The sequence below is a fragment of the Collinsella sp. LCP19S3_C9 genome, assembly GCF_052121575.1.
Classification (GTDB): domain Bacteria; phylum Actinomycetota; class Coriobacteriia; order Coriobacteriales; family Coriobacteriaceae; genus Collinsella.
Window position 1 is genome coordinate 114275 of record NZ_JBQKDZ010000004.1, and the last position, 43964, is coordinate 158238.

Consider the following 43964-nt stretch of genomic DNA (forward strand, 5'->3'; position numbering starts at 1 on the left):
ACCGAGCACCTGAGTGCCATAAAACACGGGAAGACATATCTCGCTGCGGTATGGAGGCATATCTTGCACGCGTAGCAGGTGCTTAGAACGATTGTCAAGGTCCATAAACATACCCGAGGCAACCCTATCGCCCTCGAGGTCCTGCTGAATCGACAGGCGGCAGGCACGAGCCTCACGGAGCACATACGTCGGGATACCTGCACCATACGGCATAAACTCGGGCAGGTAGCTGTCATACAACTCCTTGGAAACACCGCGAAGCTTAAAACCGCCGCTCTCAGAAAAATAGATGGCAGCACCCGAGGCATCGAGGGTTCCTACAAGCTGGTTCAAAACGGTATCCAACAAACTAGGCAGCTCATCGGAGCCCACCGTGCTCATAATGACCGACAACGTGCCCGAGAGGCGCTTATTCGCCACTCTGAGCTCCGAAAGCGCACGCTTGAGCTGACGGTCATGCGAATACTGCTCTTCGATACTATGGAGCGCCACGAGAACACGCGGCGCACGGCGGCCAAAGATACGAGGCGGCGTAACCGAGCCGGCACAAACTAGGACGGGAATAAAGGAGCCGTCACTGAGCTTAAGCATCAACTCGCTCTCGGTACCATTGGTCTCAAAAGGAAGACGATGTTCTGTCGCGCGTTCAAATGCTGACGAGTACAAGAGATCTTTAACGTCCCCGTTGATCACATCGGAACGTTCCTCGCAGATCAAGTCGAGCAAGCGATTGTTTACATGCAAAATGGTTCCGTCGAGCTCGCAGATAATGACAGCATCGCTCGTAATATCGACCAATTGGGCAACGTCAACCCACTCATTGCGCTCAAGCGTTTCCATCGTGAACCTCACCGTCTATCGGTAACAAAAAAGCCTCCGAAGAGGCTTCTCAAATGCGATGGTGTCGGAGGCGGGACTTGAACCCGCATGACCAAAAAGCGGTCACTAGCACCTCAAGCTAGCGCGTCTGCCAATTCCGCCACTCCGACATGCTATATTGTTGATTCGCGGTTCGTTTTGTTGGACCCGCGCTTTCAACGAGGAAGATAATAACCTATGATTCGAGAACTGTGCAAGCACTTTTTTCAAAAAAGTTTACGAATTTGAAAATGCGCAGGTAGATCTATATGTCCGGGCCGGAATGGGGGCAACTTCCCAACGCGTCCTCGGGCATGCGGTACATTTTGATTCGCGCTTCGCGCTACAAAATGTACCGCCCCCTGCGGAATGCGTTGGGAAGTTGCCCCCATTCCGGCCCTACAGACACATACTCCAAGTACGATTCTCAAACATATACTGGGGCTGATGCAAATTTGGTGGCTCGGCTTTGCCGAGCCCTTATATAAGGAGGCCGGAGCTAAAGCTCCGGCCTCGCTATCTTTCCCATTAGATTAAGTGAGCGATCAGGGAACCGCATTCCACCTGCCGAGTTGCCGCAGGGCCTGCCCTGGTGTTGCTTTTCAGAACATTCCGCAGGACGGAGGAAGCCCCGCAGCGCGTAGCGCGCAGCGGGGCTTCCGACATGTCCGAGGACGTTCTGAAAAGCAACACCAGGGCAGGCCCGAACGATAACAACCGACTACAGGTCGATATGCGATTCCTTGATCGGGAACGGCTCGGCGAAGTGGCAGGCGCAGCAGTGGCCCGGAGCAACTTCCCTAAACTCGGGAAGCTTCTCGGAGCAGATGCCCTGCGCGATCGGGCAGCGCGTGTGGAAACGGCAGCCAGTCGGCGGATCCAGCGGTGACGGCGGATCGCCGGCGAGGATGATGCGCTTACGGGACTTTTGGATATCCGGATCGGGAACCGGCACGGCAGACAGCAGCGACTGCGTATACGGGTGGTGAGGCTCGCTATAGAGCGTCTTCCAGTCAGAAACCTCGACCACCTTACCCAGATACATAACGGCAACGCGATCGGAGATGTGCTGAACGACGGACAGGTCGTGGGCGATAAACAGATACGCCGTACCAAACTTGTCCTGCAGTTCCTTAAGCAGGTTCAGAACCTGGGCCTGAATGGACACATCCAGAGCGGATACCGGTTCGTCACAGATAATCAGCTTGGGCTTCAGCGCAAAAGCGCGGGCAATGCCGACACGCTGACGCTGGCCACCCGAGAACTCATGAGGATAGCGGTTGATGTGCTCGGGGTTCAGTCCGACAACGTCGAGAAGCTCGCGGACGCGCTCAATGCGCTCCTCCTTGGTTCCCACGCCGTGAATGGTCATGGGTTCGGAGACGATCTCGCCGATGGTCATGCGAGGATTCAGCGAGGCATAAGGATCCTGGAAGATAAACTGCATCTCGCGACGCATATCCTTGATCTCATGCTTGCTCATTTCGGCAACATCTTTACCCTGGAAGAACACCTTACCGGCGGTCGGCTTGGTCAGGCGCATGATGGTGCGACCCGTAGTGGACTTACCGCAACCAGACTCACCAACCAGACCAAAGGTCTCACCAGGATAAATCTCAAAAGAGATGTCGTTTACAGCAGAGACGACGCGCTTGGAAAAACGCTTGGCGAACATGCCGGACTCTGCGGGGAACTCCTTAGAGAGGTGCTCGACCTTCAGTAGCGGAGTGCGCTCGTTATTGTCTGCCATTTACGCCTCGCCTCCCTTCTTGGAATCCTTACGCGTGCGGGACGTCTCAGGGGCGTTCTTGAGGAACTCGGGGTCACCGGAATAATGGCACGCAGAATAGTGGCCGGACTCGGTGACAAAACGCTCGGGGCGCTGCTTGCGGCACTTATCGGTCGCATAGGGGCAACGAGGCGAGAACACGCAACCCTCGGGCAGGTTCATGAGCGAAGGCGGGTTGCCGTGAATCGGCGTAAGCGGCTTCTTCTCATCGATGGCCTGCTCCGGGATGGAGCGAATCAGGCCCCAGGTATAGGGGTGACGGCTCTCGTAGAAGATTTCCTCAGCAGTACCGAACTCGACGGGACGGCCGGCGTACATAACCATGATCTTGTCGGCCATATCGGCGACAACACCCAGGTCATGGGTAATCATGATGATGGCGTTGCCGTTCTTCTCCTGCATTTCCTGCATAAGCTCAATAATCTGAGCCTGGATGGTAACGTCCAGGGCAGTCGTGGGCTCGTCGGCAATCAGAATATCGGGATCGCAGGCAAGGGCCATGGCAATCATGACGCGCTGACGCATACCACCAGAAAACTGGTGCGGATACTCATTGACGCGTTTCTCGGGCTCGGGAATACCAACGAGGTCCAAAAGCTCGGTGGCGCGCTTGAGCGCCTCCTGCTTGGAGTAGCCACGGTGCAGGCGAAGGCCCTCACCCACCTGCTTGCCGATCTTATAGACCGGGTTCAAGGAGGTCATAGGATCCTGGAAGATCATCGCAATATCGTTGCCACGAATGTGCTGCATCTCTTCCTCGGTCATCTCGAGGATAGAACGTCCGCGATAGCGAACGTCACCGCCCTCAATCTTTCCCGGAGGCATCGAGATAAGACCCATGATGGTCATGGCGGTCACGGACTTACCGGAGCCGGACTCACCGACGACACCCAGGGTCTCGCCACGATCGAGCGTGTAGGACACACCATCGACAGCGCGAACGACGCCATCCTCGGTGTGGAAATACATCTTAAGGTCATCAACCTCGAGCAGATGCTGGCCCTCGGGAACCGGCTGGTCCTTCAGGTCCACATAGTTCTTGTTCTTCTTCATCCTTATGCGTCCTTCATCTTGACGTCGAGGGCGTCGCGCAGACCGTCACCCAGCAGGGTGAAGGCGAGCACCGTCGAGAGAATTGCCAGACCGGGCATGATCATCATCCAGGGAGCAGTCAGAAGATACTGCTGGCCGTCCTGAATCATGGAGCCCCACGAAGGCGTAGGCGGAATAACGCCCATGCCGAGGAAGGACAGAGCGGACTCGGTCAGAATGGCGCCACCAATGTTCATAGTCGCGTAGACCACGATGGAGGCAACGGAGTTCGGGAAGATGTGACGCACGACGATACGAGCATCAGATGCACCCATCGCGCGCGCAGCGTCAACATAGTCGTTTTCCTTGACCGTCAAGATCGCGGATCGGAAGACGCGCGCAATCGAAGGCCAGCCAAGAATACCGATGGCGATAAAGACGTTCTGAAGACCACGGCCGATAACGGCGATCATGGCGACAACGAACAGCACGTACGGGAACGCAAGGAAGATGTCCGCACAGCGCATGATGATCGTATCCCAGATGCCGCCGTAGAAACCGGCCAGAGCGCCCATGACCAGACCAATCACCGTGGAGATCGCAGTGGCCATAATGCCGACGGACAGCGAAACGCGTGCACCGTAGATAACGCGAACGAGAATGTCACGGCCAAGGGAGTCGGTGCCAAACGGGTGCTCTGCACACGGAGCCAGCAGCGACGTCTCGGCCATGGTGGTCGAATCGGAAGCCGTCGGCGAACCGAGCCAGGGCTTAGCCCACAGATCTGCGGTCAGGGCAACCACAACGACGATAATGATCCAGCAGACACCGATAACGGCGAGCTTGTTCTTACGAAGACGCTTAAAAGCGTCGCCCCACAGCGTGCGAGACTTGGCGGGAGCAGATGCGGCCATGGTGGCGGTAGCCTGCTCCTGAGACTGAGAATCAGTTTCCTGCATGAGACGTACCTCCCTTAGGCCTTATCCGACGGACCGCCAAGGCGGATGCGCGGGTCGAGGAATGCATAGCTAATGTCGACGAGCAGGTTGATCACCATGACGACGACGACGATGAGCGTAACGCCGCCCATAACGATGGGCCAGTCACGCATGCTAATGGCGCGATAGACCTCATAGCCGATACCGGGCCAGTTAAAAACCGTCTCGGTCAGGATGGCGCCCGAAAGCATGGCACCGAAGTCGACACCAATATAGGTAACGACGGGGATGAGTGCATTCTTAAGCGCATGCTTGATGATGATCGCGCGATTGGAGAGACCCTTGGCCTTTGCCGTACGGATGTAATCCTGGCTCATGACGTCAAGCAGCTGCGAGCGCATAATGCGGGCGGCATAAGCGGTCGAAACCGAAGCCAGCGTAATGGTCGGAAGCACATAGTGCATCCAATCCTGATACTGAGAACTGGAACCACCGGCACCCGAGATCGGCATGGAGAATGCACCGCCCGTGGCGTCCTTGAGAATGACGCCAAAGAACAGCTGCAGCAACATACCGAGCCAGAAGGCCGGGACGGCAACGAGGATCGACGTGGTGAGCGTTACCAAAATATCCCAGAAGGAATAACGCTTTACCGCCGAAATGATACCCGCACCGATACCCATGATTGCCTCGAGTACGATGGCGCATGCGGCAAGTTTGACCGTATACGGATACTTCTGGGCAAAGATTTCCGTAACCGGCAGCTTGCGCTGATAGGAATTACCCAGATCGCCATGAAGCAGGCCGTTCATGTAATACAAGTAACGGTCCACGAGCGACGTTTGAACGGGGTCGCCGTTCTCGTCAAGGATCGCGTTGCCGTCCTCGTCCGATTGGACCAGGTGATAGCGGACGCGAAGCTGAAGCTCCACCTCGGGGGACAGAGCCTTGTCTCCACCGATCAGCTTGATCGGATCTCCCGGCACGATATTCTGGAGGGCGAACAGAATCAGCGTAACGCCCAAAAATACCGGGATGAACTGAAGCACACGTTTAACGATGTACTTACCCATACCACTCCCCTATCTAGGGATTAACTTAAATGGGATGCCGATCGCCAGACCGGCATCCCAAAATTACCATCAGCCAGTTTACCCCAGGTTAGGGAGAACTGTATGTTTCCCATGAGGTCTACGTAAATACTTGACCCTCACGGAAGCTGCAAAACTCTTAGGCGAGCTCAGCGGTACCCAGATCGGCATGCTTCTGCGGATCGACATAGAGGTACTTGATGCGATCGGAGCCGGCGATGGTGTGCGTGTAGAACATCAGCGGGATGACCGGGCAGTCAGCAGCGACCATTGCGTCGGCCTCCTGCATCTTAGCGACGCGCTCTTCGTCGTCAATCGTGGTACGGGCCTCGTCGACCTTGGCGTCGAACTCGGGGTTGTTGTAACCAGAACGGTTGTCGCCACCGAGGGAGTCGGAGTGGAACAGCGGATACAGGAAGTTGTCCATGATCGGGTAGTCGGCAATCCAGCCCAGACGACCGAACTGATAGTTGAGGTTCTGGTACTGCTCGAGCAGGGCAGACCACTCAGGGGTATCGGAGACGGCGGTAATGCCAACCTTGGCAAGGTCACCGATGATGGACTCCATGATCTCCTTGTGGCCACCGTCCTGGTTGTAGGACAGAGTCACGTTAATGCCACGATCGCCGTTGGCGTCAGCGGGAGCAACCTTGTCGAGGTACTCGTTAGCCTTGTCGACGTCGTAGGCGCAGAACTCCCATGCGCCCTCCTTGTAGCCATCGATGCCCGGAGGAACAATGCCGTCAGCGGGGGTGCGGGTACCCTTGAAGATGGTCTTGCAGATGGCCTCACGGTTGATGGCCAGGGAGATACCCTTACGCAGATCGGCGTTGTTGAACGGCTCGGCCGTGGTGTTGCAGGTCAGGTAGTAGGTGGAAGGCTCGGCGCCGAGCAGCATGCGCTCGCCGTCGCCCATGGTGTAGCCGTCCTTGGACTCGCCGCGATCCTTCTTGGCGGCGTCGATCTGAGCAACGGGAACGTCGCAGATGTCAAGGTTACCGGCCTGGAACTCCTTGTAAGCGGTCTCCACGTCCTTGATGACCTGGAAGTGGATGCCATCGATTTTGGCCTTGTCGCCATAGTAATCGTCGAACTTCTTGAGGTTGATCTCCTGACCATCCTCCCACTTGCCGTCCATCATGAACGGGCCGTTACCGATCGGGGCAAGGTAGAAGCTCTTGACATCGGACTCGGCGCACTCGGGAACCGGGGACAGAGCCGGATGAGAGGCGACGAAGGGGAAGTCGGCGTAAGCGGAAGTCAGCTTGACGACGAGGGTCTCATCGTCAGGGCAGGTAACACCGCTGAGCTCAGTAGTGTTACCGGCAAGCAGATCGTCATAGCCCTCGACCATGGAAAGGTGATAGGAGACCTCGGAAGGACCATACTCTTGAGCGACAGCGGACTTGGTGCTGACCAGACGCTCCCAACCGAGCTTGAAGGACTTGGAGGTAACGTCATCACCGTTGTGGAACTTGGCCTTCTTGATCTTGAAGGTAAACTCGGTGGCGTCGTCGTTGGCCTCGAAGGACTCGCAAGCCAGCGGAACGATCTCGCCCTTCTCGGCGTCATAAGAGGTCAGAGCGTCAAAGAGCTGGTACTCGACCTGAGTGCCCTGGTCCTCCTGGACATTGTAGGGGTCGATGCAGACCGGGTTATTGATGTAGAAGTTCAGCGTCGAACCGGACTCAGAACCGGAAGCGTCGCCGCCCTTCTTGCCGCATGCGGCAAGAAAAGCCATGGAGCTCGCAGCAAGGGTACCGCCGACAAAGGCGCGACGACCCATAACGGGCTGGTGGAACATAGAATCAGCCATGCCATCCTCCTTATGAGATAGGACAAAGAAATGTTCAGTCGGACATATGTCGAGACAATCCGATCCGAACTATCGAAACGCCGCCCGTTGCTATGGCTGGTTATGCACAACAGGCCAACGTTTTCAATACAGTAGCGCATTTTATGCACGGTTTGGGGCTAATTCCGGTTAACGGTCGAGAATTTCTTTAGTTGGGCGCAGTATGTGGTGATATTCTGGCTCTGTTACAAGTCTGTAAACAAAAAGGGCCCCGTACATGCGGGACCCTTTTTAATTTTTTTATGCGACTCGTGCTTAGTAGCCCACGATGCCCTGCGGGAAGAAAAACATGCAGAGCACGACGCACACGGCAAACACGACAGCCATGATGACGGTCAGGCGGTCAAGGTTCTGCTCCATAACGCCCGTGGCAGAGCTGGAGTTATACAGCGAGCTGGCGATCATATCCGAAACGCCGGTGCCCTTACCGGAATGCATCAGGACGAGAATCGTCAGCGCCACGGCAGAGACAGCCCAAACTACAAACAGCAGAATCTGAAACGGACCCATAGAGAAGCTCCTTAATAGAACAATTCAAACTCCAGTACTGTACCACAACCCCCGACACTCCCCACCTGCCATTTGGGGACGAGGTAGAAATGGCAGAAATACCAAAAAAGGGGGTTGCCCGAATATGGTCAACCCCCTTGCAAAGAAACGCTTGGCGTTTTCTCTTAGGCCTCGGTCGCGAGCACGCGGCCCGTCATCTCGGCGGAAGGCTCCAGACCAGCCATGGTGAGCATAGTCGGGGCGATATCGGAAAGTCGACCGTCCTCGATACCGGTGAGCTGTGCCTTCTCATCAACGATGATGAACGGCACGCGGTTGGTGGTGTGAGCCGTAAACGGATGCTTGGAACCGTCGGAAGCAACGTCAAACATGTGATCGGCGTTGCCGTGGTCGGCGGTAATCAGCGCAAAGCCGCCCTTAGCGAGAATCGCCGGGACAACCTTGGACAGGGCATCGTCAACAGCCTCGACGGCCTTAACGGCCGCGTCGAAGACACCGGTGTGACCAACCATGTCGCAGTTCGCGAAGTTCACGATGTAGAAATCAGCGCGGTCCTCGTTGATGGCAGCGACGAGCTTCTCGGTAACCTCGGGAGCGCTCATCTCGGGCTGCAAATCGTAGGTAGCAACCTTGGGGGAAGCGACGAGCACGCGCTCCTCGCCCTCCTTGGGCTCCTCGATGCCGCCGTTAAGGAAGAACGTCACGTGGGCGTACTTCTCGGTCTCGGCGGTGTGCAGCTGCTTCAGGCCATTGGCTGCGATAACGTCAGCCAGAACGTTCTCAGGGAACGTCTTGGGGAAGGCGACCTCGACGTCAAACGTCGGATCGTATTCGGTCATCGTCACAAAGTGAGAGAGCTTGATCTGCTCGCGCTCAAAGCCGTCGAACTCCTTGTCCGTGAACACGCGGGTCATCTGACGAGCGCGGTCGGGACGGAAGTTGAAGAAGATGGCCGCGTCGCCCTCGTGGATACCCTCGTTGTGGGCAGCGAACGGCTCAACGAACTCATCGCCGCGCGGATCCTTCTCGTAGTAGGCCTTGATACCGGCAACGGGGTCGGTATCGGCATCGGACGCATTGACCATGACGTCGTAGGCGCGCTCGATGCGCTCCCAACGGTTGTCGCGGTCCATGGCCCAATAACGGCCCGAGACGGTAGCAACGCGAGCGTCGCAACCAGTCTCCTCGGAGATCTTGGCCAGGAAGGCGCAGAACTCGCTCATGTAGCCGGCACCGGACTGCGGATCGACGTCGCGGCCATCCATAAAGGCGTGAACGCGAACGGTCTTAATGCCATACTGGGCAGCCATCTTGACCAGGGCCTCGACATGGTTCATGTGAGAATGAACACCGCCGGGGCTCATGAGGCCCATGAGGTGCAGGGTCTTGCCCTCGGCCTTGACGTCATCCATAGCCTTGACGAAAACCTCGTTCTTGGCGATGGAGCCGTCCTTGATGGCGTTGTTGATGCGCGAAAGCTCCTGAAACACGATGCGGCCGGCACCGATGTTGAGGTGACCCACCTCGGAGTTGCCCATCTGGCCGTCGGGAAGGCCCACGTCCTCGCCCGAAGCACCGAGCGTGGTGTGAGGATACTTCTCATACAGGCTATCGAGGAAGGGCGTCTTGGCGGCAGCGACGGCGTTCTCGCCGTCGGCCGGAGCCAAGCCGCAGCCATCCATGATGATTAGGAGTGCAGGAAGATGACGCTGTGCCATATGCCCTACTCGCCTGCCTTGACGACCATAGAGGCGAAGTCGGCAGCCTTGAGCGAAGCGCCGCCCACGAGGGCGCCGTCAACGTCGGGCTTGGCAACAAGCTCGGCGATGTTGGCGGGCTTGGCGGAGCCACCATAAAGAACGCGGATGCCGTTGGCGAGCTCCTCGCCGAACATCTCCTTGAGGGTCTCACGGATAGCGCCGCAGACCTCCTGAGCGTCCTCGGCGGTAGCGGTCTTGCCGGTGCCGATGGCCCAGATGGGCTCGTAGGCGACGACGACCTGCTTGGGGCAGGTGATCTCAAGACCCTCGAGACCAGCCTTGACCTGGTTCACGACATGCTCGACATAGGTGCCGGCCTCGCGAACCTCAAGGGACTCACCGCAGCAGAAGACGGGAACAAGACCGGCGGCAACGAGAGCCTTAGCCTTCTTGTTCTGGTCCTCATCGGTCTCGTGGAAGTAGTCACGACGCTCGGAGTGGCCGATGATGCAGTAGGTGCAGCCAGCGGACTTGAGCATGTCGCAAGAGGACTCACCGGTGAAGGCACCCTTGGCCTCCCAGTACACGTTCTGTGCACCGAGGGCGATGGGGGCAGCCTGAATGCGGTCATGAACCGTAGTAATGTCGATGGTCGGAGGGCAGACGAGCACCTCGACGCCAGCCGGAACCTCGGGCAGAGCCTGGGCCAGCTCGTCGGCGAGCTTGGCAGCCTCGGCGACGTCGTTGTTCATCTTCCAGTTACCAGCGATAAGAAGGGTGCGATTAGGCATCGAGAAGCGCCTCCACTCCGGGCAGGGCCTTACCCTCGACGAGCTCCATGGAAGCGCCACCGCCGGTGGAGATCCAGCTCATCTTGTCGGCCAGGTTAAACTTGTTGACGGCTGCGACGGAATCGCCACCACCGATGATCGAGGTGCAATCAGCCTCGGCGACGGCCTCGGCGATAGCCTGGGTGCCGTGAGCGAAGTTGTCGAACTCAAAGACGCCCATGGGGCCATTCCAGAATACGGTCTTGGCGCCCTTGACGGCCTCGGCGTAGAGCTCCTCGGTCTTGGGGCCGATGTCCATGCCCTCACGGTCGTCGGGGATAGCGTCGGAAGCGACAACCTCGGGGACAGCGTCCTCGCCAAAGTGGTCGGCAACACGGTTGTCGATGGGGAGCAGGATCTTGACGCCCTTCTCCTCGGCCTTCTTGAGCATCTCGCCAGCGCGCTCGACCCAGTCCTCTTCCTTGAGGGACTGACCGACGGTCATGCCCTGAGCCAGGAAGAAGGTATAGGCCATGCCGCCACCGATAATCAGGGTGTCGGCGGAGTCGATAAGGTGATCGAGAACGCCGATCTTGGAGGAAACCTTGGAACCGCCGACGATGGCGACGAAGGGACGCTCGGGCTCGGCGAAGATACCGGTCAGCGTGTCGACCTCCTTCTCCAGAAGGAAGCCAGCGACTGCGGGCAGGTAAGCGGCGGGACCCACGACGGAACCCTGGGCGCGGTGAGCGGTACCGAAGGCGTCGAGGACGAAGACGTCGCCATAGGAAGCGAGGGTCTTGGCGATCTCGGGATCGTTCTTCTTCTCACGCTTGTCAAAACGGACGTTCTCGAGAACGAGGACCTTGCCCGGCTCGACGGCGGCGACGGCCTCGGCGGCCTTCTCGCCATAAGTGTCGGCGACAAAAGCAACATCGAGACCAGAGAGCTCGGCGAGCTTCTTGGCGACGGGCTCGAGGGAAAGCTCGGGCTGGAAGCCGGTGCCCTCGGGACGGCCGAGGTGGCTCATGAGGATAACGCGAGCATTGTGCTCAACGAGATAGTTGATGGTGGGCAGGGCAGCCTTGATACGGGTGGTGTCGCCAACGACGCCATCCTTGATAGGCACGTTGAAGTCAACGCGGACGAGAACGCGCTTGCCGTCGACATCGATGTCGCGGACGGTCTTCTTGGTAAAGGCCATGTTTGCTTCTACCTTTCGTACGTGTCTGCCTCCCATTACGGCAGACGATTTCTTATAAAAAGGGCGCGACCTTAGGGTGTAAGCCCTATAAGGCCGCGCCCTTTTTTAGACGCTCAACGAGCTATTCGCTAAAAGCCAAATTAAGCAACGAACTTCTCGAAGTACTTGATGGTGCGGACCATCTGAGAGGTGTAGGAGTTCTCGTTGTCGTACCAAGAGGTAACCTGAACGAGGGTCTGGCCGTTGCCGAGGTCAGAGCACATGGTCTGAGTGGCGTCGAAGATGGAGCCATGGGTCTCGCCGATGATATCGGTGGAGACGATGTCGTCCTCGTTGTAAGCGAAGGTCTCGGAGATGGTGGCAGCGTAGGCCTTCATAGCGGCGTTGACCTCGTCGGCGGTAACCTTCTTGTCAACGACAGCGTAGAGGTTGGTGAGGGAGCCGGTCGGCGTCGGGACGCGCTGGGCGGCACCGATGAGCTTACCGTTGAGCTCGGGGAGAACCAGGCCGATAGCCTTGGCAGCACCGGTGGTGTTGGGGACGATGTTGACGGCGCAGGCGCGGCTACGACGCTTGTTGCCCTTGCGCTGCGGGCCGTCGAGCGGCATCTGGTCGCCAGTCCAGGCGTGAATGGTGGTCATGATGCCGGACACGATGGGAGCGAAGTCGTTCAGACCCTTGGCCATCGGGGCGAGGCAGTTGGTGGTGCAGGAAGCAGCGGAGATGATGTTGTCCTCAGCGGTCAGCGTCTCATGGTTGACGTTGTACACGATGGTGGGCAGATCGCTGCCGGCCGGAGCGGAGATGACGACCTTCTTGGCACCAGCGTTGATGTGGGCCTGAGCCTTAGCCTTGCTGGTGTAGAAGCCAGTGCACTCGAGAACGACGTCGACGTCGAGGTCGCCCCAAGGCAGGTTGTTGGCGTCGGCCTCCTTGTAGATCTTGATCTCCTTGCCGTCAACGGTGATGGAATCCTCGCCAGCGACGACCTCGTGATCGCGAGCATAGTTGCCCTGCGTGGAGTCGTACTTCAGCAGGTAAGCGAGCATATCGGGAGAGGTGAGGTCGTTGATAGCGACGATCTCGGAGCCCTCATGACCGAACATCTGACGGAAGGCCAGACGACCGATGCGACCGAAGCCGTTAATAGCAACCTTTACTGCCATTGTGTCTCCTTTCGTAAGGCCCCCGCAAGCTACAGCGCCCGCCGTTGAGGCCCACAAACTAACCACTCGCCTAATATACCTTTTTTTTGACTTGAATTTCACGAGAATGCTCGAAATTGAAAATCAAATTTGCTTTAAAACGTTTTAAAGCATAAAACAGCAGTTCAAGTACTATATAAACTGCTGCTTTAAACTACCTGTTCGCTTCAACGAGCTTTTCAAGACGCAAAACACGGTGATATAGGGCCGACTTTGACAAAGGAGGGTCGGCCATCTCCCCCAAATCTCGCAGTGAGAGATCGGGGTAGCGCTCACGTAAGTCACAAAAGGCCGCCAAGGCATCCGGGAGCACATCGCGCATGCCGCGTCGCTCAAGCTCCTCGATAAGCGCGAGCTGATGTTGGGCAGCGCCGGCGCTTCTCGTCTGGTTGGCCAGCTCAGCATTCACGCGACGATTTACGTCGTTTTTCACCAACTTGACCGCACGGGCTTCCTCGATTTCGGCAACGCTGCGCTTGGCACCAATCAATTTGAGCAAATGCTCGATCTCCTCGGCGCTCTTGATGTACACGGCATATGATCCTCGCCGGGCGTTGACACGCGCATGAACCCCGACCTGCTCCAACAGGTCGCAAAGCCCCTTGGCGTATTGTTCGCCCTGCACCGCAATCTCCAGGTGAAAATCGCCACGCGGGTCTGCCACAAAGCCGCCGGCAATCAAAGCGCCGCGAATGTAGGCGAGCCTGCAGCAGGGCCGGGCGACGATATGGCGCGGCACACCGGCGACGAGCCCTCCCCTGCGGTCGAGAATGCCCAGCAGAACCAAAGCCTTATCGAGGTCGGGCTGGTCGGGCAAGGTGATGAGATAGTTTCGCACCTTATGCAAGACCGACTTGCGAACGGTAAACTCCGTTTTGAGCTTGAGGATGCGGTGCGTCAGCGTAATCATCGTGCGTGCAACGGCACCCGTCTCGGTCGCAACCGTCAAACGGTACCGACCAGAGCCCGCCAGCGAAAGCGTGCCACTCACACGTGTAAGAGCGGCAAGTGTCGACAGATCGCAATATTCACATTCGGGTTCGCAGCGCGCAAGCTCGTCACGCACCTCGGCGGTAAACGACATTCAAACCTATGCTTTCGTGTTGGCACGCGACAAGTCGCGGTGAGAAATGCTCACGTGATACTGAGCACCTTCCAGGTATCGGGCCGTAGCCTCTGCAATGGCAACGCTGCGGTGCTGGCCACCCGTACAGCCGATGGCAATGGAAAGTTGCGGCTTGCCCTCCGCGATATAACCCGGCATGACCGTATCGAGCAACTGCGTCCAAACCTTCCAGAACTCCTGCGTCTTGGGATGGTCCAGGACAAAGTCGGAGACCTTCTTATCGAGGCCGGTCAACGTGCGCATCTCGGGGTCGTAGAATGGATTAGGCAGGAAGCGAACATCGATCATGATGTCTGCCTCGACGGGCATACCATGCTTAAAGCCAAATGAGAAGACGTGGACGTCCATGAGCTGCTGGTCGGACAGCTCTGAAAAAGCCGCACGCAGCTTATTGCGTAAAGCAGAGGTACGAAGGCGGCTCGTATCGATGATCATATCGGCTCGGTCGCGCACGCCCTGGAGTTGTAAACGCTCGCGCTGGATGGCGTCGGCCGTGGTCTCCCCCGGCTTCGCAATGGGATGGCGGCGGCGGTTTTCGCTGTAGCGGCGAATCAGCACCTCATCAGATGCATCGAGAAACACAATGTCACAGCTCATCTCGCGCTCTTCCAAGGCGGCAACGGCGTCAAGCAGCTCATCAAACAGGCCTTGGCTGCGAAGGTCACAGGTAACAGCAAGATGTCTACCCACACCCGTATTGATGCCAACAAGCTCTGCGAGCTGCGCAATCAGGCGCGGAGGCAGGTTGTCGATACAAAAATAGCCCATGTCCTCAAACACATGCATGGCTTGCGTTCGGCCCGATCCGGACATTCCGGTGATGATGACGATATCGGGAATGCGCTCCGTGCGCTCCGCCGCATCCATGGCATCTCCCTTTTGCATGTGCTGCCTCCTAAAATAAGCGCAGGACCCGGCCAGCGGATCCCGCGCGATCAATTGCCTTAGTTGAGTATACCGCCCCAAGCGGATACGAGGCCCGTCTTACGCCTCAAGCGCAGCCTTGAACCAACTCGTAATACTTGTGGGGTGCGTAATGGCAGTGCCAACGACAACGGCCCAGGCGCCGGCGTCAATCGCGGCGCGAGCCTCCTCGGGCGTATGCACACGACCCTCGCAAATAATGGGAAGACCGGGGAACTCCTCGGTTGCCTGGCGCAAAAGCGGCAGGTCGGGGCCGTCTGCCATGGTGCAATCGATGGCGGCGACGCCATGCGAAAGCGTAGTGGAAACCAAATCGAAGCCCATGTCGACCGCGCGGCGGATATCCTCGATCGTGGCGCAGTCCGCCATCAGAAGCACGCCCTCCTCGTGCAGCGGACGAAAAGTGTCCTCGAGCGACTTGCCATCGGGGCGCGGACGATCGGTGGCGTCAATCGCCACGATGTCAGCACCGGCAGCAACGCAGGCGCGGGCGTGACGCAGCGTCGGCGTGATGTAAACGCCCTCGTGTCCATCCTTCCACAGGCCGATAACAGGAACCTCACAACGACCCTTAATGGCAGCAATGTCGGCAAGGCCCTGGCAACGAATGGCGGCGGCGCCACCGAGTTCGCAAGCGCGAGACATTTGAGCCATGGTCTCGGGCGTACGAAGCGGCTCGCCCATATACGCCTGAACGCTCACGATGAGCTTACCCTTCAGGGATTGAATTAAAGGATCGACGGTCATAAGGCTATAACCTTTCTCAGAACAGCCTCCCGAGGCGTGTCGTCTCGGGAGGCTCCTACAGCAGATACGTTTACTTTAACGAGGCAAGAAGATGCTCGGCGGCACCGATAAGCGGTGCGTCGCCCTCCAGAGAACCGATGAGGATCGGCGTGTCCTGAAGCGGATCGAGCGCCTGGCTGGCATAGCCCTCGTGTACCGAATCCTTCCACGTCTGCGAACGCCAATCGGGTCCCTGGTGAATTACGCCACCCGAAAGCACGATGACCTCTGGATCCAGAATGTTGGCGAGCGAGCCCAAGCTAGCGCCCAATGCAAAGCCGGCATCGTGGATGACCTCGGTCGCCTTTGCGTCACCCGCGCGGCACAGGTCGTTCACGTCGCGGCCAACCGAGGGACGGCTGGGGTCAACACGACCGAAGCGCTCGTCGTACATGCGCCCAATCGACGTACCCGAAGCCACCGACTCCAGATGGCCGGAACGCCCGCAGGCGCAGGGAATGCCGGCGGCAGCCGAGCACTCGATGTGGCCCATATGGCCGGCAGCACCATGGAAGCCCTGCATCACGCGGCCGTTCTCGACATATGCGCCTCCGATACCCGTGCCGATGCCCAGACACAAGACGGAGAACTTGCCCTTGCCGACGCCCCAATGGGCCTCACCCAGAGCATGAGCCTGCACGTCGCCTACAACGGCAACGGGAAGACCGAGGTCCTCGCGCAGACGCGGCCCCAACTGAACGCCGGACCAGCCGGGCATGATCTCGTTGGCATACGCGATGGCGCCCGTCTTGGGATCGACGACGCCAGCGGCACCGATACCGACGCCAAGGACCTCGACATCTGGATTCGCCTCGAGAGCGGCCTTGATGGACGCCTCGATACGCTGGAAGACGGCCTCACCGCCCTCTTGGGCCTCGGTGGGAACCTCAGCCTCAAATACGGGATGGGGCACGCCGCCATCAGCCGGATATTCCATAATGGCGGTCGCAATCTTGGTGCCACCGATATCAACGGAGCAGATGTACTTGTTCTCCATGTCGCTCTCCTTAGGAGATAAAAACAACTACAGGAAATAAAGGCGGTGTTATCGCCGCAGCTTGCTAAAGGCTTCCCGAGTGCCCGGGGTTGGGGTGAAAGCGGTCGGGCATTGACCTAATGGGTCACGCTCGATCGCTTGAGCCCCAAGATCGGGTGCCCGGGAAAGCTTTACAGGAGACCGTTGTCCTGGAGGACCTTCCTAATCGCCTCGACGTTCTCGCCGGTCATGGCCTTCACCGGGCGCGGCATGGTCGGGCTGTCGAAAATGCCCATGAGGTTCATAGCGGTCTTGAAGGCGCCAACGCCACCGGCATAGCCCTGGACGCCCGAGGTGACGTCCCAGATGTGCGAAATCTCATTGAGACGATCCTGTTCGGCTTTGACGGTAGCCCAGTCACCAGCCTGAGCGGCCTTCCACTGACGCACGTAGCCCTCGGGCTCAACGTTGGCGAGACCCGGGACAGAGCCGTCGGCGCCACCAAGGTAGGCACCGTCGACGACGACCTCATGGCCGGTGAGGATGCTCATCGGATGGCCGTTCTTCTCGTTCTCCTGAACGAGGTAGCGGAACGAGACGTCGTCACCCGAGGAATCCTTGACGCCAGCAAGGACGCCCTCGGCGCCGAGCTTTGCAAGGAGCTTCCAGGGGAGCTTGGTGTGAACGCACACGGGAATGTCATAGGCAAAGATGGGCAGGTCGAGCTCCTCGTGCAGGATGCGGAAATGCTCCTCGACCTCGGTCATGCCCTGCAGGGCATAGAACGGGCAGGTGGCGACGAGCGCATCGGCGCCCAGCTCCTGAGCAACCTTACCGTGCTCAATCATGCGCTCGGTCTCGGTATCGATGATGCCGACCAGAACAGGAACGCGGTGGTCGACGATTCGAACGGCCTCGGCGATGATCTGTCGACGACGCTCGTCAGTGGAGAAAACGACCTCACCCGAAGAGCCCAGGAAGAACAGGCCATCGACGCCGGCGTCGATCATGCGGTTGATGCTGCGCTCAAAGGAGGCAACGTCGAGCTGGTGATCTTCGGTATCGGGAACAACGACGGGAGGAATAACGCCGGTGAATTTCTGAGTTGCCACAAGAATCTCCTTAGTTGTCTGGCGGGTGGCCCTATGCCGCCCACTCTTGTTGGCAGTGTCCAGGCCGTCTAGGCCAAAGAACACAGGTAGAACGCTTGGTTAAAGAAGTCGACGACTTCGTTTTCGAACGCATTGATGCGTTCGTGAGCATATTTGGCATAGATAATATGCCTCCGGTCACACTCAAGACCGTTGAATACGGCAAACTGGCCCTTGGGATCGCTCACGGCATCCATGAGCGATGTACCCATGAGTACCGATCCGCGCACCCGAGACGACAGCGCTTCGAGGCCGCCGGGAAGCGGATTGGCAACCGCCGTGCAGGCAAGGCCCCGCTCGTCCAGAGCAGAAACCGCCAACGCGACTCCACCGCCAAGGCCCTCGCCCCATGCAAAGATGCGGTCGGGGTCCATGCCGTCAAGATTGCGCGCGACCTTTGCCATTGCACAGCCCCAGCGGACGCGTTCAACAAAAACGGGCGAGGTAACCCCCTGCTTCAGCTCGCTGAGCCCAATCACATCGTCGTCCAGCGCAAGCACGGCATATCCCATGGCGGCAAACCTCGTCATGTGATGCCATCCACGTACGGGTCGGTCGATGTCGTGAAACATCAGGCATAGCGGCACAAGCTCGGATGCCCGAGCGCAACCTGAGGGCTCAATCAAACGGCCGTGTACGACTTCCCCGGCAAGTTCAAAGGAAACCTCGGAGTAGCACGCGCACGGATTGGCGAAATCAATCGCCGTGACAGTCAGTCCGCAAACCTCAAGGTCCGAAGCGGCTGCCTCCAACTCGGAAACATCCGCCAAGGCATCGCCGCGCCAATCACGGAAATCGGAGAGCCTTGACGAAACCGTCCCAGAGATCCCCGCAAGCTCGGGGTCAATCAGCTCATTGACATTGCTCTCGCACTTAGACATGAGCCTCCCCTTCCTTGCAGAAAAACGGAATGATCAGATCGTCAAAATCCTGAATCTCCTCGTGGCCAAAGCCCTCAAAGAACTCATGGCGCTTCTCGCAGGTCAGGTTGTTGTAGACCGCAAACTGCGTCGCCGGCGGACAGACGATATCGGCCGTTCCCGTGCCAAACAGCACGGGGCATTTGACCATGGGGGCAAAGTTCTTGGAATCGAAATACGCCAGCTTGGCATAGGCCTCGTCAATACGAGTCGAGTCCTCGTCAAACCAGCGAGACCAATAGCGCAGGCCCTCGTAGGCAATATCGTCGGCATCCAAATCCCAGACCAGGCGGAAATCCGACAGGAAAGGATAGAGGATGGCGGCACGATTGATAAGCTCGCTGTTAAGCGCGCAGGTCGCAATGCCCAAGCCACCGCCCTGCGACGCACCGTTCACAAAAACGCGGGCAAGATCGATGCCCTCGAGCTCGCGAACAATGCGGCACAGAATGCGGATATCCTGATGCAAGCGTACGTAGTAGAGATTGGCCGGGTCGCCGTCGATACCGGCAACGATATGCCCGGCAACCGTTGTGCCTTCAAATCCACCAATATCCTCGGAGGGGCCACCCTGACCGGGGCAGTCGAGGGCGACAAGTGCCATGCCCATACCCGCAAACGATGCCTGCTCGAACCAGCTGCGGCTTGCGCCCGGATAGCCGTGGAACTGTAGCACCAGCGGCACGGACTCGTCCGAAACCGGCTTGAGATACTTGGCATGCAGGCGGGCGCCACACATGCCCGTATACCAGAGGTCAAAAAACTGGCAGGTCGCAGCATCGGCAATCGATGCCGCCTCGACCGAATAGTCGATCTCGACGGCGTCAGCCTCGGCCATGCGGTCGTTCCAAAAGAGATCGAAATCTGATGGACGAGGCATGGCGCCCCGATAACCACCAAATTGCTGTTGTAGCTCCTGAGCGCTTGGCATGGCTCGTGAACCCAACCTTTCGAAATCGCAACGAGGGTGCGCCCGGCAAGGGAGCCGGGCGCACAGGAGGGAAAGCGAACCTACTCGCCAAGCTTGGGGTGCAGCAGCGACGGCGCAGCACCGAGCAGCATCTTGGTGTAGGGGTCCTGCGGGTTCTGGAAGACCTGCTTGGCCTCGCCCTGCTCGACGATCTTGCCGCCGTTCATGACGATGATGTCGTCAGAGATGTAGCGGACCGTCTGGATGTCATGGCTAATGAACACCATAGCCAGGCCGAGCTCCTTCTTAAGATCGGTCAACAGGTTGAGGATCTGCGCGCGGACCGAAACGTCCAGAGCCGAGGTGGGCTCGTCGGCGATGATGGCGTCAGGGTTCAACGACAGGGCACGGGCAATTGCCACGCGCTGGCGCTGACCGCCCGAAAGCTGGCCGGGAAGAACCTCGGCGGCAGAGCTGGGCAGACCGGTGAGCTCCAGGAGTTCCTTAACGCGCTTCTCCTGCTCGGCCTCGGTACCCAGGTTGTGGACGCGCATGGGGTCGAGCAGCTGCTCACGAACGACCATGCGAGGGTTGAGTGCCGTCGCGGGGTTCTGGAACACGACCGAGATGACGCGGCCCATGTGACGACGATCCTCGGCAGTACGCTTGGTGACGTCCTTGCCCTTAAAGTAGACCTTGCCACTCGTGGGGGCCTGCAGGCCGCACATGACATTAGCAGTGGTGGACTTGCCGCAACCGGACTCGCCGACGATGCCGATCGTCTGACCGGGCATGAGCTTAATGGTCACGCCTTGGACGGCATGAACCAGATTGGGGTGCAGTATCGAACCGGTACGGGTCCTAAAGGTGACGTGGACATCGTCAAGGAAGATAATCGGCTCGACGCCGTTGACCGCAGTCTCGCTCATCTACATCACCTCCGCATGAGGGGTCAAACCATTTGCCTTGAGCACCTCATCGGGGAGCTCGGAATAGAAGTGCTCGGTGCCGGGCACGCGCTTGAAGACCGGACGGGTGTCCAGGCCGATGTGCGGATGGCTTGAGCGGGGCGCGAAGCGATCGCCCTTGGGGAAATCGCGCGGGCTGGGGACGGCGCCGGGCACCTGGTGCAGGCGGCCCGAACCGCTCTCGATGGACAGAACGGAACCCAGAAGACCGCGGGTGTACTCGTGAATCGGGTTGGTGAGCAGCTCCTTGGTGGGCGCCTGCTCGATAACCTGACCGGCGTACATAACCGTGATGTTATGGGCGACCTCGGCGACCAACGCCAGGTCATGCGAGACGAAGATCATGGCAAAGCCGAGCTTGGCCTGAAGATCGTTGAGCAGCTTAATGACCTGCTTTTGGACGGTAACGTCCAGAGCGGTCGTGGGCTCGTCGCAGATGACCAGCTTGGGGTCGCGGGTAAGGGCCATAGCGATCAGAACGCGCTGACGCTGTCCACCGGAAAGCTCGTGCGGATAGCTCTCGAGCGTGCGCTTGGGATCGAGGCCGACGAGCTCCAGGAGCTCCTCGGCGCTGCGGGTGCCGCCGCGCTTGGTGAGCTGCTTCATCTGGGCGGAGATGAGCATAGAGGGGTTGAGCGAAGACAGGGCGTCCTGATAGACCATGGCGATATCGGTACCGCGCAGGCCGAACCACTCCTTCTTGCTCATCTTGAGCAGGTCACGACCCTCCCAGAGGACCTCGCCGGAAAGATGCTCGTCCTCATCGGTCAGGCCCATGATGGCCAGCGTGGTGATGGACTTACCGCAGCCGGACTCGCCTACCAGGCCCATGGTCTGGCCGGGACGGACGTCAAAGTTGACATGGTCGACGACGTTGATATCACCGTGGTGCTCAAACTGGATGCAGAAATCACGGACCGAAAGAATCGGCTCAACGGACTCATCGGGCACATGGCGGTCGTTACGCTTGAGCTCGACATCGCGCAGGGCGCCAAGACGGGCGGACAGGGACTGGGCCTGCTCCTTGTAGGCGCGAACGGGGTCGGAGACCAGCAGGTCGGCCTCGCGGCGCTTGGAGGAATCGGTCGGATCCAGAGCGGCGGAAGGAGCAGCGGCCATAGCGTCGGTAATGCCCTCGGAGAGGATGTTGAGCGCCAGGCAGGTGATCATGATGGCCAGACCCGGGAACAGCGCCTGCCACCAACGACCGGCGAGCACGCCACCGCGGGCGTCGGCGAGGATGTTGCCCCACGTAGCAGTGGGCTCCTGGATGCCAGCGCCGATAAAGGTCAGCGAAGCCTCGAAGATGATGGCGTCGGCGACCAGGGTGACGGTGAAGACCATGATCGGGGCAATGCAGTTACGAAGAACGTGCTTGATCAGAATCCACGGAGCCTTGGCGCCGGAGACGATGACCGCGCGGACATAGTCCTCACCGTACTCGGATACGATGTTGGCACGCACGATACGGGCGATCTGCGGGGTGTACATAAAGCCGATCGCAAAGATAATCGACGGCACGGAGTTGCCCAGGATGGAAACGAAGACGGCTGCGAGGGCGATACCCGGGACAGACATGATGATGTCCAGGATGCGCATAATCGTCTCGGAGACGGCCTTGCGCGAAACCGCAGCAAGAGCACCGACAACGGAGCCACAGACCAGAGCCATAGCGGTAGCACCAAAGCCGATGATCAGCGAGTAACGGCCACCGTAGAGCATACGCGAAAGGATGTCACGGCCCTTGTCGTCGGTTCCGAAGATAAACCCGTTGCCGGGAGCCTGGCGAGCCGTAAAGATCTCGACCGGGCTATAGGGGGCAAGAACGGGGGCAAGAATCGCAGTCAGGGCGACCAGCACCAGCACGATGGCGGCAATCTTAGAAGACAGCGTCATCTTCTTCCAGCCACCGAGCTTGAGCCCCTTGGAGGCAGCCTTCTCGAGCTGCTCGGTTTGCTTCTCTCGAATCTTTACCATAATCTACACCGTCCTGATGCGCGGGTTGATGAGCAGGTAGAGCATGTCAACCACGATGTTGATGATGATGAAGGCAAGAGCAACGACGATGACGACGCCCTGAACCAGGTTCGCCTCGTTGCCCTGAACGCCCTGCAGGATCGCAGTACCCATGCCGGGGAGGTTGAAGATGACCTCGATGACGACGGCGCCGCCCATGAGATAGCCAATCTTAAGACCGAGGGTGGTGACCGGGGTGATCAGCGCGTTGCGAAGAACGTTGATGCCGACGACGACCTTCTCGGGAACGCCGGCGCCGCGAGCCATACGGACATAGTCCTTGTCGAGCTCCTCGACCATGGCGGTACGCACGATACGAGTCATCTGACCCGTCAGCGGAAATGCCAAGGCGATGGCGGGCATGATCATGCGTCCCAGATAGCCAGCCGGATTCGTGGTGAAGTGCGGCAGGGCACCCGATGCCGGGAGTACCTTAAGGTAGGAGGAGAACAGAAGGATCAACAGAACGGCAAGCCAGAACGACGGGGTTGCCAAGCCGGCGATGGAAAAGACGCGGATCACTTGGTCCGGCCATTTATCGCGATACAGTGCCGCGATGACGCCGAGCAAAAACGATACGACCGCACCGATGGCAAGACCGATGAAGGTCAGCTGCATCGTGACGGGTAGGGCCGTGGAGATGCGCTTGGCAACGGAGTTGCGAGCAGCACCATAGGTGCCCATGTCGCCATGGATCAAATTGCCCATATAGCGCACGTAGCGCACGGGCCAGGGGTCGTCCAGACCATACTTCTCATGGTACTCGGCAACCGCCTCGGGCGAGGCACCGTCACCCAACGCCGTGTAGGCGGGGTCGGTCTTGGAGAACGACATAAGGAAGAACACCAGGACGGTGACGCCCAATGCCATGATCGGCAGCGCCACGAGACGCCTTCCAATCAAACGTAGAAAGTTGTTCACGTTCTCTCCCCTTTCTTTTGTCGGTAGGACCAACTGGTATATGAGTACGGACACTCATTACAAGACCCGAGCGACATCGTTGCCGCCCGGGTCTTTGTTTCAACTATGAGGATACGGTCCCAACGGCCGACATCCTGCATATAGACTCAAGCGAGTCTTACGCCTTGACGGTCGCGACACCCTTAAAGGACATGCTCGTCGTGCCGATGCCCTTGAAGCCATCGAGGGCCTCGCCGTTGGGCGCAGTGGACGGGTCGTTCCAGGAAGCGGAGACGGTCTTAACGTGGACAACGGGGTACAGAACGGCGTTGTCGGCGATGATGTCGAAGCACTCGTTCCACTTCTTCTGCTGCTCGTCGCCCTCGGCGGCAAGAGCCTCGTCCATAAGGCCGTGGAGCTTCTGCCACTCAGCGGACTCCTTCCACGGGCAACGGGTCTGCATCCAGACGTTGTCGCCGTACCACCAGTTGAGCAGCAGGTCGGGGTCTGCGCCGAAGCAGGAAGGATCGCCAGGGGCAAGGAGGATATCGTAGGCCTCGCCGCCGTCGATGGCAGCATAGGTGGCCGGCGAGGTATCGGTCTGGATGGTCACATCGAAGCCGAGAGCGTCGAGGTCGTTCTTGACCTGGGCAGCCATACCCTTGATCTGCTCGTTATCGGTGGTGCGCAGGGTAATGGCGCCCGGGGTGATACCGGACTCCTCGATAAGCTTCTTGGCCTTCTTGGCGTCGGTCTTGTACACCGTGGAGGCCTCATGATAGTTGGTGAAGCTCTTGGGCAGGTAGCAGCTGGCAGCGGTAGCAAGGCCGGCGAAGGTGTTGCTGATCATCTTCTCGGTGTCGAGCGCATACATGACAGCCTGACGGACCTTGACGTCGTTCCAAGGCTCCTTGGCGACGTTGAACATGATGAAGCGGGTGCCGAAGCCCTGGACGTTGTCGATCTTGCAGCCGGCGCCCTCGAGCTGGTCGACGGCGTCAGCGGTAACGAGCTCCATGACGAGCGTGGAGCCTTCCTGCTGAGCGGTGACGCGAGCGGTGGGGTCGGTCAGGATGCTGTACTGGATCTTCTTATCCTCGGCAGCATACTCACCGTTGTACTCGGGGTTGGGAACCAGGGTGATCTCGGTATCGGAGATAGAATCGTACATCCAAGGGCCGGAGCCGATCGGCTGCTTGGCGCGATCCTCCTCGCTCTGGGCGGCAGGAGTAACGCGAATGATGGCCAGACGATCCTTGAGCAGGGAGAAGTTGGGGACCTTGGTCTTGACCGTCACGGTGCTGGCATCCTTGGCCTCGATGGACTCGAAAGGCTGGAAGAACGGAGCGTAGGTGGCAGAAGCGGCGCAAGCGGTGTAGGAGGCGACGACGTCGTCAGCGGTAACCTCGGTGCCATCGGAGAATTTGGCGCCCTTGCGGATGGTAACCTCGAAGGTGGTGTCGTCCACGGACTTGGGATCATCGGTGGCGAGCTCGTTGAAAGTGCTGTAGTCGTGGTAATCGATGCCGTAGAGGCCCTCGACGACGTGCCAGTTAGCGCCCAGGCCCACGGCGGAGCCGGTGCTGGCGGGGTCGAAGCTGGACGGAGCGTAAGCGGAACCGGCGGTGATCACGCCGCCGCCACGGTTGGCGGAATCGGCGGGAGCGGAACCCTCGTCGCTAGAGCTGCCACCGCAGCCAGTGAGACCAAAGCCGGCGACAGCAGCGACGCTGCCGGTGAGGCCAAGGAACGAACGCCTGGACATACCCTTATTGATGATGGCCATGTCTTCTCCTATCAATAGAGAATCTTACCCGGGAGCACCTAAACTTGCCCCCGCGCAACTTGCGGACGATATATACCTTACCTACCGACAAACCCAACTGAGGTGCCGCGCTCGGCGACCGATACATACATACGCTTGAACGGTATTTACTACCGTTCACCGAATTCGTTGACAAACGATACAGCAGACAGTATGTATCGGCGAGGTGAGATATCAGTCTTCGTCAACCCGCAGGATAGCAGGGTTTTCACTTGGGTTAGTCAAACGTTTTAGCGTTAATAAAACCCGAAACCAGCAGGCAATCATGGCGAAATAAATGGTTGAAAATCGCGCAATCATGTATATCAGTTGTTTAGGCTCGTGTTTAGCTATCGGAATGGCCAGCCGCGGCCTCGGCACGCTCGGCATTCCATGCAACGAGCGCCTCGTGGACCGCCTTGGCAACATCGGCAGGTATGCCGCGAACTTCCGCGATCTCTTGCTCGCTCGCCGCGCGCAACCGCTTCATCGAGCCAAAATGGCGCATAATTGCACGTTTTCTAGTGGGTCCCACGCCTGGAACGTCATCGAGTACCGAAACCGTCATGGCTTTATCGCGCAATTCGCGATGGAACGTGATGGCAAAACGGTGCGATTCGTCGCGCACCTGCTTGATGAGATAGAGCGACGCAGACCCGGTCGGAAGTACGACAGGAGTCTCGTCCCAAGGCACGAAAACCTCCTCATCGGCCTTTGCCAAACCACAAACTGGTATATCGAGCCCAAGGGCCTCAAGTTGCTTAATTGCAGCCGTCAATTGCGGCTTGCCGCCGTCGACAACGAGCAAATCGGGGCGCGAGCCAAAACGTTCGTCGGTCATCCGCTCGGGAGCATAGCGACGCCCCAAAACCTCGGACATCGAAACGAAGTCGTTCGCCTCGTCCAATTCGGCCTGGATTTTAAAGCGGCGGTACTGGCTCTTGTCGGCGTGGCCGTTGGTAAACACCACCATCGAGGCGACCGTAAAGGTGCCATGAAGCGTAGAGATATCGAAGCACTCGATTCGCATTGGCGGCGCAGGTAGCGCCAAGGCGCTCTCAAGCTCCAGGAGCGCTCGATTGGTGCGATCGTCGGCGTATCCCGTGCGCATCATATAACGCATGAGGGCATGACGCGCATTTTTAGATGCCATATCGAGCAACCGGTGTTTTTCGCCGCGCTGAGGCCTATGGAGATGACAGGAACGCTCGCGCTTGTCCGAAAGCCATTCCCCTAGCGCCTCCGCATCCTCAAGCTCGACGGAAAGGTTCACCTCGGCTGGAATATCAGCCGTCTCGTCGTAATAGCGCTTGAGAAAGCCCGACTGAAGCTCCTCTTCATCGACATCCAGGCCCTTATCGAGAATGAACTCACAGGTTCGAACCGTTCGCCCCTCGCGCACAACAAACACGCAGGCGGCCGAAATGGTCTCTTCTCGATAGAAACCAATCACATCGAGATCGACACTCGACGGAAAAACGACCTGCTGTCGGTCGTCCAGGCCCCTAATAACTTCCAAGCGACGCTTGACGCGCGCCGCCCGCTCAAAATCGAGCGCTTCGGCGGCGTCCGTCATCTCGGATGTAAGCTCATCAACGACATCTTTACGATGGCCCGACAAAAATCGCTCGACGCGTTTAACGTTTTTAGCATAGTCGGCTGGAGAGATCGCACCGACGCATGCCCCCGGGCCGCGGCCAACATGGAAGTCAAAGCAGGGACGCCCGTTTTGAGCGCAAATCATATTGACGATATCTTCTTCGCCCTTGTGGGACTCGACGATACGGCGGCATCGACGCCATTCCGCACAAGAAGCCGAGCAGATCGGGATTACCTTGCGCAGCGTATCAATGGTCTCGCGCGCCGCGCGGCTGTCGGTGTAGGGACCAAAATAACGCGTTCCCGGCTTATGACGCTCACGAGTATATTTAATAGCTGGGAACAGATCGCTCTTGGTGATAGCGATAAAGGGATAGCTCTTATCGTCCTTAAGGTCGACATTAAAGTACGGATGGTATTGACCGATCAGGTTGCGCTCGAGCACCAGCGCCTCGTGCTCGTTCTCGACAACGATATAGTCAAAGCTCGCAACCAGCTGCATCATCAGTGGAATCTTTTGGCGCTCGTCCTGCAGCGTCACATATTGACGCATGCGCGAGCGCAGATTTTTAGCCTTGCCAACGTAAATGACATCGCCCTTGGCATCTTTCCAAAGGTAGCAGCCAGGCTGCATGGGCACACGCGAAACCTGTTCGGCAAGCGTTGGAATGTTGTCATGACCTGCCACGACTGCCTACCTGCGGCGAAGAAGCGCGGAGACCTCAGGCATCTTTAGAAGGACGGCAAGGCCAAAAGTCACGGCAAGTGAAACCATGCCCGCGATGCAAACATAGCCCAAGGTAATAAGAATCGATCCGCCAAGCGCTCCGACAAAACTCTCGAGCGCCCACAAAACGCCGGCACCCGCTGCGGCACCCAGGCCGCCGAGCAAAAGGCCATAGAAGCAGCCGTGCAGAATAGATTTAACCTGAAGACCCTGCAGACGACGACGCAGCCACCACAGCGAACAGCCGACCAGAATCACATAGTCGACAACATACGACATCGCAATCGCAGGCATGCCATAGCCCAGCACCACACCAAACAGCAGAACCGAACCAGCCTGACCGATGGCAGAGTATAGGCAATAGCGACTATAGGGCTTCATGTCGAGCAACGCCGAGAAGCTCTTCTGCATCAACACGACCACGCCGTAGAGCGGCAGGGAGAGCGCCAGATAAACCAGAAACTCAGACACAAGCGCCACACCCGACTCGTCGAACTTGCCGGCGCAATAAATCATGTTGAGCGGACGGGCAAACACCATGAGATATAGCGCGAAAGGAATCAGGAAGAAGAGCATCTGGGCCACGCCGCGCGAGATACCAACGCGCACGCTGTCATAATCCTTTTCCTGGGCATCGTGCGAAAGCTCGGTATAAAGCGCCGTCGAGAGCGAGGCGGCTATCAAGGCATAAGGCAGTGTGTACCAAAGGCGCGCATAGGCAATTACAGAAGGACCGGTCTCGGGCTGCACCACCAGCGCGGCTGCGTTGGTAATGGAAGTCGACACGAACATGCATACCGTAGCGAGCAACGTCGGGACGCCGAGCGCGAGCGTCTGTCGCAGTGCAGGATCCTTAAAGTCGATATGAATATGAGGCCGGACACCATGCTTACCGAGTGCGGGAATCTGGCACGCCATCTGGACAAAAACGCCAAGCGTCGTGCCGAGCGAAATCAAAACGACGCCCGTCTGCTCACCAAAGCAGGCAGATACGGGAGCGAAGCCCATAAAACTCGCAATGACAATCACATTGTTGAGTACCGGGGCGAACGTCGACCAAAAGTAGTCACGATGCGCGTTAAGAACGCCCGAGAACACCGAGCCCAAGCCGTAGAACAAAATCTGAATGGCAAAGAAACGGAACATGAATGCAGCGGTATCCATGCTTCCGCCATCGCCCGAAAGGAACGACTGCGTCCAGATAAAGCCCGGAGCAAACACGGTGCCCAACACCGAAATGCCGCCCAGCAGCAAAAGCAGGATGCCGAGCAGATTACCTACGTATTCGTTTGAGGCGTCGCGACCCTGCTCACGACGCACGCCCATGTACACCGGCAAAAAGGCGGTAACCAACATACCGCCCATCACGAGCTCATAGAGCATATTGGGCAGGTTGTTGGCGACCTGATAGGAAGACGAGAGCAGCGACATGCCGATGGCGGCAGCCATAGCCCAAGTACGGATAAACCCGGTGACGCGCGACACGATGGTCAGTGCAGTCATGAGGCCGGCGGAACGGCCAACCGTAGAGTAGTCCGACGAACCCATATCATCTACGTCGTCCTGTGATTGGGGGCTGACTTCAGTGTGTTGTCGAGAATCAACCTCGATATCAGGGTCATCGATTATCGCGAAGGGGTCGTCGACCAAAACGGCATCATCGGCAGAAAAAGCTCCGTCAACAGGCGTGACATCGCTGTCAAACGAAGCGCCATCGTTAGCTACGGCATTATTACCAAACACCGTGTCAACTTCCCTGGCGGCAGCGGTTCGACCAGAAAACGACAAAAGATCCCAATCATCGTCCTCAACAGCAACGCCCTCGACCGGATCGGTCGAGCCGAGCGGTGACCACTCGTCATCCAAAAGCAACTGCTCGCCATCACCGTCGGTTGCAGGCCTCGCGGGACGATCGGCTGGGACACCCTGCAGTGCGCCCTTTCCCTGAGCCGCCATCAAAAACACCGCCGTCTCATCGGGACGCGGCGCACGAGACGCCCCGGCGTCAGGCATCCGTCCGGCACGGGATTGAGCCGCGGCCAAAAACACCGCCGTCTCATCGGGACGAGCCGAAGAGAGAATCGTACGGGGAGGCACCGTACCGGCACCGGCGGCACGCAAATACACAGCCGTCTCCCCTGGATCTGCAGCAACGGACCAAGCGTTTCGAATCTGGTCATCGACCGAAGAAGCCTCAGGCGCGGGCGTCTGAGAAGCCGAACCCTTTGCAAAGTGAGCTCCGCGCTTCGATTCTTCCTGCGGCATCGCTCAGTCCTCTCTCGTGATCGGGGCAACCGTCGCCCCGCAAAATGCAACTAAGTCGTCGGGGGCAAGCTCAAGTTGATAGCCACGCTTACCGCCTGAGATAAAAATGGTATCCCAAAGGACGCATGTCTCATCGATCAGCGTCCGAAAGCGTTTTTTCATGCCGACTGGACTGCAGCCGCCCCGGACATACCCCGTCGCGGCAAGCAAGTCCTTGACATGCATCATGGTCAGCGACTTTTCACCAGCGGCGCGCGCGGCGGCCTTTAGGTCAAGCTCGTCGGCAACGGGAATACAGCACACAACGTGTTCGTTGGACGGCGTCACGCAAACCAAGGTCTTAAACCCCTGGCCAGGCTCCTCGCCAAGTTGTTCCAAAATTGCAACGCCTAAACCCACCGACTCATCGCCATCGTCTTCATACGTATGGAGAATATAGGAGATGCCGGCGTTTTCCAGCTCGCGCATCGCATTGGTTTTCGGCGTCTTTGCAGCCTTTGCCATGGCATCTCCCTTCCCTCGCATTCGAACGTAACGCCTAAGTATATGTCCAATTTAGCCGCATACGTCATCTCGACACACAGAAGCGCCACCGAATCGAAAGGAATCGGTGGCGCTTCTCGTACGACGGCGTCTCTTTACTGGGCGTCGAGTTGTGCCTGACGCTCGCGGTCGCGCTTGAGCAGCGGTGCCAAGAACTTGCCCGTGTAACTCTGCGAACATGCCGCGACCTGCTCCGGCGTACCCGAGACCACGACGGTTCCGCCGCCATTGCCGCCCTCGGGACCCATATCGATCAGGCGGTCGGCAACCTTGATGACATCAAGGTTGTGTTCAATCACCAGCACCGTGTTGCCCGCATCGACCAAGCGCTGCAGCACATCGAGCAGCTGGCGGACGTCCTCAAAATGAAGGCCGGTCGTCGGCTCGTCCAAAATATAGAACGTCTTGCCCGTCTGGCGTCGATGAAGCTCCTTGGCGAGTTTCACACGCTGCGCCTCGCCGCCCGAAAGCGTCGTGGCAGGCTGCCCCAAACTCACATAGCCCAAGCCAACGTCATACAAAGTCTGAAGCTTGCGCTTAATCTGCGGGATATTCCCAAAGAAGGCCAGCGCCTCGGTGACGCTCATGTCGAGCACGTCCGAGATGGTCTTGCCACGGTAGGTGACCTCGAGTGTCTCACGGTTGTAGCGTTTACCGCCGCAAACTTCGCAGGGAACGTAGATATCGGGAAGGAAGTGCATCTCGATCTTGATCTGTCCGTCGCCCTTGCACGCCTCACAGCGCCCGCCACTCACATTAAAGGAGAAACGGCCCGGCGAGTAGCCGCGCGCCTTCGACTCCGGCGTACTCGCAAACAGCGCGCGAAGATCATCCCACAGGCCAATATAGGTAGCAGGGCTGGAACGCGGTGTGCGGCCAATCGGCGACTGGTCGATATCGATAACCTTATCGATACACTCGATGCCCTCGATTCTCTTATACGGACCCACAGGGCGCGTCGAACGGTGAATAGCATTCGTAAGGGCAGGCGCAATGGTGTCGGTAACCAGGGAGCTCTTGCCCGATCCCGACACGCCGGTAACAACCGTAAGCGTACCAAACTCGATCTTGGCAGTAACGTTTTTGAGGTTGTTAGCTCGAGCGCCCGTAATTTTAAGGCAGCCGCGACCGGGCTTGCGCCGTTCATCAGGCACCCGGATCATTCGTTTGCCGGTCAGATAAGCGCCCGTCATCGACTCAGGACACGCCATGATATCGGCAGGCGTTCCCGCCGCGACTACGTGTCCGCCGTTGACGCCGGCGCCGGGCCCCATGTCGATCACGTAGTCGGCGGCACGGATCGTGTCCTCGTCGTGTTCGACGACGATGACGGTATTGCCGATATCGCGCAGACGCTCAAGGGTCTTGATCAGGCGCTCGTTATCGCGCTGATGAAGGCCGATCGATGGCTCGTCCAAAATGTACAGGACACCCATGAGGCCGGCGCCGATCTGTGTTGCCAGGCGAATACGCTGCGCCTCGCCACCAGAAAGCGTCGCCGAGGCACGATCGAGCGTCAGATAGTCGAGTCCAACATCGACCAGAAAACGCAAGCGCTCCAGGATTTCCTTGACGATGCGCCCGCCGATAAACTGTTGGCGCTCGGTGAGCTCCAGGCCCTCAAAAAACTCGAGCGACTCACGGCACGACAGGCAACAAACCTCGTAAATGGACTTGCCGCCCACGGTGACGGCGAGCATCTCGGGGCGCAAACGAGCGCCGTGGCAGCTCGAGCACGGTTCCTCGCGAATGTACTTCTCCAAGCGCGCCTTGGTGTTCTCGTTCGTCGTCTCGGTATAGCGTTCGTACAGGATGTTGCGAACGCCCGAAAACTTGGTATCCCACTGGCTACGACGTCCGTCGAGCTTTTGGTAGTCAACCGAGATCTTCGTATCGCCCAGGCCATCCAAGAATGCACGACGCACGCGAGGGGGCAAGTCCTCCCACGGCGTATCGGCGCTTACCTTAAAGTGTTTACAGACCGCAGCAAAAATCTGCGGGTAGTAGTTCGAATTGCCAAACAGGCTACCAAAGACTCCGTCGGCAATGGACTTCGAGGGGTCCTCGATCAGCGCCTCGGCATCAACGGTTTTCTTAAAGCCCAGGCCGTCGCACTCAGGACATGCGCCATAGGGAGCGTTAAACGAAAAATCACGCGGCTGAAGATCGTCAATGGAGTGTCCATGCTCCGGGCACGCCAAGGCCAACGAATACTCCAGCAGCTCGCCCTCGGTCCCCTCGGGAGCATCACGATCGGGCAGCATGTACACATTTACATTGCCGTGAGCCAGCGCGGTCGCCTGCTCAACGGACTCGGCGATACGGCCCAGAGAGTTCTCACGGATCACGATGCGATCGACCACGACCTCGATATCGTGCTTGAACTTCTTGTCCAGATCGATTGGATCGTCGAGCGAGCGCACTTCACCGTCGACACGCACGCGGCTAAAGCCCTCGGCGCGAAGGTCCTCAAACAGTTTGGTGTACTCGCCTTTTCGCCCGCGCACCACCGGTGCCAGCACAAACGCGCGGCGACCCTCCCCCGCCGCCAAGACCTTGTCGGCAACCTGGTCGGTCGTCTGGCGCTCAATGACGCGGCCGCATTCGGGACAGTGCGGGGTGCCCACACGGGCGAACAGCAGGCGCAGATAGTCATAAATCTCGGTTACGGTGCCAACCGTCGAGCGAGGGTTTTTAGACGTCGTCTTTTGGTCGATCGACACCGCCGGCGAAAGGCCGTCGATTGAATCCAAGTCGGGTTTGTCCATCTGGCCCAAGAACTGGCGCGCATAGCTCGAAAGGCTCTCGACGTATCGACGCTGGCCCTCGGCATAGATAGTGTCAAATGCCAGCGAGCTCTTGCCCGAGCCAGAAAGACCGGTAATGACCACGAGTTGGTCACGCGGAATGGAAACATCGATATCACGGAGGTTGTGCTCACGAGCGCCGCGAATAACGATAGAAGAATCAGACATGGAAGCTCCTTGCCTCCTATTGCATCGAATCATACTGCCGATGAGTTTAGCGCACTCGACGCGCACAGATGTTCGTAATATAAGATTCGCAGACCTTTAGCTTTGCGTATCGGGCGCTTTGTTTCTCGAAATGCCGTGGAAAGGTTACAGTAATCTAAAACTGAACTTAATTTGCTGTAACAGAGGAACGTCCATGACCGAAGATATCCCCCTTGAAATCACTTCGAGCGACATGGCCAATCTGCCCATATTCATCGCCGTCCTTATCGTGGCCACCGTCGTCGTGCGCGTGTATTTTTCAATCAAACACAATGAAAAGCCGCCCATTGCCCGCGTCTTTTGGTGCGCGACGCTCCTCATCCCGCTCGGCATGGTAGCTGCATGGATTACGAATCAATTGCTCGTAAATGAGGACAGTTCCCTATGGGTCCTTTCTTATTCGGCGCTCGGTGCTGCCGCCGTCATACTTCTTGTCGAGCCCTTGGTTTCGGGACTTATTGACCAAACCGATCTTGCGACGGGAACGGTTGCCTGTATTTGCCGTGACATCCTTGTCATCGCCGCTGTTTCAGCGCTCTCGTTCGTTTCACTCGAAATTGCCTGCAACGAAACGTTCTATCGCATTCCCGCCAACTCATTCGGGTTTTCCGTCGGGCTGCTCGCGACGGTTCTGCTCTCCCTTTATTTGCTGGGACAGCGTCATGGAGGCGTCATGGTCCTCGTGCCCGTCGTCTGTTGCATCCTTGGCATTGCCGAGCACTTCGTCATAACGTTTAAAGGCGAGGCCATCCTGCCAAGCGATATCTTGGCCCTTGGCACCGCAATGGAAGTGAGCGAGGGATACGAGTTTACCTTTACCGCCGGAATCGTAACCTCTCTAGCCCTGCTAGAGATTTCCCTGGGGCTTCTTTCGCTTATCCGACCGCGAAAGGTCCGTACGCCCACCCATGTCTTCCCCGCAATCGCCGCTAACCTCTGCGCTTTTCTGCTAGTGACCGTTGTGGGGCTCTCGGGCTTTTCCAGCATCGACTTGGAGCAGGCGCTGAATTTTGGATTTGACCGTTGGCAGCCCATCACCACGTATGCGTCTCAGGGTTTTATCACTTCGTTCACCGAAATGGTCAACGAGTTGCCCATTGAGAAGCCCGAAGACTATACGCCCGATGAGGCGCAGAGCATCGAGCAGGAGCTCGCCGCCACCTACGACAGCACGTATGGCTCGAGCGAGCAGCGCGCGGCGGCCGTTGCCCAGTTCAATGAAATCAAGCCGACGATTGTTGCCGTCATGAACGAGAGTTTTAGCGACCTTTCGTGCTTTGAGCAGCTCCAGGCGGCCGGGTACACCGGCCCCGCATTCTACAACTCGCTTCCCGACACACTTGTTCGCGGCACCATGCTCGCTTCGGTCGCCGGTGGCGGAACGGCGAACTCCGAATTCGAATTTTTGACCGGAGCGACAACGGCCTTTGTCGGATTAGGCAAAATCCCCTATCAGCTATATCAGATGAATGGCGTCAACAGCCTGGCAAAGGACCTTAAGGAGCTTGGGTATACCGCTACCGCTATGCACCCGCAAAACCCCGTCAACTACCATCGAGATAAAATCTATCAGCAGCTGGGCTTTGGAGACTTTCTTTCAATCGGCGATTTCGAAGGTGCGCCCTGTTACCATGCCGGCGTATGCGACTACGCCACCTACGACAAGATACTCGACCTGCTTAGAACCGACGAAGCCCCGCAGTTCATCTTTGACGTCACGATGCAAAATCACGGCGGCTACGACTATGGCACCGTTCCCGCCGAAGAGCTGACAAACTATTGGGTCGAGGGAGCCAGCGAGGGCGCCAATAGCGCGCTCAACACCTATCTTACCTGCATCAACGCATCCGACCGGGACCTCGAGTACTTTATCAACGAGCTCCGCAATATCGGCAGACCGGTTGTTCTTGTCTTTTTTGGCGACCATCAGCCGAGCGCCGCAACGACTCTCAACGACGAGCTGTACCCTCAGGAAGATACGGCAAGCCACGCTTTCCGTATCTATCAGTCGACCTATTTCGTCTGGGCTAACTATGAAATCGCCGGCAATACCGAGCTCAACGTCTACGACACCGTCGGGGCAAACGAGATTGCAGCCATTACCCTTAATAAGATCGGCGCCCCGCTCACCGACTATCAAAAGGCTCTGCTTGCAACAAGGTCAGATGTGCCCACCATCAATGTCGCCGGCTATCTTGGTGCCGACGGGCTGCGCTACGACTTGGAATCTGAAGACAGCCCATACGCCTCGACGATCGACAAGCTGCAGCGCATCCAATACCTCGAGTTCGCCAGCAAAGTTCAGTAAACCCGCTCATTCGCTTGGGCCCATCGTATTGCAAGCACGCTCGGCCCAAATGCATCACAAATGACTCCCGCTCGCAAACGAGGGTACAATGACGCTCGTGTCACATCACGGGGCCCCGGCCCCAACATATACAAAGGAGTCATACATGGGTTGCGAGCACGCACAGGCCGCCGGCGGACAAACGTCGCCGTCGCAATTTGAGGAGAACACGCTGTCCGAGGTCAAACGCGTCATCGCCGTGCTTTCCGGCAAGGGCGGTGTCGGCAAGTCGTTTGTCACCGGTGCCATCGCCACCGAGCTTGCCCGTCACGGCCACAAGGTCGGCGTCCTCGATGCCGACATCACCGGTCCCTCTATCCCCAAGATGTTCGGTATGAGCGGACGCCACGTCCATGCCCTTGGCAACCTTATGCTGCCCGAAATCTCCGAGCACGGCGTCAAGGTCATGAGCTCCAACCTGCTGCTCCAAAACGAGACCGACCCCGTCCTTTGGCGCGGTCCGGTCATCGCAGGCGCCATTAGGCAGTTCTGGAGCGAGACCTCGTGGGGCCCCATCGACTACCTGCTGGTCGACATGCCTCCGGGAACAGGCGACGTCGCGCTCACCGTCTTCCAGTCACTGCCCGTCGACGGCATCGTCATCGTCACGAGCCCGCAGGATCTGGTCTCGATGATCGTCGCCAAGGCGGTTAACATGGCCGAGAAGATGAACGTCCCCATTCTGGGCATTGTCGAGAACATGAGCTATATTGAGTGCCCCGACTGCGGCAAGAAGATCAAGGTCTTTGGCAAGAGCAAGCTCCCCGAGGTCGCAGAGCGCTATAACCTCGACATCTTGGGCCAGCTTCCCATTAATCCGGCACTCGCCGAGGCCTGCGATAAGGGCGAGGTCGAGACCGCACTGCCCGATGGCATGTTGCCTCAGGCAGTCTCTGCCGTCGAGGCCATTGCCCCGCACGAGACCGACGAGGCCTAAGTGAACACGAGCGCCTTCTATGACGTCCTGGTAATCGGCGGCGGGGCTTCAGGCCTCGCCGCCGCCATTACGGCCGCACGCGCGGGTAAAAGCGTCTGCATCGTTGAGCGCGATGTCGCGTGCGGCCTTAAGCTGCTTGCGACCGGCAACGGTCGCTGCAACCTCTCCAACGAATCGATTGATCCTCAGCGGTATAACCACCCCGCATTCGTCGAATCCGTCATGGGCCCCCAGCCCGAACAAGAGCTTATGGGTTTCTTCTCCTCGCTGGGCATCATGACAACCTCCGAGGAAGGCCGGCTGTACCCGCGCTCGCTTCGCGCCGAATCGGTGCGCGACGCGCTTCTCAACGTTTGCGACCGCCTGGGTATCACTTTAATCTGCGGAGCCAACGTTGCCTCGGCGCACAAAGCTTCCGAAGGCTGGGCACTCCAAATAAACCGTCCAGCGCGGGCACTCAAGGCAAAAAAGCACGACGACCGAAAATCGGAGCTCCGCTCGCTTCGGAAAGCACTCGCCGATGTCCCTCGCAAGAACGAGGCCCTGGAGGCACATGCCGTAATTATCGCCACGGGTGGCAACCCCACCGGTATCGCCGATACGTTTAGCCTCCCCCTCACTTCGCTGCGCCCCATCCTCTGCCCCGTATCGGCAACGGTCGTTGGCGATCGGGCGGCACTCAAGACGTTGGATGGTCTGCGCGTCCGCGCCCGCTTGACGCTCACCCGTAACCATAGTGAGCTCTGGCACGAAGACGGTGAAGTACTGTTTCGAACCTTCGGTATCTCGGGCGTCGCTGTCTTCAACCTCTCCCGTCGTATCCAGCGCGGCGATACGATCCTGCTCGACGTTTTCCCCGACCTCTCTAAAGACGAGTTGCTCGATATGCTTAACCGGCGCGTTAAGCTGCTCGGCGGCTTTTCGCCCCGCGATCCCCGTTGGCTCGACGGCATGCTCGCCCCGCAACTCTCCCGCGTCGTCTGCACAGCGTTCGAGCAGTGCCATCCAGGCTCCAACGATGTCGTCCACCTGGTCTCGTTCCTCAAGCACTTTAAGTTGCTCGTCGAGGGAACAGCCGAGGAGCGCTCGGCGCAGGTCACGCGTGGTGGCGTATCTGTCGAGAGCATCTCAACACCCAGTCTACACGCGTGCAGCGTTGTCGACGCCCCGCTTTACGTCTGCGGCGAAGCGCTCGACATCGACGCCGATTGCGGAGGCTTTAACCTTGCGTGGGCCTGGATCTCGGGCATTCGCGCTGCAAGCAGCCTGTAGCCGCACAGTCTATAATCAAAAACGCATTCGGGCCGTCTGGGATACCGGACGGCCTCTTTCTTGCCTCTAAGGAGACCTCGATGATCGAACTCACCCAAGTCAACGCGTCACTCGATGAAGCCGGCGATGAAAATGCCTGCCTCATTGTTGGCAAGCGATTCGCCAAGCGCGTCCTGCGTTGCAAGGACTCCGAGATCAAGTCCATCGAGCTCCACCGCAAGTCAATCGACGCTCGCAAAAAACGAGACGTCCATTTTATCCTGAGCTTTCGTGTTGAGCTGGCTAGTCCCCACCTCGAGCGAGAAGCGATCGACAGCGTTGCCGAGCGTGACCGCTCGCGCGTACGCGCGATAGAAGACGATGAGCCTTCATTCCCCTCCCCCGTCTCCGACGCACCCAAAGAGCGCCCTGTCGTCGTCGGCGCCGGATGCGCCGGCCTTTTCGCTGCGCTTACGCTCGCCAAAGCAGGTCTTAAGCCCTTGCTCATCGAGCGCGGCGACCCGGCATTTCGCCGCTCGCATTCGATCGACCTCTTTCTAAAGGAGCGTATCCTCGACCCCGAGAGCAATATCCAGTTTGGTCTGGGCGGCGCGGGGACCTTCTCGGACGGCAAGCTCAATACGGGAACCAAAAATCCCGCCCATCGCCTCATCCTCGAAACCTTCGTCGAGGCGGGTGCGCCCCGCGATATTCTGTGGGATGCCAAGCCGCACATTGGCTCCGACATCCTTCCCACGGTTGTTACCGCTATATCCCAGCGCATCGAGCAACTCGGAGGTGTCGTCCGTTATCGAACAAAACTCGTCGACATTCGCATCGACGCGTCTGGCGCCATCACCGGTATTGATGTCCAATCATCCCAAGACGCCGCTTACGAGTCAATTGAGACAAAGCACCTCATCCTCGCCTGCGGGCATTCTGCTCGCGATATTTTTGAACTCCTTAAGGACCACAACGTGGCCCTCGCACAAAAGACCTTTGCCATGGGCGTTCGCATCGAGCATCCGCAGCGCGACATCGACCGAGCCCAATATGGAGCCTCGGCGGGACATCCTGCCCTCGGTGCAGCCCCCTACAAACTCGTCGCCCATCTTCCCAACGGCCGCAGCGTGTTCTCGTTTTGCATGTGCCCCGGCGGGCAGGTTGTCGCCGCCTCTTCCGAGCAGGGCCACCTGTGCGTCAACGGCGCCAGCCTCAATGCCCGCGACGGCCGTAACGCAAATGCCGCCTTGCTCGTTAACGTCACGCCCGAGGACCTTCCCGACGATGACCCGCTCGCCGGCATCGAGCTCCAGCGCGCCTGCGAGGCGGCCGCCTATCGCCTGGGCGGTTCCAACTGGAACGCACCGGCACAACTCGTCGGAGATTTCCTCGCAGGACGCGCCAGCAAGGCGCCCGGAAAGGTAAAGCCCACCTATCCGCTCGGTGTGACCTGGACGGCAATTGACGAAGCCCTGCCGCAGCATATCGTCGAGTCGCTCCGCCTGGGACTTCCCCTACTCGGAAAAAAGCTACGGGGCTACGACCGCCCCGATGCCGTTCTTACCGGCGTGGAGACTCGTTCGAGCTCACCGGTCACTGTCACCCGAGACCGAACGTGCCATGCCGTGTCGACCCCGGGCCTCTACCCTTGTGGTGAGGGAGCTGGATATGCCGGAGGCATCATGAGCGCGGCCACCGACGGTATCCGTTGTGCCGAAGCCCTGATCGCAGACCTCTAGCGAACGAATTCCAGCGCGCAAAAGACACAGGCCCCGAGCTCCCTATGGAGCTCGGGGCCTGTTCGCTATTTCTTAAACCGTGCACCCTGGCGTTTTCTACCCGATGCGAACGTGGAACCCTTGCGGGCCTGCGAACGCAAGCGCTCGATCGTCTCGTCCTCAGACGCACCCTCGAGCATCGCCCGAATCTGAACGACAGCATCACGCAGGCGCGCCGCCTCCTCAAAGTCCATGGCGGCAGAAGCGTTACGCATATCCTCTTCCATGGTTTCGACGATCCGCACAAGCTCGTCATGCGGTAGTTCTTCCAACTGTTCCGCAAGGGTCTGCTCGGGCGCCACCGTTTCCGGCACACCGCCCTCGCCCGACTCATCGGGCGTATAGAATGCGCCATGGCCAAGAGAGTCGCCCTTCGAGCGTCCCTTGGAGCCCACAGTTTTTTCGGCCTCGGCAATAAAACTTGAGATGTCGTTGATGGCCTTGCGCACTGTCTTGGGCACAATGCCATGTTCGTCGTTATATGCCATCTGAATCTCGCGACGGCGCCGCGTCTCCTCGATGGCCGCTTTCATCGAATCGGTCACAACGTCTGCATACATGATGACTTCGCCATCGGCGTTACGGGCCGCACGGCCAATCGTCTGAATCAGCGAACGGCGGTTGCGCAAGAAGCCTTCCTTATCGGCATCGAGAATTGCCACCAGTGAGACCTCGGGAAGATCCAAGCCCTCGCGAAGCAGGTTGATGCCAACGAGAACATCGATCTTGCCCTCGCGCAGCGTTCGCAGGATCTCGACACGGTCCATTGTCGCCGTATCAGAGTGCATGTAATTGACCTTAATGCCCGCATCAAGTAGATGGTCGGTCAGGTCCTCGGCCATGCGCTTGGTCAACGTGGTCACCAGCACGCGCTCCTTGCGGGCAACGCGCTCGCGAATCTCGTCCTCAAGATCGTCAATCTGACCGCGAACGGGACGTACGTCGATCTTGGGATCGAGCAGGCCGGTCGGACGAATAATCTGCTCCACGTCGTTTTGGCTCACCCGCAGCTCGTAGTCGCCCGGCGTTGCCGAAACATAGATGAACTGTGGAATCCTCGCCTCAAACTCATCGAAGCGAAGCGGACGATTGTCGAGCGCCGAGGGCAGGCGAAAGCCGTGCTCCACCAGGGTCACTTTACGCGAACGGTCGCCTTCATGCATGCCACGAATTTGCGGCACCGTCACATGGCTCTCGTCTATGATGCAGAGCATGTCCTTGGGAAAGTAATCGATTAGGGTAAACGGTGGTTCACCCGGCTTACGCCCGTCCAGATGACGCGAGTAGTTCTCGATGCCGTTGCAAAAGCCCATCGTCTCGAGCATCTCGAGGTCATAATCGGTCCGTTGCTGTAGACGTTGCGCCTCGAGCAACTTGTCGGTCGCCTTGAGCTCCGCCACGCGCTTCTCGCACTCTTCGCTGATCGACTTCAAGGCCGCCTTGACCTTGGGCTTCTCGGTCACATAGTGCGATGCCGGCCACACGGGAATAGCCTCATACTCACGAAGCATCTCACCGGTAACCTCATCGATTTCGGCGATAAGCTCGACCTCATCGCCAAAGAACTCAAATCGCAACGGATGCTCGGCATAGGGCGGATACACATCGACAACATCACCACGCACGCGGAAGGTGCCACGCGCCAAGTCATAGTCGTTCCGGTCGTACTGAATGTCGATGAGCGCATGGATAAAGTCATCGCGCTCGAGCGGTACTTTCTTGTCGACATTCGGCGCCAGCCCCGCATAGTCCTCAGGAGAGCCGATGCCATAGATACAGGACACCGAAGCAACGACGATCACATCGCGTCGAGAAAGCAACGAGGCGGTCGCCTGATGTCGAAGCATCTCAACTTCTTCGTTAATCGAAGCATCCTTCTCGATATACGTATCGCTTTGCGGCACATATGCCTCGGGCTGATAGTAGTCGTAGTACGAGACGAAGTAGACCACGGCGTTGTTGGGAAAGAATTCTTTGAGCTCGCTCGCAAGCTGGGCGGCGAGGGTTTTGTTGGGGGCCATGACCAGCGTTGGCTTACCGAGAGCTTCGATGGTCTTGGCCATGGTAAAGGTCTTGCCCGAGCCGGTCACGCCAAGCAAAACCTGATACCGGTCTCCGTCCCTCACACCCTGCACAAGCGACTCAATGGCCTTAGGCTGTGAACCTGCAGGCTCATAGGGAGACACGACCTCAAACGGTACCTCGGAGCCCTCAACGCCAAAACGTTTGAGCTCTCCGCCAACACGCTCAACTTCAAAATCCGCCATGGATACTCCTAACTCATACATCTGCAGTATACGCAGGCGGCAGGCATAGTCCTATACGAACCGGTCGGGATAGAGGGTCTTATAGCGAACCCAGGCATTATTGACACGAATCAAATAGGCTTGCGTCTCGGGAAAGGCAATCGCGTTATGGAGCGATGTGTTTTGCTGTGCCCACCCATCGACATTGCCCATTCCGGCATTGTAAGCAGCAATAGCGCTATCCGTCGACCCATTGAAATACGTCAACAGGTATGAGAGGTACGCGCACCCAAATTCGATATTCGAAGCGGGGTCATTCAGGTCATCGGCTGAATACTCGTCCCCGTCGACAAGGCCCTTAGCGATCATATCCTGAGCGGTTTCGGGCATAAGTTGCATGAGACCTTGGGCGCCCTGATTTGATTCCGCCTCGGGATCCCAGTTTGATTCCGACTTGATGACGGCACACACCAGATACGGATCGAGATTATGCGAAATACTGGACTGCTTTACATACGCCTCATAGTCAATCGGATAGAACGGTTTAAAGAAAGCGGCGGGAGCACACGAGTAAACGAGCGAGATAAGGCCAAAGACGAAAACGACAACCAGCGGCACAAGGCGATACCACGTAAAGAAACGCGTCTTAGGCATCTGTCGTCTCCTTATCCATAGCATCCATAAGGCCATGGCGAGCAAGCCACGCGTCCAGTTGTTCAAAAAGCGAGCTGTCGCCCGCTGCGTTATCAATCACGGTCGTGGCGAGACTGCAAAGCGAAGACTCATCGGGTTGGCAAGCACAGCGAGCATCAAAATCGGATGGCTCCATACCACGGTGAATAGCGCGTTCGCGACGGACCGCTAAAGGAGCGCTAACAACCATAATTTCATCCGCAAGGCCAAAGGCATCCTCAAAGCCAGTCGGAGCAGATACTTCGACCGCCGCAAAGGGATAGCGGGGGGACGAAACCGTACAGCAAGCAGGATCGAGAATCCTCAGCGAAAGCTGCTCAATGAGAGCGGGGTGAACAATACTATTGAGCCTTGCAACCGTATCGGGAGAAACAAAAGCTCGAGAAGCGAGAACGTTACGTCGAACACCGCCATCCTCGTCCAAAATATCCCAGCCAAACTCTTCAGCAAGAGCATTGACGATATCCGACCCCGGTACGTACAGCGATTTGGCAAGAACATCTAAATCGATAAGCAGGGCTCCGCGAGATTCCAGAAAGCGGCAGGCAGTCGATTTACCCGAAGCAATATTGCCCAAAACGAAAACGGTAAACATCAAGCTCTCCCTAACGTCAATGCGAGTAATTATCGCGCAAATACAAAGCGACAGTTCAAAAAACAGCCAAACAGTAAGAGAGTCAAAGGAAGAGTCCGTTCACAAGGCACAGCTTATATATAGCGCAAAAAAGGGGGAGGCCGCGAGGCCTCCCCCTTCTCGATTCTCGATGACGGCTCGGTGCCGTCCACCGGTCAGCGGCGCCCTGGCCTCCCACGGGCTGGCCCCGCAGTACTCTCGGCGCGATGGGGCTTAGCTTCCGGGTTCGGAACGGGACCGGGCGTGCCCCCCATGCTCTGGCCGCTGACCGGTGGGCGGCGCCCACCGTATCTTCGGTGTCCGGTGTCCCTCTCACGTGCCCTGGGGGCCGCATGGCGCATAGGGGAGGTGACTCGGGGGCATCCTCGTGCCCGGACCGCGCAAGCGCTGGGTCCCGCGGGCCGCGAGGTGCGGTTCCGGAAGAGCTCGGGCGATTAGTGCGGCTCGGCTGAGGCTGTCGCCAGCCTTGCACCTGCCGTCTATCGACCAGGTAG

At 58.3% G+C, this 43964-nt stretch carries 33 protein-coding genes, 1 tRNA gene and 1 rRNA gene (1 of these 35 cut by a window edge); 4 read left to right on the forward strand and 31 right to left on the reverse strand.

Annotation, left to right across the window (positions count from 1 at the left end; translation table 11 throughout):
- The 27 genes from ACTQXI_RS03295 to uvrA form a co-directional block, all read right to left on the reverse strand.
- Positions 1–840, reverse strand: partial view of a GAF domain-containing SpoIIE family protein phosphatase gene (locus ACTQXI_RS03295; protein ID WP_441548325.1) — the beginning only. Its footprint begins 1506 nt before the window's first position; only the first 840 of its 2346 coding nucleotides appear in the window; the start codon lies at positions 838–840; its stop codon lies off the left edge, out of view.
- 59 nt (positions 841–899) lie between these two features.
- Positions 900–989 (reverse strand) — tRNA-Leu (locus ACTQXI_RS03300).
- Positions 990–1579: 590 nt separating this feature from the next.
- Entirely contained in the window at positions 1580–2608 is a 1029-nt protein-coding gene (locus tag ACTQXI_RS03305) for an ABC transporter ATP-binding protein (protein WP_154517434.1), read from the reverse strand.
- Positions 2609–3700 carry an ABC transporter ATP-binding protein gene (locus ACTQXI_RS03310; RefSeq protein WP_154517437.1) on the reverse strand — a complete coding sequence of 364 codons (1092 nt, stop codon included), beginning with the start codon at positions 3698–3700 and terminating at the stop codon, positions 2609–2611.
- 2 nt (positions 3701–3702) lie between these two features.
- Positions 3703–4593, reverse strand: coding sequence for an ABC transporter permease (locus tag ACTQXI_RS03315; protein WP_370450642.1), 891 nt, complete (start codon positions 4591–4593; stop codon positions 3703–3705).
- Between the two features lie 59 nt (positions 4594–4652).
- A complete protein-coding gene (locus tag ACTQXI_RS03320) occupies positions 4653–5690 on the reverse strand; it encodes an ABC transporter permease (protein WP_304212150.1) in 1038 nt (345 codons plus the stop codon).
- A 157-nt stretch (positions 5691–5847) separates the two neighbouring features.
- Positions 5848–7524 (reverse strand): peptide ABC transporter substrate-binding protein, encoded by a 1677-nt coding sequence (locus tag ACTQXI_RS03325; protein WP_441548326.1) that lies wholly within the window; start codon positions 7522–7524, stop codon positions 5848–5850.
- 294 nt (positions 7525–7818) lie between these two features.
- Entirely contained in the window at positions 7819–8073 is a 255-nt protein-coding gene (secG, locus tag ACTQXI_RS03330; protein ID WP_006236144.1) for a preprotein translocase subunit SecG, read from the reverse strand.
- Between the two features lie 164 nt (positions 8074–8237).
- Positions 8238–9791 (reverse strand): 2,3-bisphosphoglycerate-independent phosphoglycerate mutase, encoded by a 1554-nt coding sequence (gene gpmI / locus ACTQXI_RS03335; RefSeq protein WP_304212185.1) that lies wholly within the window; start codon positions 9789–9791, stop codon positions 8238–8240.
- A gap of 5 nt (positions 9792–9796) precedes the next feature.
- On the reverse strand, positions 9797–10564 hold the full coding sequence (gene tpiA / locus ACTQXI_RS03340) for a triose-phosphate isomerase (RefSeq protein ID WP_154517452.1): 768 nt from the start codon (positions 10562–10564) through the stop codon (positions 9797–9799).
- Positions 10557–11747, reverse strand: a complete 1191-nt coding sequence (locus ACTQXI_RS03345; RefSeq protein WP_304212190.1) for a phosphoglycerate kinase — start codon at positions 11745–11747, stop codon at positions 10557–10559. Before ACTQXI_RS03345 ends, tpiA begins: the two co-directional genes overlap by 8 nt.
- Positions 11748–11887: 140 nt before the next feature.
- A complete protein-coding gene (gene gap, locus ACTQXI_RS03350; protein WP_154517458.1) occupies positions 11888–12913 on the reverse strand; it encodes a type I glyceraldehyde-3-phosphate dehydrogenase in 1026 nt (341 codons plus the stop codon).
- Between the two features lie 193 nt (positions 12914–13106).
- Positions 13107–14036: a DNA-binding protein WhiA gene (gene whiA / locus ACTQXI_RS03355; RefSeq protein ID WP_441548327.1), complete on the reverse strand. Its 930-nt coding sequence runs from the start codon at positions 14034–14036 to the stop codon at positions 13107–13109.
- A 6-nt stretch (positions 14037–14042) separates the two neighbouring features.
- Positions 14043–14963, reverse strand: a complete 921-nt coding sequence (rapZ, locus tag ACTQXI_RS03360) for an RNase adapter RapZ (RefSeq protein WP_427718645.1) — start codon at positions 14961–14963, stop codon at positions 14043–14045.
- A gap of 99 nt (positions 14964–15062) precedes the next feature.
- Positions 15063–15749, reverse strand: coding sequence for an N-acetylmannosamine-6-phosphate 2-epimerase (locus ACTQXI_RS03365; protein ID WP_154517496.1), 687 nt, complete (start codon positions 15747–15749; stop codon positions 15063–15065).
- Between the two features lie 70 nt (positions 15750–15819).
- Complete coding sequence (locus tag ACTQXI_RS03370) at positions 15820–16785, reverse strand: ROK family protein (protein WP_427728775.1); 966 nt, start codon at positions 16783–16785, stop codon at positions 15820–15822.
- 170 nt (positions 16786–16955) lie between these two features.
- On the reverse strand, positions 16956–17876 hold the full coding sequence (locus ACTQXI_RS03375; RefSeq protein WP_427718650.1) for a dihydrodipicolinate synthase family protein: 921 nt from the start codon (positions 17874–17876) through the stop codon (positions 16956–16958).
- Between the two features lie 68 nt (positions 17877–17944).
- Positions 17945–18796, reverse strand: a complete 852-nt coding sequence (locus ACTQXI_RS03380) for an acetylxylan esterase (protein WP_441548328.1) — start codon at positions 18794–18796, stop codon at positions 17945–17947.
- On the reverse strand, positions 18789–19766 hold the full coding sequence (locus tag ACTQXI_RS03385; RefSeq protein ID WP_427728772.1) for an acetylxylan esterase: 978 nt from the start codon (positions 19764–19766) through the stop codon (positions 18789–18791). The genes ACTQXI_RS03380 and ACTQXI_RS03385 overlap by 8 nt, the downstream gene beginning before the upstream one ends.
- A gap of 80 nt (positions 19767–19846) precedes the next feature.
- Positions 19847–20674 (reverse strand): ABC transporter ATP-binding protein, encoded by an 828-nt coding sequence (locus ACTQXI_RS03390; RefSeq protein ID WP_154517508.1) that lies wholly within the window; start codon positions 20672–20674, stop codon positions 19847–19849.
- Positions 20675–22690 carry a dipeptide/oligopeptide/nickel ABC transporter permease/ATP-binding protein gene (locus ACTQXI_RS03395; protein WP_427728769.1) on the reverse strand — a complete coding sequence of 672 codons (2016 nt, stop codon included), beginning with the start codon at positions 22688–22690 and terminating at the stop codon, positions 20675–20677.
- A gap of 3 nt (positions 22691–22693) precedes the next feature.
- Complete coding sequence (locus tag ACTQXI_RS03400; protein ID WP_370450641.1) at positions 22694–23650, reverse strand: ABC transporter permease; 957 nt, start codon at positions 23648–23650, stop codon at positions 22694–22696.
- A gap of 157 nt (positions 23651–23807) precedes the next feature.
- A complete protein-coding gene (locus ACTQXI_RS03405) occupies positions 23808–25415 on the reverse strand; it encodes an ABC transporter substrate-binding protein (RefSeq protein ID WP_427718660.1) in 1608 nt (535 codons plus the stop codon).
- Positions 25416–25779: 364 nt separating this feature from the next.
- Complete coding sequence (gene uvrC, locus ACTQXI_RS03410) at positions 25780–27666, reverse strand: excinuclease ABC subunit UvrC (RefSeq protein ID WP_154517564.1); 1887 nt, start codon at positions 27664–27666, stop codon at positions 25780–25782.
- A gap of 60 nt (positions 27667–27726) precedes the next feature.
- Positions 27727–30024: a murein biosynthesis integral membrane protein MurJ gene (gene murJ / locus ACTQXI_RS03415; RefSeq protein WP_441548329.1), complete on the reverse strand. Its 2298-nt coding sequence runs from the start codon at positions 30022–30024 to the stop codon at positions 27727–27729.
- 3 nt (positions 30025–30027) lie between these two features.
- Positions 30028–30528 carry a Cys-tRNA(Pro) deacylase gene (gene ybaK, locus ACTQXI_RS03420; protein WP_427718664.1) on the reverse strand — a complete coding sequence of 167 codons (501 nt, stop codon included), beginning with the start codon at positions 30526–30528 and terminating at the stop codon, positions 30028–30030.
- A 134-nt stretch (positions 30529–30662) separates the two neighbouring features.
- Complete coding sequence (gene uvrA / locus ACTQXI_RS03425) at positions 30663–33542, reverse strand: excinuclease ABC subunit UvrA (RefSeq protein ID WP_441548330.1); 2880 nt, start codon at positions 33540–33542, stop codon at positions 30663–30665.
- Between the two features lie 193 nt (positions 33543–33735).
- On the opposite strand from uvrA, the gene ACTQXI_RS03430 reads away from it, so the two are divergent.
- The 4 genes from ACTQXI_RS03430 (at position 33736) to ACTQXI_RS03445 (ending at position 39858) form a co-directional block, all read left to right on the forward strand.
- Complete coding sequence (locus ACTQXI_RS03430) at positions 33736–35889, forward strand: LTA synthase family protein (protein WP_441048565.1); 2154 nt, start codon at positions 33736–33738, stop codon at positions 35887–35889.
- A gap of 145 nt (positions 35890–36034) precedes the next feature.
- A complete protein-coding gene (locus tag ACTQXI_RS03435) occupies positions 36035–36865 on the forward strand; it encodes an Mrp/NBP35 family ATP-binding protein (protein WP_441048564.1) in 831 nt (276 codons plus the stop codon).
- On the forward strand, positions 36866–38137 hold the full coding sequence (locus tag ACTQXI_RS03440) for an NAD(P)/FAD-dependent oxidoreductase (protein WP_427718675.1): 1272 nt from the start codon (positions 36866–36868) through the stop codon (positions 38135–38137). It abuts the gene before it with no gap.
- Between the two features lie 80 nt (positions 38138–38217).
- On the forward strand, positions 38218–39858 hold the full coding sequence (locus ACTQXI_RS03445) for an NAD(P)/FAD-dependent oxidoreductase (protein WP_441048563.1): 1641 nt from the start codon (positions 38218–38220) through the stop codon (positions 39856–39858).
- Positions 39859–39923: 65 nt separating this feature from the next.
- Here ACTQXI_RS03445 and uvrB read toward each other — a convergent pair whose 3' ends face one another.
- From uvrB to rrf, 4 genes are all read right to left on the reverse strand, one after another.
- Complete coding sequence (gene uvrB / locus ACTQXI_RS03450; RefSeq protein ID WP_441032771.1) at positions 39924–42164, reverse strand: excinuclease ABC subunit UvrB; 2241 nt, start codon at positions 42162–42164, stop codon at positions 39924–39926.
- 51 nt (positions 42165–42215) lie between these two features.
- Complete coding sequence (locus ACTQXI_RS03455) at positions 42216–42797, reverse strand: lytic transglycosylase domain-containing protein (protein ID WP_154517536.1); 582 nt, start codon at positions 42795–42797, stop codon at positions 42216–42218.
- A complete protein-coding gene (gene coaE / locus ACTQXI_RS03460) occupies positions 42790–43431 on the reverse strand; it encodes a dephospho-CoA kinase (RefSeq protein ID WP_154517538.1) in 642 nt (213 codons plus the stop codon). The genes ACTQXI_RS03455 and coaE overlap by 8 nt, the downstream gene beginning before the upstream one ends.
- 192 nt (positions 43432–43623) lie before the next feature.
- Positions 43624–43739: ribosomal RNA gene (gene rrf, locus ACTQXI_RS03465) — 5S ribosomal RNA — on the reverse strand.
- Positions 43740–43964 lie beyond the last annotated feature (225 nt).

Coding starts and splice junctions, on each gene's coding strand:
- ACTQXI_RS03305 (WP_154517434.1), bottom strand. CDS start 2,608: ATGGCAGACAATAACGAGCGCACTCCGCTACTGAAGGTCGAGCACCTC.
- ACTQXI_RS03310 (WP_154517437.1), bottom strand. CDS start 3,700: ATGAAGAAGAACAAGAACTATGTGGACCTGAAGGACCAGCCGGTTCCC.
- ACTQXI_RS03315 (WP_370450642.1), bottom strand. CDS start 4,593: ATGGCCGCATCTGCTCCCGCCAAGTCTCGCACGCTGTGGGGCGACGCT.
- ACTQXI_RS03320 (WP_304212150.1), bottom strand. CDS start 5,690: ATGGGTAAGTACATCGTTAAACGTGTGCTTCAGTTCATCCCGGTATTT.
- ACTQXI_RS03325 (WP_441548326.1), bottom strand. CDS start 7,524: ATGGCTGATTCTATGTTCCACCAGCCCGTTATGGGTCGTCGCGCCTTT.
- secG (WP_006236144.1), bottom strand. CDS start 8,073: ATGGGTCCGTTTCAGATTCTGCTGTTTGTAGTTTGGGCTGTCTCTGCC.
- gpmI (WP_304212185.1), bottom strand. CDS start 9,791: ATGGCACAGCGTCATCTTCCTGCACTCCTAATCATCATGGATGGCTGC.
- tpiA (WP_154517452.1), bottom strand. CDS start 10,564: ATGCCTAATCGCACCCTTCTTATCGCTGGTAACTGGAAGATGAACAAC.
- ACTQXI_RS03345 (WP_304212190.1), bottom strand. CDS start 11,747: ATGGCCTTTACCAAGAAGACCGTCCGCGACATCGATGTCGACGGCAAG.
- gap (WP_154517458.1), bottom strand. CDS start 12,913: ATGGCAGTAAAGGTTGCTATTAACGGCTTCGGTCGCATCGGTCGTCTG.
- whiA (WP_441548327.1), bottom strand. CDS start 14,036: ATGTCGTTTACCGCCGAGGTGCGTGACGAGCTTGCGCGCTGCGAACCC.
- rapZ (WP_427718645.1), bottom strand. CDS start 14,963: ATGCAAAAGGGAGATGCCATGGATGCGGCGGAGCGCACGGAGCGCATT.
- ACTQXI_RS03365 (WP_154517496.1), bottom strand. CDS start 15,749: ATGACCGTCGATCCTTTAATTCAATCCCTGAAGGGTAAGCTCATCGTG.
- ACTQXI_RS03370 (WP_427728775.1), bottom strand. CDS start 16,785: ATGGAGAACAAGTACATCTGCTCCGTTGATATCGGTGGCACCAAGATT.
- ACTQXI_RS03380 (WP_441548328.1), bottom strand. CDS start 18,796: ATGTCTAAGTGCGAGAGCAATGTCAATGAGCTGATTGACCCCGAGCTT.
- ACTQXI_RS03385 (WP_427728772.1), bottom strand. CDS start 19,766: ATGCCAAGCGCTCAGGAGCTACAACAGCAATTTGGTGGTTATCGGGGC.
- ACTQXI_RS03390 (WP_154517508.1), bottom strand. CDS start 20,674: ATGAGCGAGACTGCGGTCAACGGCGTCGAGCCGATTATCTTCCTTGAC.
- ACTQXI_RS03395 (WP_427728769.1), bottom strand. CDS start 22,690: ATGGTAAAGATTCGAGAGAAGCAAACCGAGCAGCTCGAGAAGGCTGCC.
- ACTQXI_RS03405 (WP_427718660.1), bottom strand. CDS start 25,415: ATGGCCATCATCAATAAGGGTATGTCCAGGCGTTCGTTCCTTGGCCTC.
- uvrC (WP_154517564.1), bottom strand. CDS start 27,666: ATGCAGCCTGGCTGCTACCTTTGGAAAGATGCCAAGGGCGATGTCATT.
- murJ (WP_441548329.1), bottom strand. CDS start 30,024: ATGCCGCAGGAAGAATCGAAGCGCGGAGCTCACTTTGCAAAGGGTTCG.
- ybaK (WP_427718664.1), bottom strand. CDS start 30,528: ATGGCAAAGGCTGCAAAGACGCCGAAAACCAATGCGATGCGCGAGCTG.
- uvrA (WP_441548330.1), bottom strand. CDS start 33,542: ATGTCTGATTCTTCTATCGTTATTCGCGGCGCTCGTGAGCACAACCTC.
- ACTQXI_RS03430 (WP_441048565.1), top strand. CDS start 33,736: ATGACCGAAGATATCCCCCTTGAAATCACTTCGAGCGACATGGCCAAT.
- ACTQXI_RS03435 (WP_441048564.1), top strand. CDS start 36,035: ATGGGTTGCGAGCACGCACAGGCCGCCGGCGGACAAACGTCGCCGTCG.
- ACTQXI_RS03445 (WP_441048563.1), top strand. CDS start 38,218: ATGATCGAACTCACCCAAGTCAACGCGTCACTCGATGAAGCCGGCGAT.
- uvrB (WP_441032771.1), bottom strand. CDS start 42,164: ATGGCGGATTTTGAAGTTGAGCGTGTTGGCGGAGAGCTCAAACGTTTT.
- ACTQXI_RS03455 (WP_154517536.1), bottom strand. CDS start 42,797: ATGCCTAAGACGCGTTTCTTTACGTGGTATCGCCTTGTGCCGCTGGTT.
- coaE (WP_154517538.1), bottom strand. CDS start 43,431: ATGTTTACCGTTTTCGTTTTGGGCAATATTGCTTCGGGTAAATCGACT.